The sequence below is a fragment of the Nocardiopsis sp. NPDC055551 genome (genome assembly GCF_053619415.1).
Genome location: NZ_JBSHJJ010000011.1, coordinates 115,344 through 173,014, shown reverse-complemented (window position 1 = coordinate 173,014; position 57,671 = coordinate 115,344). Strand labels below are relative to the sequence as shown.

The following is a 57,671-nucleotide window of genomic DNA, read 5'->3' as shown; positions in this document are numbered from 1 at the left end:
ACGATTTCCAAACGCATCGTGGAGCGGGCTGAACGCACCGATCACGGCATCGTCCTGGAAGACCTTCGGGGCATCCGTGGCCGGGTACGGCTGGCCAAGCAACAGCGTTCCATGCTGCATTCGTGGAGTTTCGCGCAACTGCGGGACTTCATCGCCTACAAGGCTCGCAGGACGGGGGTGCCGGTCCTGATCGTGGATCCGGCCTACACCTCTCAGACCTGCTCGGAGTGCGACCACACCTCCAGACGCAACCGGCCCACCCGGAACCGGTTCATGTGCCGCCAATGTGGTGTGGTGCTGCACGCCGATGTGAACGCTGCACGCAACCTCGCCCACCGAGGCCAGGCGGCGTGGGCTGCGGGGCGCGAGTCAACCGCCCCAGCACCCACCAGATGAGTGGGTGTCGGACGCGGGAGGAAGGATCCATCCACCAGATGGGCGCCTACCCGCAAGCCCGTGGGCTTCAGCCACGGGTAGTTGACCTTGTGACTCCTGCGGGGGTGGTGGGGGTGTCACGCGGCGGGGGCGCCGGTGTCGTATCGGTCTCGGGGGAGATGGCCCTTGGTGGGGCGCGTGGGGACCGGCCAGGACAAGGGCGGTGGGTCGGAGGAAAGGAGCGGTGCCCCCCTGTTCAAGCGGGTCCGAAGCCCTTATTCTCCCTCGTATGTAGGAAACCAACGCAACAGATGCTACATGTGAAACTAATCTTTGTGGAGACCATATGTGCGGTTCCTGCTCGGCCCCCACCCCCGCTCCGAGCGGTACTGACCCATCCCCTGCCCCATGGTCCCGACGCGCGCTCATCGGGCTCGGACTGGGCGCGACCGTCGCCGTGGCCGGCCTCGGCGGCGCCACGGCCCACGCGGCCTCGGCCATGAACGGTGCCTGGTGCAACCCCGCACTCGGATACTTTCCCAACGGCGGTCACTACGGTGCCCCACGCGGCGGCGGCCCCCACGCGGGCCAGGACGTCACCAACTCCACCGGAACGGCCGCCTACGCCGCAGCCGCGGGCACCGTCGTCCGTCGATCCTGGGGTGGCGGCCTGCCCGGACGCACCGGTGAGGCGCTCGTTCTCGACCACGGAGGCGGCGTCTATACCTACTACGGCCACCTGAGCGCCTACCGCGTCGCCCTGAACGCCTCGGTCTCGGCCGGGCAACGCATAGCGGACATGGGCGCCACCGGCAACGTCACCGGACCCCACCTGCACTTCGAAACCCACAACGGGTCCTTGGGATCACACACCGACCCCGTCCCGTTCATGGCCGCGCGCGGAGTCGACCTGGGCGGAGGATGGTCCAGCATCGACCCCGAATCCAACGGAGTCCGCGTCCGCACCATCCAGCACCTGATGAACCAGCGCGGAAGCTCACTGGAGGTCGACGGCTATCACGGGCCCGTCTCCGTGGCCGAGGTCAAGGCCTTCCAACGCGATCAGGGACTGGTCGACGACGGCCAGGTCGGCCCCCTGACCTGGCCGCATCTGGTCTACGAACTGGAGGAGGGCGTGGCCGACGGCTCGCACGTGCGCGCCCTGCAAACGGTGATGAACAAGCGAAGCGCCGGGGTCGAGGTCGACGGCAACTTCGGGCCCGTCATGCACACCGCGGTGAGCAACTTCCAAAGCGCCAACCGTCTGGTCTCCGACGGCCAGGCCGGGCCCATCACCTGGCAGGCCCTGGTCGGCTGACGACCCCCGGGCCGGGATCGCCGGCCCGGGGCCGCGTAGGCCAGGGGCGGTCACCGATTCACGGGGCCGCCGAGGTCCGGGCGGGCGAGTCGGGAACGGAGAACCGAGACGTCCCTCGACGCGCCCACCCGGACCGGACACGCGGCGCACATCATGGACACCGATGGGTCAACGGTCGTCGATGACCGACTTGCCGTCCTCGCCCTTGTCGATGGTGAAGGCGTCCACGACCTCACCATCGGCGGTGGTGGACACGTACTCCAGGGTGGAGCCGTCCACCGAGACCGACTGGAAGGTCTGGGTATGGGACACCTGAACCCGCGCTTCGGCACCGTTGGAGGTCCAGTTCACGTCGCCGGCCTCGTACATCTTGGGGCCGGTCACCGCGACCACGTAGACCGGTCCGGTGTGCACGTCGGGGTCCTCGGTGCGATTCTCCACCAGGTTGCCGCGACTGTAGGAGTGGTCGTGGCCTTGTAGGACCAGGTCCACGTCGTACTCCTCCAGGACCTCCAACCAGGCCCGGCGCAGCGGCTCGTTGTCCCGCCCGGGGCTGTTGGAGAACAGCGGATGGTGGAAGGTGACGACGGTCCACTCGTTCGGGTTGTCCTGCAGGGTCTGGACCAGCCACTCGGTCTGCGACTCCAACCACGCGTCGACGTCGTCGACGTCGGCGTCACGGTAGTTGGAGTTCAGGCTGATGAATCGCACCCCCTGGTAATCGGTGTGGTGGACCGTCTCGCTCAGGTCCACACCCTCCTCGGGACCGTTGCCGGCGCCGGGGAACTGCAGATCCCAGTGACCGCTGAGCGCGTTGGAGGAGTATTCGTGGTTTCCGGGCGTGGTCACGTGGTTGATGCCGCCGGTGCCCTCGGAGCCGAACGCGTCATACCACTCGCCCCACTGCGAGTCGTTCTCGGCGTGGTCGATCAGATCACCCGCGTGCACGGCGAGTCGGGCGTCGGGCTCGGCGGCCAGGGCGGCCCGGACCACGGGCGCGGCCCCGGCGGAGATGTCGTTCTGGATGTCGCCGAAGTAGAGGAAGTCGAAGGGCACCGCGTCGCTGTCGGCGGTGGTGAAGTTCTGCCAACGACCGGCGGCGCCCTCACCGGGGACGACACGGTAGCGGTACTCGGTGTCGGGGGCCAGGTCGGTGAGGGTGACCCGGTAGTACTGACGGTCCGCGGTCCGCCCGGTGGGTTCGGCGGGCAGGAGCGCGGTCGAGGACGCGCCGCGCACCGGGATGAGCTCCAGGTGCGCTCCCTCGTCCAGGTCCTCGGTTCGCCAGGTCACGTGCTGAGAGGTGGCGGGGTCGGCGGTGGGGGAGAGCAGGACACGTTCGGGGGAGGTCTGGGCCCAAGAGGTGGAGGGCAGGGCCACCGCGGGCGCCACGGTGAGCGCGCCGAGAGCGAGCAGGGCGAGGGGGCGGTGGGCCGTCGAACGGCGGGTGACCGACATGGTCGGGCTGCTTTCCGTGTGGGGGCGTGAACACGGCGAACCTAGCCAGGCCGCGGTAACGACCCGTGAACACGCCACTACCGTCGATGTGCCCATCGATGAACGGGCGGGTCGGTGCGCGAACCGGGAGCTCGGGATGGGAAGCGCTGTGGGCCAAGGGATCTGACACTTGAGCCGGGTACGCGTGGACCTATCATGGCGCGAACGAACCCCCGCTCCGACACCGAAGGTGGAGCCCCCCATGAGCGAACATCCCCCGATCGACACCTCCATTCCGCACTCGGCGCGAGTGTGGAACTACTGGCTGGGCGGCAAGGACAACCACCCCGTCGACCAAGAGGCCGGTGAGGCCTTCCTCAAGGTGTTCCCCGGTATGGCGCAGGGAGCCCGGGCCTCACGGGCCTTCCTGGGCCGAACGGTGCGCCACCTGGCGGGAGAGGTGGGGATCCGTCAGTTCCTGGACATCGGCACGGGGTTGCCCACGGCCGACAACACCCACGAGGTGGCCCAGGCGTTCGCACCGGACAGCCGGATCGTCTACGTCGACAACGACCCCCTGGTACTCGCCCACGCCCGGTCGTTGATGAGGGGTACCGAGGAGGGCGCCACCGAGTACCTCCACGCCGACCTGCGCGAACCGGAACGGATACTGGAATCGGCGGCCCGGACATTGGACCTGGACCGCCCGGTCGCCCTGATGCTCATGGGGATCCTGGGACACGTCGCCGACCATGACCAGGCCCGTGACCTGGTCCGTCGACTGGTGGACCCGCTGCCCTCAGGGAGCTTCCTGACGATCAACGACGGCACCAACGTGCACAGTGCGGCCAACGTGGAAGCGCACGAACAGTACGACCAGAGCGGGGGAGCGCCCTACGTCCAGCGCTCACCGGAGGAGATCGCGGTCTTCTTCGAAGGCCTGGAGATCGTGGAACCGGGGGTGGTCTCGGTGAGCCGGTGGCGCTACGAGGAGACCGGGTTCGGGATCCCACCCGAGGTCGACGGTTACGGGGGTGTGGCCCGCAAGCCCTGAGCGTCGGGTTCACGACTGTTCCAGGTCGGACAGGTCGACCTCGGGGGCGCCCACGTACTCCACCCCGGCCTCGGGTGGCACGGGCTCCCCGGACGCGGCGTCCATGCAGTGGGCGTCGAACATCTGCGCCTCGTCCAAGGGGACCAGCCGGCGGTGTCCCACCCGCCAGCCGCGGACCAGCTTGACGGGGATGATCGTGCCATCGGGCCGCGTTTCGTGGACGCGGTCGGTGAAGGTGCGCACGATCAGGGCGGCCGGGGCCTGCCCGATCAGAGCCGTGTACAGGCGCTCGATCACCACCGGGTGTTCCACTTCGAAGTGATCCGCCCGCCGGTCGACGGCGGTGGACATGACGTATCGGAAACTCAGGTTGAGGATGTGGCGGTCACCGGACAGGTCTTGGAAGAGGGTACGCAACAGGGTGTGCGCGTTGGTGGAGAGCATGATTCCAGTGTGCGCCGCGACAGGGGTCCGGATCGGGTTGTCCACAGGCCCGATCCGAAGAATTCCGGGTGATCCCCTGCCGGGGAGTCGTGGGCCTGAGCGTTGCGCGGGGTGCCGGGGTGTGGGACCGGACCCGGTACGGGTGATCGGGAAGGTGGGTCTGGGGGAAGGCGACCGGACGCGCGCCGTCGGGCCGGCCTCGCGGATGAACGCGCGAGCCTGTTCCACTTCGGCCACCAGGCCCGGGAACGGCGTGGCGGCGTGGACGACGGTGACCCTCACGATCGAAGAGACGCTGTCCATGGCGCCGAGGCGGGCATCGGCCGGCGAGCCCGCTTGGACATGCGTGCACGCGGCCGGTGCCTTCTCCGGGGAACTCGACGCGAGGGGCCGGGCACCGACTCCTCGGAATCGGTACCCGGCCGGAGCGGTCGGAAGGATCAGATGATCGGACGACCTTCCTTACGCGATTGACTCCAGTCCTTGAAGAAGCCGCGCAGGAGGAAGAAGAGTACGAAGGCCACGATGATGGGCCAGATGAGTACGTAGCCGGTCAACAGCAGGGTCGACATGGGTTCCTCTCTTGGTCAGTGCTTCGAAGCGGTGTCGTCGTCCAGGGCCTTCTCCGGTTCCTCGTCGCTGTCGAACGAACCGATGCGCTTCTGGATCAGGGCGAAGTCGAAGGACTCCTTGTTGCGGAAGCTCAGGAGGTAGCAGACCAGTGTGCTCACCGCGTAGGCGACGAGCGACCCGCTGAGCACGTGGTAGTCGTGCAAGAAGCCGATCCCGAACGGCGCGGTGACGATCGCGGCGATCGAACCGATCCACAGCGCGGGCTTGAGCCCGAAGAAGCCGAAGGACATCAGACCCAGGACCACGCCGACACCGATGACCGACAGCACGTCCACGACGAGGCCGACCGGGGTGCCCATCGGCAGCATCTCGAAGCGGACGGGGATGAAGATCGCCACGGCCGCCAGGGTGGACACGGTGAAGGCCGCGTTGGTGACCTTGCCCCAGTAGAAGGAGGCGATGACCGGGAAGACCAGGGCGCCCCACAGGGCACCGACGAACACGAGCAGGTCGAGGATGCTCATCTGACCGCTGGCGAAGTACAGGGCCGCGGCGGTGGCGACGATCATCGTGACGCGGCCGATCAGCAGCATCGTCTTCGGGTTGGCCTTCTTGCGCCCGGCGACGTTCTGACCGTAGACGTCGGCCATCATGATCGACGAGAGAGCGGCCAGGTCGGAGTCGGCGGTGGAGGCCAGCGCTCCGATGATCATGATGAAGAAGACGCACAGCAGGATCGGACCGAGGAAGGTGGTCGCCATCTGGGGGATGAGGTTGTTGACGTCCCCGTTCATCGGTTCCATGCCCAGGTAGAGGGCCATCACGCCGAGCATGCCGATGCCGATGACGGTGGCACCGTAACCGATGGTGGCGGTGATGAAGGTGGGCTTGATGAGGTCTTCTCGAACCGCGAAGAGGCGCTGGGCGATGGTCTGGTTGCCGATCGCGTAGGCCAGCACGGCGGCGATGTAGGGCGCGCCCTGGTTCAGGAAGGCGTCCGAGGAGAAGAAGTTCGACTGCTGGGGGGTCAGGTTCTGCGCCCCGGTCTCGAACATGCCGGTGCCGCCGGCGGCGAAGAAGACGACCGGGATGATGACGACCACGGCGCCCAGCATCGCCATCGCCTGGGCGAAGTCGGTGAGCACCGAGGCACGGAAGCCGGACCACAGCGTGTAGAGCAGGACACCGGCCGCCATCACCACGATGCCTTGGGTGAAGCTGAAGGGCGAGAGCATCGCCACCAGCGCACCACCGGCGATGAAGTTGGAGGTCAGTGAGATGACGCTGCCCAGAACGTTGGAGCCGGCGAGCATCAACTGACTGGAGCGTCCATGACGGGCGTACATGACCTCGGCGAGAGTGTGCGCGCGAGGGGCGACCGCACGGATGCGTCGTCCGAAGGGGTAGATGAACAGGATCATCAACGCGCCCCACAACCCGTAGTGGATGGGGCCGGAGATGCCGTAGGTGTAACCCGCGGTGGCCGAGGCGTACATGGAGGACGCCCAGATCCATGTCGCGGTCATGGAGGTGGCTGCGATGCCGAAACCGATGTTATGCCCGGCATTCATGTAACCATCGGCGTTCTCTTTCTTCTTGCTGATCAGGATCGACATGAACAGCGTTCCACCGAAGAAAAGTGCGATGAGAAAAATGGTGACGGGGCCGCTCAGTTGCTGGACCGCCATTTCCTCCGAATTCATTCATTTCCTTTCTGAGGACGGGCGCCGGATCACCCGTCGGTTTTTGTGGCACGTAACGACCATGGAGCTTCGGCCCGTGCGCACGACGCTGTGCGCTGGGCATCCGGCCGTGGTTTCGTCGATACGTGGGCCCGCCGATTGCGGATCGGCGGGGAAGGTGGCCGTTTGTCCGCCGCCCGAAGTTGCGCGCTCCGTGTGGGACGCATGGGGCGGTTGGGACCAACAGGCGGACTATAGCAAAAGGTTCAAGTCGGGTGATTTTCGGGTGTCGTATAAGCCTGAAGTGGGTCACAGGGGGGCGATTTGGCGATATCGTTCTGTTATTTCAGCGTGATCTTTTGTGGCAGAATGCACTACATTTCAGGACCTTCGGTGTGCGCTGTGAGCTGTGGGAACACCGCTTCCGACCGGCTTCCGTGTCCGGGGTGGCACGCCTGGCCGCGAGGGGTGGGGTGCTCGACGGGCGTGCGACGATGGCGGGCGGTCGGGGTCGCCGGCGTTACATACCGACCAGGCGGTTTCTGTGGTGGACGTCACCGCTCACGCTCGGTGCGCCCAACGACCGCGCAAGGAGTCACCCACGGCCGTCGCCCCCTCCGGGGACGGCCCTCGCGGACATGCTGGAGGAGGATGGGGAGGGCTCCGTGGTCATACTCGACCTGCTGCGCTTCACTCCAGAAGGTCGTTCCTCCTACGAGGAGTACCCACGACGGGCGGCCCCTTTTTTTCGCGGGAATACGGAGCCGAACCGCTCTATGCCGGCGACGGTCCACATCCTTGGTCGCCGATGACGGGCGTGGGTGGGACGCGGTCCCGTTGGTGCGTTATCCCGATCGGAAAACGTTCGGTCGCATGGTCACCGGCCGCGAATACCAGAAGATCGCCCATCTGCGCCCCGCCGCCCTGAACGAGGCCGTGCTCCAGCCGACCCGGCCTTGGGGCTCGCGCCGTTCTCCTGAACGTGTCCTTCGGTGCGGCCTCGATTCCCGAGGCTTTGGTGGAGAACATCCGAGATGGAGGCCCGTCGGACTCGGGCCCCGATGGGTCTCCATCCTTTCGGGGGTGGATGGTCCGGCTCGACCGGAGATGTTGCGGTCGAGCAGGTCGAGCCTCGTGGCCCCAGGGCGAACGGGCGCGGACCGGGCAGGGCCCTCCGGCCGTTCCGTTGATGAGCCCGACCCGCAGGGTCCGGGCTCGTTTTCGCGGCCCGAGGGGGGCCGAAAAGTTTCGGAATCATGATCGATCCCGACATGTGTATCGGAACCGAGTTCCAGGGAAGATTCCAGGATGAGTTTGTAAAAATGATGGTTGACCAGCAGGAATGATGACTGAATGATTGTTAATGTATCCGAAATTTTCCGGAAAACATTGACTCGCGTTCGTCTCGTACGGATACTTCGGGACACGGCGAAAAACCGACCCCGCTGCGCAACACGGCGCCGACGCACGGTGACTCACCCCTGGTCACCGTGGGTCCCCTCCGTGCCGCGCCGCCTGGCCCACCAGGAGGAAGACGACCATGAACGACACCCCCCGCCCCCCGTTCGACCGTAGGAGATTCATCGGGCTCACCGGAGCCGGCGCCCTGGCCGTGGCGATGCCCACGCTGCTGCCCGGCACCGCACATGCCCAGACCATCACCGAGAACCAGACCGGCACCCACGACGGCTACTTCTACTCGTTCTGGACCGACGGCGGTGGTTCGGTCTCCATGACCCTGGGTTCCGGGGGCTCCTACAGCACCCAGTGGAGCGACACCGGCAACTTCGTATGCGGAAAGGGCTGGAGCACCGGTGGCCGCAGGAACGTCGCCTACTCGGGGAGATTCAACCCCTCCGGCAACGGTTACCTGTGTCTGTACGGGTGGACCTCGAACCCGCTCGTGGAGTACTACATCGTCGACAACTTCGGCACCTACCGGCCCGAGGGCGACTTTCGCGGCACGGTGGACAGTGATGGCGGAAGCTACGACCTCTACCACACGATGCGTTATGACTCCCCGTCGGTGGAGGGAGACAGCGAGACGTTCCCGCAGTTCTGGAGCGTTCGCCAGTCGACTCGTACGGGTGGCACCATCACCACCGGAAACCACTTCGACGCCTGGAACGACGCGGGCATGCAACTGGGCGACTTCGTGCACTACATGATCCTGGCGACCGAGGGTTACCAGAGCAGCGGCAGCTCCGACCTCAACGTCAGCGGTTGAGAGCGGGGGCGCGACGGACCCCGACCGTCGCGCCCCCGCTCTCCGGGTCCGACTCGTGGCCCGGTGCACGGGTGTGCCCCGAGCGCTAGATCCATCTCCGAGTGGCTTCTTGGGACCTACCCGGACCGTGCGGGCCCTCGGCTCAGGTCCCGGTGCCGGCCTCGGCCCGAGCCGGGGTGTGGAAGTACTGGTGCGGCTGGAAGAGACAGATGTTGGTCTCGCTCTGCACGTTGGAGTCGGTGGCCTCGACGAAGTAGGCGTAGGGGGTGTCGGCCGCCAGATCGGCGCCCACCCGCACCGAGGAACGGTTCAGGCCGGCGTCGGTGTGCCCGCGCATGTGCTCGACGAAGATGTTGTCCCACCAGGTGAGGTTCTGGGTGTCGAATTCCCTGGCCGACCCCCCGGTGGACAGACGGAAGATGTAGTGGGCGTCGGGCCCGCCCAGATCCTTCAAGGTCGACCAGGAACACTCCAGCTCATCGTCGGCCGGTACCGTCCCCAACTCGGTTCGGCCCGAGGGAGTGAAGGACTCCGCGAGCTCGGTCCGGTGCGAAGTGTAGAACTCCACCAGACGTCGTGAGGCCGCGATGTCGTGGTGACGCGAACGGGTCCGGACCTCCCCGTCGACCCCCGATACCTCGATGGAGTACACGCCCCCGGGCAGGAAACCGGTGGGGAGGTTGACCATGTACCAGTAGTGGTCGAGGGCGTGGTCGTAGATGTGGCCGTTGGTGTTGGCGGGGGTGAACTCCTGGTCGGCGAACTCCACCCGATACCCGTCCGGGCCGCGCGCGGTGATGGACCGGATCAGTTCCGGGGTGGGGACCCCCGGGGTGGGGGGGAAGGAGACGAGGAACTTGTGCTGCTCCGCCGGAAACGGTGTTCCGTCGAAATCCCAGAAGACGTCGCAGGCCATGAAGTCGTAGATGCGCAGGGGGTTGTCGTCCACGCGGGTCTCCCTTGTCGGTCGAATGTTCTCCGTCTCACTCTCCGCCTCGGACGCGGGGCACGCATCGGTGGAACACCGCGATCTGTTCGCGGCGCGCGGGTTTGGGATCGGTGATCCCACCCGTTCGTCGACAGGCCCCGTTGACGCCCCGGTGTGCGGCGCGGATATTCGCTTCCTGAACACCGGATGGCCGGTGTTCTCCTCCATGCAAGGGAGACAGCGATGGGAACATCTACCCCCGCCCGAAGATCCGCCGCACTCCTGACCGGGACGCTCCTGGCCGCCGCCCTGGTCGGGGTCCCCTCGGGGGCCGCGGCCTCCGCCGACGTCGTAGAGGTCGCCGGTGGTAGCGGTCCCCATGAGGCCGGATACGTCACCGATCGTCGCCTGCCCGCCCACACCGTCTACCGACCCCTGGACCTGCCCGAGGACGAGCCCCTGCCGATCGTGGCCTGGGGCAACGGCGCCTGCCGCGCCGATGGGACGTGGTTCGAGAACATCCTCACCGAGTTCGCCTCACACGGTTTCCTGGTCATCGCCAACGGTCGCCCGGACGGTTCGGGCAGCACCGACGCGGAGATGCTCATCGAGTCCGTGGACTGGGCGATCGATGAGAACACCCGGCTGTTGAGCGAGTACCGCGGACACGTGGACACCGAACGGATCGCCGTCATGGGGCAGTCGTGCGGTGGGCTGGAGACCTACGACGTCGCCGACGACCCTCGCATCACGACCACGGTGATCTGGAACAGCGGCATGTTCAGTGACAGGGACCCGGGACGCCTCGACCACCTGCACGCCCCGATCGCCTACTTCACCGGCGGGCCGAGCGACATCGCCTACGGCAACGCGCTCAACGACTGGCGCGACCTTCCGGAGGGGCTGCCCGCGTTCATGGGCCACCTCGACGTGGGGCACTACGGGACCTTCCCCGAACCCGACGGCGGCGAGTACGGGCGGGTCGGTGGCGCGTGGTTGCGCTGGCAACTCAAGGACGACACCGAGGCCGCGGGCGTGTTCGTGGGCGAGGACTGTGGCCTGTGCGTCGACCCCGAGTGGGACGCGCAGAGCAAGAACCTGTGAGCGGTGTGGTCGTCGATCCCCGGGCGCGCTCACCACGAGCCCGTCGTTTCCTCCTCCGAGACGGGTGGGCGGGTCCTCCCGGCTCGGGTTCGATCCCCTGGACCCGGGCCAAGGGGTGGGACGGTGCGCGTCGGCCCCGTCGGGTCATCGAAGAGACCGTCCCTACTTCCCGCCTCGACCGGATCGCGGGGTACGACGAGCAGACCACGCGGAGTGGCTTCGGCGCGCAGTGCCCCTTCGGAGAGCGTCCGCCAGACGTAGTGGATCTCGTCGCGGAAAGGCGATTCTTCCGGGTAATGCGAATCAAGCACCACGCCCTCCCGGTCGATGGTGGGAAAGCCATGAGAGGTGAAAAGATCGTCCCTGTTCGACATCTGTCGTGGTGATGGTAATCATTTTATCGACGTCATCGACGCAGGTGAGGGTTCACATCGGCCGTCGACCGCATTCCGCTGTATATGTCGGAGCAAATTATTTTTTCCGTCTCCGCGGATCCTTGAAGAGGCGATATAGAATGGATGCGTTGTTGCTGCTTTCGGGTCATCGTTGGGGAACCGTATTCGGGGGAGAGCATGGCGACCGCACATCCGACGCACCAGGGCCACGCACACGAACATGGTGAGGGGTGCGGTCACGTCGCCGTGCCTCACCACGACCACGTGGACTATGTGCATGACGGGCACCTGCACCGTCGGCACGACGGCCACTGGGACGAACACTCCGCGTCCTGAGCGCCACCGTGGGTGCGGGTTCCCGGAGGAGGGGCGCCTACCCCGGGAACCCGCGGGCCGCTCGGATCACGAACGGCGGATTTCGCCCGGGGTCACCAGCTCGACTTGGTGATCCCGGGCAGCTCCCCTCGGTGCGCCATCTCGCGGAAACGAATCCGGGACAGGCCGAACTTGGTCAGGTGGCCGCGGGGGCGGCCGTCCACGGAGTCGCGGTTACGCACACGGGTGGCGCTGGCGTCCCGGGGCTGTCGGCGCAGTTCGGTGACGGCGGCGGCTCGTTCGGCCTCGCCGGTGTGCGGGCTCTTGATGAGTCGCTTCAGCTCGGCGCGGCGCTCGGCGTAGCGGGCGACGACCGCCTTGCGCTGTTCGTTGCGGGCGATCTTGCTCTTCTTGGCCATCAGACCCTCCCCCCTTCGGCTCGAATGTCGGCGACCACGCGTTCGATGCCTCGGGCGTCGACCACCTTCATCCCCTTGGTGCTGATCCGGAGCTTGACGAATCGCCGTTCACTGGGCAGCCAGTAGCGTTTGTTCTGGATGTTGGGGTCGAAACGACGTTTGGTGCGGCGGTGTGAGTGGGAGACGGCATTGCCGAAACCGGGTGACTTTCCGGTCACCTGGCAGACACGGGACATGCTGGATTCCTCCTGGTCAGCTCTGTTTCGTCGAGGACGGGTACGGCAACAGGGCCATCTCGCGGGCGTTCTTGACCGCCGCGGCGATCAGGCGCTGTTGGCGGGCGGTGACTCGGGTGACCCGGCGGCTACGGATCTTGCCCTTCTCCGAGATGAATTTGCGGAGAAGGGCGGTGTCCTTGTAGTCGACGCGGTCGGCGTCGCCCAGCGGGTTGGCGAAGCGGCGTTCGCGCGGTGGCTTGATGGTGCGGCGATGGCCGGTGGGCATGGTCACCTCTCTGAGAACTCGGCGAAGGGGTCGTTGTGGAAGTCCTGATCGGTTTCGGTGTCGGTGACCAGGCACGACTCCAACAGGGACAACAGGCGCGCGCTGTCCATGTCGATCCCCGTGAAGGACAGGTGCTGGCGGCGGTCACCCGCCACCGGGTCCCAGTCCAGGAGGGCGGAGGATCGTCGGGCCGGTGAGACCAGGTCCATGGCCGCCTCGGGGAGCGCGGCCAGCCAGGGGCCGCCGCTCTCCACCATGAGCAGGTCCTGGTGGGAGTCCCACACCAGGAGGGTGTCGGGCTGGCCGGCCAGCCAGAACCTGCCTCTGCCTCGTAGGCTCATGGCGACGATCTCCTCCAGCGCGTCGGAGAGCCGCTGGGGATGCATCGGTCGGGTCCTGGTCCAGGTCACCGAACTCACGCCCTGCTCCTCTGCGTGATCGGAGTACTGGGCCCAGGCCGGGTTGATCCGGGTGTGAGTCGACTCGGGGTCGAAGCGTCCGCCGAGGAACCCTCGCAGGTCCGAGCCTGAACGGACGATCGCGGCCGCGGGGTTGAGTTGTTGGAGCAGGGTCCGCGCATGACGGTCGGGCCCCGTTCCGTGCAAGACGATCACGTTCGGATACTCCACCTGCCGGTTGAGGACTTCGGCGACCGTGCGGGAGTCGTCCTGGGCGATGTCGAGTTCGCGGTCGCTCAGGTCGTCGTCGCAGCTCAGGTCGGCGACCAGGTGGACGAGGTCGACGGCCGTGACGACGGTGGCCAGGAGCAGCCCCTCCTGCGCGGCGATGTTCTCGGCGATCAGCCGGGGTTCCACCCCGTCCCAGGACTCCACGACGCACAGGTCGTGTCGGCGGGCGTCCGCGGTGCGCAGGAGGAAGGGGATGAGGTCCTCGCGCAGGGTGCAGGAGGCGCAGGCGTGGTCGAGGTCCACCTGCTCGCTCTCAGCGGGGCCCGCGCGGTCGCGGATCACGCGATGTACCGCGCCGTCGCCGATGTCCTCCAGGTCGTGGTGCACGGCGATGGAATGCGGAACGGTGGCCAGTAAGTCGTCCACGGCCTGACGTCGCGCGGTCGCGTGCAGCCCGGTGACCAGGGCGATGCGCATCGGATGCTCCTCTCCGAGGTGCCTTCTCTGGAATGGAAATGAAAATCGTTTCCATACTCTACACAGCCTCGAGAGTGCTCGGTGCGCCCGCCCGGAGTATGGGGTGATTCGGGCGAACCGACTCACGCGCGTGCTACGGTACTGATAATCATTTTCATCTAATCGAGTCGCGTCCCCGGGAGTCCCCCTCGTGTGCGTAGGGCGATGCCGATACCGAGTCGGTCGCTTGTCTCTGGTGCCCCAACGCCAGGCGGTCGACTGACATGGTCAACACACCCAAGTACGACGAAGCCGTGCTCAAGGTCCTGGACCGTAGTTCCCGCTTTCGCAGCTGTCGGGAGATCCTGCGGGACCTGGATCGGTCGAACCCCTCCGCCACGGGTCCGCCGAGCCTGTCCACCATCTACCGCACGGTCCACCGGATGTCCCAGGAGGGTGTGCTGGACACGATCCGGTCACCCGAAGGAGAGCGTCTGTACCGGCGGTGTGGAACACCTGTCCGCCACTACCACCTCTTCTGTCGTGTCTGCGGAGAGGTGGAGGAGATCGCACAGGTCGCCGAGATCGCGGCGGTCGTGGAAAAGATCCGCTACTTGAGTGATTTCGCTCAGGTCGACCACACCTTCGAACTGACCGGTGTCTGTCCACGTTGTCTGTGACTCCGCGAGACCGCCCTGGTTCGCCTCGGAGGGCTCCGGACGCGGCGCGGAACGCTCGTGAAGGGAGCGCTGTGACCTCTCATCCGGATAGACCGGGAAGGTCGAATGGATCCGACAAGGGTGTCGCCCTGGTCACCGGTGCCGCCGGAGGTATCGGCGCCGCCGTCGTCCGGAGCCTGGCGGCGGAAGGCCACACCGTCGCCGCGGTCGACCGCCGTGAGTCCCCGGCTCGACGGTTGGCGGCCGAACTCGAACACGAAGGCCATCGGGTGATCCACTACTGCGTGGACATCGGCGACGAGGACGCCGTGGAACGGTTGGTCCACCAGGTGGAGGAGGGCCTCGGGCCGATCACCGCCGTCGCCAACGTCGCCGGTCTCCTGCGCCACGGGGCGACCTCGCACTTCCCGACCCGGCACTGGCACGAACTCTTCGCGAGTAACGCCTTGGGGGTTTTCAACGTCTGCCGTGCGGTCTCTTCGAGAATGATGTCTCGCGGACACGGGAACTTCGTCACCGTAGGATCCGACGCCGCCTCGGTTCCCAGGGTGTCCATGGCCGCCTACGCCGCCTCCAAGGCCGCCGCCACCCAGTTCACCATGTGCTTCGGACTCGAAATGGCCCCTCACGGGATTCGGTGCAACGTGGTCTCCCCCGGCTCCACCGAAACGCCGATGCGTCGGCAGTTGTGGGGCGATGGCACTTCCAAGGAGACCCTCTCTCCGAACGGGCCGGACCTCACCGACTTCCGGGTGGGGATTCCCCTGGGGCGGGTGGCCGCCCCCGAGGACATCGCCGACGCCGTGACCTTTCTCCTCTCCTCCAGAGCCCGCCACATCACCCTGCACGACCTGCGCGTGGACGGCGGGTCCGGTCTAGGAGCCTGATCTGGACCGACACGGCCGATCACGCGCCCGCCCACCCATGCCCCGATCCCCACACCACCATCTCGAAGGAGACTCCTGTGTCCGCCCTGCCCTCCATCGCCCCCTATCCCATGCCGGGGGTTCCGTCCGCCGAACGGATGAACTGGAAGATCGACCCCGCGCGCTGTGTCCTACTGGTCCACGACATGCAGCGGTACTTTCTCGACGCCTTCACACCGGGAGGTGAACCGGTCCCGGAACTGCTGGCCAACATCGGCGCCCTGCTCGACCGGTGCAGATCGAACCGGGTGCCCCGGATCTTCACCGCCCAACCCGGATCCCAGAACGAACAGGAGCGGGGCCTGCTGCGGGACCTGTGGGGGGAAGGGCTCAGGGACGACCCCGTGCACAGTGCGATCGTCGAGGACCTGGCCCCCACCCCGGACGAGGTGGTCCTGACCAAGTGGCGTTACAGTGCCTTCGTCCGTACCGACCTGGAGGAGCGACTGCGTGCCCTGGGGCGGGACCAGCTGGTCGTGTGCGGTGTGTACGCCCACATCGGTGTCCTCATGACCGCCTGTGACGCCTTCATGCGGGACATCGAGGCGTTCGTCGTCGCGGACGCGGTGGCCGACTTCTCCGCTCGCGATCACGAGATGGCCCTGTCCTACGCTGCTCGCCGATGCGCCGTCACGGTGACCACCGAGGAGACCCTCGTCGCGTTCCAGGCCTGACCGGCGGTGGGGGCGGAAGCCGACCCGTCCCCACCGCGGTCCGTTCTCCTAGGCTCCGGTCAGTTCCCGCCGAAGGCGTTTCTTGTCCACCTTGCCCACCCCGGTGAGTGGGAGCCGTTCCACTCGACGTACCTCGTCGGGCACCTTGAAGGCCGCGACTCCACGCTCGGACAACTCCGCGCGCACCTCGTCCCTGGTAGGGCACTCCTGCCCCGACACGACCAGGAGTGCCACCGAGCGCTCACCGAGCACCGGGTCGGGAAGGCCCAGAACAGCGGCGGCCCGCACCCCCGGAAGGCCCATGAGTATCTCCTCGACCTCGATCGCGGCGATCTTCTCTCCCGCCCGGTTGATCTGGTCCTTGACCCGGCCCACGACCGTGAGGTCGCCGTTCTCGGACCGGGTGACGAGGTCTCCGGTGCGGTAGAACCCGTCCGGAGTGAAACACAGGGGGTCCAGCTCCGGTGCGCGGTAGTAGCCCCGGAGGGTGTAGGGGCCCCGGGTGAGCAGTTCACCGACGGAGCCGGCGGGGAGCGGATCTCCCTGTTCGTCGACCACCAGGACCTCGTCGGCGGGGGAGAGCGGCCGACCCTGGGTGGTGCACACCAGGTCTTCGGGGTCGTCCAGACCGGTGTAGTTGTTCAGGCCCTCGGCCATGCCGAACACCTGTTGCAGACGGCAGCCCAGCGTCGGCCCCACACGGCGGGCGGTGTCCTCGTCCAGGCGTGATCCTCCCACTTGGAGGACCCTCATCGAACTCAGGTCCCGATCCGATCTGTGAGCCTCGTCCAACCACGGACCGACCAGGGCCGGAACGAGCGCGCTGATGGTCACCCGCTCGCGTTCGATCAGTTCGAAGGCGGTCGTCGGACTCGGGTCCGGGCCGAGGACCACGGTGCCCCCGACCGCGAAGGTGCCCACGATGCCGGGGGAGACCATCGTGAAGTTGTGGGCGACGGGAAGGACGGCCAGGTAGACGGCGTTCTCGTCCACTCCGCTCGCTTCGGCCGAGGCCCGTGCGTTGTAGCGGTAGTCGGCGTGGGTCCTGGGGATCAGCTTGGGGGTGCCCGTGGTGCCGCCGGACAGTAGGAGCAACGCCAGGTCGTCAGGGGAGCGTTCCGAGGAGATGGACGTGGGGCGGGAGTCCGCGGAGGGGGCCAGGAGCGAGTCCCACGGCAGTGCCGCGCCGTCTCCGGAGTCACCGGTCACCACCAGGTGCCGTACGGACGGGGCGGAGAGAGCGATCCTCTCGACGACCGCCGATGAGGCCCTCGGCCCCCGACCCGGGGCGACGATCATGGCGCCGGCCTCACCGACGCGCACCAGCGATTCCAGGTCCGCGGGGCCCAGCGCCGGTAGGGCCAGGATCGGTACGGCCCCGATCCGGAAGAGGGCGAAGATCGTGACCACGTACTCGGTGTGGTTGGGCAATCGCACGAGGACGCGTTCGCCTCGACGGATCGGGAGTCCGGCCAGTCCTGAGGCCAGGTGGTCCACACGCGCGTTCAGCTCCGCGTAGGTCAGACGTTCCCCACCCGAGACCAGCGCCGGATGGTCCGCCCTGTGGGCGGCCTGTTCTTCGAGCAGGTCGTCCAGCGTTCCGTCCTCCCAAAAGCCCTGCTCGCGGTAGCGGTGGTCCGCCCTCTCCGGTCGCCGCAGCCAGTCATGTGACATCGATCTCTCCGAATTCTGCGGGGTCCGGGGTCGACCCCGGACTCCCGCCGGTGCTATACATGGACATACCGACAATGAAAACGGTTTTCATTATTGCTTATCGGGTCCAACGTGACCACAGGGGGTGCGCGGTTCAGTGACCAGCGAAGCCGGACCGGTGATCGAGACCGTTCGCGAACAGGTGTCCGAAGTACTCGGAACCGGGGCTTTCACCGACACCGATGACCTCTTCGAGCACGGGCTCGACTCACTCGGGATGATCCGGCTCTCAGGTGCCTGGAGGGAGGACGGCTTCGACGTCACCTTCGAGGACCTCTCGGCCGTGCCCACGGTCGCCGCCTGGACCGCGCTGCTCCACGAGGCACGCGTGACCCACCTCCCGGCGGGTCCGGTGAACACCCGACACCGGGACGAGGGGGAACCGTTCCCGATGGCGACCATGCAGCACGCCTATTGGATCGGCCGGCAGGACGACCAACCCCTCGGCGCCGTGGCCGCCCACTTCTACACCGAGTTCGACGGCACCGGGGTCGAGCCCGATCGTTTGGCGCAGGCGCTTCGGATCGTGGTGGACCGCCACCCGATGCTCAGGGTCCGCTTCGACGACGACGGCCACCAACGTGTCGAACCCGCCGGGGTCGAACCCGTGGTCACCGTGCACGACCTTCGCGACCTGCCCGCGACCGGGGTCGAACGGACCCTGGAGCGGATCAGGGAGGAGGCCACCCACCGACGCATGGACGTCGCGGCCGGCGAAGTCCTGGACATCGCCCTGAGCCTGCTCCCCGGGGGCGCCACCCGCCTGCACGTGGACCTCGACATGATCGTCGCGGACGCGCTCAGCCTGCGCGTGCTCTTGGAGGACCTGCGCGGCGCCTACCTGGGAGTGGACGCCTCGCCCCTGGAGTACGACTTCGCCGACCACCTCGCCGACCGGCGCGAGCGCGGGCACGAACAACGCGAGCGTGCCCGCGCCTGGTGGCGGACGCGCCTGGCGGAGATTCCGTCTGCGCCCACACTGCCGGTCCGTTCCGACGCCGAGGCACCGGCCCGTCCCACGGACCCCACGACCCGCTCCCACCGTCTGCACCACCGGCTCACCCCGGAGCGGGCACGAGCGTTCGAGCGACGGGCCCGTGACTTCGGAGTCACCCCCGCCGCCGCCCTGGCCACGGCCTTCGCCGAGGTACTCGGTGCCTGGAACACCGACCCGGATTTTACTCTCAACCTGCCGCTGTTCGACCGTGCGCCGTCGCACCCGCAGATCGACCGGCTCATCGGCGACTTCAGCAGCTCCGTGCTGCTGGGCGTGGACACCGGCGCCCCGATGACCTTCGTCGAACGTGCCCGCACCCTCCAGGGCGACCTGCACCGTGCCGTCGACCACGGCGCTTATGGGGGAGTGGAGGTGCTCCGGGACCTGACCCGTCGCAACGGCGGAACCCCGGTCCTGGCACCCGTGGTCTACACCAGCGCCATCGGGCTGGGTCCCTTGTTCACAGACGAGGTCCAGGAGTGCTTCGGCCGCCCTTCCTGGATCATCTCCCAGGGTCCCCAGGTCCTGCTGGACGCCCAGGTCACCGAACTCGACGATGGTCTGCTGCTCAACTGGGACCTGCGTGCGCGCGCCTTCGAACCCGGCACCATGGAGGCGGCCTTCGACTGTTACCGGGACCTGGTCGAGGGCCTGGTGGACGATCCGCGGGTGTGGGAGAGCCGCTTCGAGCCCCTCATCTCGAACGCGCAGGCGCGGGCCCGGGCCACGACCGCCCTCGACCTCCCCGAACCCACCCCGCGCACGCTCCACGCCCCCTTCTTCGCCCACGCGCGCACCCGCCCCGAGGACATCGCCCTGGTGCCGGACCACGGGGAGGCGATCACCTACGGGGACCTGGCCGACATGGCCCTGCGCGTGGCCGGGGCCGTCCAAGCCGCGGTGCCCGCCGGAGCGACCGTCGCCGTGCGTCTACCGCGGGGCGCGGACCAGGTCGCGGCGATCCTGGGGGTACTCGCCGCGGGCTGCGCCTACCTCCCGGTGAGTCAGGCCCAACCCGTGGTGCGGCGCGACCGGATCCTGGCACTCGGGGCCCCCGAACTGGTGATCACCGACGCCCCCGGCCGACCGGCCGGCTCCGGGGTGCCCGTCCTCACCGTCGAACAGACCCGGCACCTGGCCCCGGGGACGGAACGGAACACGTCACCGGACTCCGTGGCCTACGTACTGTTCACCTCCGGATCCACCGGTCACCCCAAGGGGGTGGAGATCGAACACCGATCCGCCGCCCACACCATCGACGTGCTCACCACCGCGCTGGGGGCGGGTGGAGACGATCGGGCGCTCTGCCTGGCCGAGTACGACTTCGACATGTCCGTCTTCGACCTGTTCGCCCCCTTGTCCGTGGGAGGTGCGGCGGTACTGGTCGAGTCGACCGACCGCCGTGACGCGGAACGCTGGGCCCGGACCGCGTCGGACGCGGCGGTGACCGTCCTCAACTGCGTACCCGCCTTCCTCGACATGCTCCTGTCGACGGTGGAGACCGGTACGGCGCCGATGCCGCCCCTGCGGGCCGTGCTGTTGGGCGGTGACCGGATCGCGCCCGCTCTCGCGCGGCGGTTGCGGGCCCAGGCCCCCGAGTGCCGTTTTCTCGCATTGGGCGGCATGACCGAGGCGGCCGTCCACTCCACCCTGTTGGAGGTCCACGACACCGACCCCTCCTGGACCTGTGTGCCCTGGGGACTTCCTCTGCCCGGAGTCTCCTGTCGTGTGGTGGACGCCCAGGGGCGCGACCGGCCCGACCTGGTCCCGGGAGAGCTGTGGGTCGCGGGGGCGGGACTCGCCCGCGGGTACCGGGGAGCCCCCGACCTGACCGCCGAACGCTTCGTCACCGACCGTGGTCGACGCTGGTACCGCACCGGGGACTCGGCCCGCTACACCCCCGACGGCTCCCTGGAGTTCCTGGGCAGGACCGACCACCAGGTGAAGGTCAACGGTGTGCGGATGGAGACCGGTGAGATCGAGGCCGCCCTGACCACGCACCCCGACGTCCGCGCCGCGGTGGCCGTCGTACTCGACGGCCCCGCGCCTCGGCCGGCCGCCGTGGTCGTTGCGCGAGAGGCCGCCGGAAGCGGCATCGTGGCCCGGCCCGCGAGGAACGGCACGGCCGGCACGGCCGCCGAGCACATCCGCGCCCTGCTGCCCCCGGCGATGATCCCCGACCCGGTCCTGGAACTCCCCGAGATCCCCCTGACCCCGAACGGCAAACCCGACCTCGACACCATCGCCCGGCTCCTGCGGGACCGGCTGTCCGGCGGTGTCGGAAGGGTCGACCCTCCACGGGGGGAGGTCGAGGTCCTGGTCGCCCGGGTCTGGTCCGAGCTACTGGACACACCGGAACCGGCCCGCACGGACTCCTTCTTCACCCTGGGCGGCGACTCGCTCCTGGCCACGCGCGCGGTGGCCGCCCTCCGTCGCGCGGGCCACACCGGGGCGCGTGTGTCGCGACTGTTCGCCCACCCGGTGCTCAAGGACTTCGCCGCCACCCTGACCGAACGCGGCGAGGTCGCCGACGACCAGCGCATCCACCACGACGCCGACACGCGTCACGACCCGTTCCCCGCCACCGGGGTCCAACGGGCCTACCTGACCGGCCGCAGCCCGGACTTCACCCTGGGCGGGGTCGGCACCTACCACTACACCGAGTTCGACGGCGACGACGTCGACCTCCGGCGCGTCGAACACGCCCTGGACCGCCTCGTGGCCCGACACGACATGCTCAGAGCGGTGTTCGACACCGACGGGAACCAGCGGGTCCTGCCCGGCGCCCCACCCGTACGCGTCCTCGTGACCGACGCTCGCGAACAGGATGATCCCGATCCCGCGCTCGAAACCTTCCGCGACACCATGGCCCACCAGGTCCTGGACCCGACCCGGTGGCCGTTGTTCGACGTGCGCGCCCTGCGTTACACACGCGAGGGCGTCGAACGGGTCCGGCTCGGGGTGGGCCTGGACTACCTCGTGCTGGACGCACTGAGCATCATGACCCTCTACACCGAACTGGACCTGCTCTACCGCGAACCCGACGCGCGCCTGGAACCGGTGGACGTGACGTTCCGCGACTACCTCACCCAGGTCGAGACCGACCCCGACGCGGAGGATCGCTCTCGCCACTACTGGCGGGAGCGGATCACCGAGCTGCCTCCCGCTCCGGACCTTCCCCTGCGCGTGGACCCGGACCGGATCGAACGTCCCCGGTTCACCCGACGCTCGCAACGTCTGGACCCGTGGGAGTGGAGCGCCCTCACCGACCTGGCGCGCAGGGCCGCGATCACCCCCTCGACGCTGCTCCTGGCCTGCTACGGAGAGGTATTGAGCGCCTGGAGCGGCCAGACCGACCTGAGCGTGACCCTCACGCTCTTCAACCGCCAGGACCTGCATCCTCACGTCGAACGGGTCCTGGGGGACTTCACCTCCCTCTCCCTGGCCTCCTACCGGCGCCGGCCCGGAGAACGCCCGATCATGGCGGCCAGGTCGCTCCAGCACCTCCTGGGCCAAGACCTGGACCACCGGGAGGCCTCGGCCGAATGGGTGCTGCGCGAACTCGCCCGGCACACCGGAACCTCCCAACCCGCGATCCCGGTGGTGTTCACCGGATCCCTGGGCTTGGGCTCGGGCGTGTCCATGGACCGGTCCGCCGGGTTCCCCCGGAGGGTCTGGGGGCTGTCACAGTCGCCACAGGTCCACCTGGACAACCAGGTGATGGAGAGCGGCGGGACCTTGGAGATCTCCTGGGACGCGGTCGAAGAACTCTTCCGTCCCGGCGTGTTGGACGGCATGTTCGACGCCTACCTCGACATGTTGCGCACCCTGGCCCGAGAAGGGGAGCAGGCCTGGGACCACGCGGTGACGACCCTGCTGCCCGAGGGGACGCGCCGGTCCAGGGCGTCCGCCCACCGGCCCGCGACGGACCCGCCCGCGGGCTTGTTGCAGGACGCCTTCTTCGACGGTGTCCCCCAACGCTCGGACACCCCCGCCCTCATCACCGACCAGGAGACCCTCACCCATGGTCAGGTCGCCGACCGGGCCCTGAGGATCGCCTCCGGCCTGGAGGAACGCGGGGTTCGCGCCGGTGACGCGGTGGCGATCTGCCTGCCCAAGGGGCCCGACCAGGTCTGCGCGGTCCTGGGCGTACTGGCCGCCGGAGCCGTGTACGTACCCATCGGCGTGGGACAGCCCGAGCCGCGCCGTGAACGCGTGCACCGGGCGGCGGGCACGGCCTGGGCGATCGGTGACGGAACCGGCGCCCCACGGTCGGTGACCGTGGCGGCGCTGCTGGAGTCCTCGCCCCTGGCGGCCCCGGTACGTCCCGACCCCGCTCAGGCGGCCTACACGATCTTCACCTCCGGCTCCACCGGAGAGCCCAAGGGCGTCGAGGTGAGTCACACCGCGGCCCTCAACACCGTCGCCGACGTCAACGAGCGCTACCTCATCGGCCCTCGCGACCGGATCCTGGCCCTGTCCGCGCTCGACTTCGACCTGTCGGTCTACGACGTCTTCGGACTCCTGGGGGCGGGCGGTGCGCTGGTGCTGCCAGACGAGGAGGAGCGCCGCGACGCCGAACGCTGGCGCGCCCTGTGCGCCGACCATGGGGTGACCGTCTGGAACACCGTCCCCACACTCCTCGACATGCTGATCCTGGCCTCCCGTGAGGACGGGTTCCCCCGGGCCCTACGGTTGGCCCTGGTCTCCGGCGACTGGGTCGGTACCGACCTGGCCTCCGCCCTGCGCCGGGCCAATGGCGTCGGCACGCACCTGGTGGCCCTGGGCGGGGCGACCGAGGCGGGGATCTGGTCCAACGCGTTCGAAGGCGGGCACGCACCTCGCGGCTGGCCCTCGGTGCCCTACGGGTACCCCCTGCGCAACCAGCGCTACCGCGTGGTGGACCCCCATGGGCGGGACTGCCCCGACTGGGTGCCCGGAGAGTTGTGGATCGGTGGCGCCGGAGTGGCCCTGGGCTATCGAGGAGACCCCGAGCGCACCGCGGACCGCTTCGTCGAACATGAGGGGCGACGCTGGTACCGGACCGGAGACCTGGGACGTTACCGACCCGGCACGATCCTGGAGTTCCTCGGACGCACCGACCGCCAGGTCAAGGTCGGTGGGCACCGACTCGAACTCGGTGAGGTCGAGGCCGCCCTGGAAACGCACCCGCACGTGAGCCGCGCCGCCGTGGTCGCCCTGGGGGAGCGGGGCACCCGCACGATGGCGGCCTTCGTCGCCTCGGGCAGCGGCACGCCCACCCCCGACGAACTCACCCGGCACCTGACCCGGTACCTGCCCGGCCACGCCGTTCCCGGGCGCGTGACGGTGCTGGACGAGCTCCCCCTCACCGGTAACGGCAAGGTCGACACCACGGCGTTGGAAGACTCGGCCTCGGCCTGGAACGGCGCGGACGGCGAACCCCTCACGGGCCCCGACGAGGAGATGCTCGCGCAGCTGTGGAGTGAGTTGCTCGAAGCGCCGGTCGACGACCGCCACGCCAACTTCTTCGTCCTGGGCGGGACCAGCCTGCTGGCCGTTCGCATGATGACGCTGCTGCGCCAACGGGTCGACGACCGGCTCTCGGTCCGCTCCTTCCTGGCCGACCCCACCCTGGCGGCCCTGGCCGACCAGGTCCGCGCCTATACCGGCGACGACGTTCGGACCGGGGTGATCTGACGCCGTTCGCCGATCCCCCACCGGGCCCGCCGCTCCAGCCCGCGCCGAGGCACACCCCCATCACTTCTTCGGGAGAACCCACCGTGCACATCACCTCCGCGACCCTGACCGAACTACTCGACGACCTCCGTTCCCGCGGGGTCCAACTCTGGTCCTCACAGGGGCGCGTCCACTTCCGCGCGCCGCGGAACGCCCTCACCGACGAAGACCGCGCGATGCTGCGGGACCACCGCGAGGAGGTCCTCGCCCTCCTGGCCGAGGAGTCCGAACCGACCCTGGTCCCCGATCCCGCCTCCCGCCACGAGCCCTTCCCCCTGACCGACGTGCAGACCGCCTACCTGATCGGTCGCGGTTCCGCCTACGACTTCGGCGGGGTGGCCTGCCACGCCTACGTGGAGCTCGCCTTCGACGACCTCGACCCCGCTCGCCTGCGCCGGGCCTGGACCGGCCTGGTCGCCCGGCACGACATGCTGCGGGTGGTGGTCTCCCCGGAGGGACACCAGCAGGTCCTGCCCGAGGCACCGGGGGATTCACTGACCGTCACCGAGATCGGTGACGCCGACCTCGACCTGCACGCGACCCGCACCCGCGAACGCATGCGCGACCTGGTGCCCGACCCCTCCACCTGGCCGCTGGTCCGCCTCCACCTGACCCGGGGCGAGACCGGCGCACGGCTGCACCTGTCCGTGGACCTGCTCGCCGTCGACTACTCCGGCGTCCGGCTGCTCCTGGACGAGCTCGCGGCCCGATACGAGGACCCGGATCACCCCCTGCCCGACATGGAAGCGACCTTCCGCGACTACGTCATCGCCCGTCGCTCCCTGCGCGAAGGACCCCGCTACCTGCGAGACCGCGCCTACTGGGCGGGGCGCGTCGACGAGCTTCCCCCGGCCCCCGAACCGCCCCTGGCCGAGAACGCGACCGACACCTCCGGCCGGTTCACCCGCCTGTCGACCACCCTGACGCCACACGTCTGGGACGCCTTGCGCGAGCGTGCCGCGGAGCACGGCCTGAGCCCCTCCTCGGTGGCGTTGACCGCCTACGCGGAGGTCCTGTCCCTGTGGTCCCGCAGACCGGACTTCACGCTCAACCTCCCCGTGTCCCAACGCCTGCCGCTGCACCCGGACACCGACCGGCTGGTCGGCGACTTCACCTCCCTGTCCCTGCTGGCCGTGCACGCCGAGGACGGCGAGACCTTCGTCGAACGCGCGCGCACACGACAGGCCCGTCTGGCCGAGGACCTCGAACACGGCCTGTACACCGGCAACGAGGTGCTGGCCGAACTCTCCCGCCGCCGCGAGGAGAACGTCGTGCTCATGCCGGTGGTCTTCACCGGAGCGATCAGCACCCGGACGGAGGCCCACGCCAAGGCGGAGACACCGACCGAGTCCTGGGCCGACCGCGAGGTGTACGGGCTGTCCCAAACCCCTCAGGTCTGGTTGGACTGCCAGGTCTCCCGCGTCGGCGACTCCCTGGGGGTGCGGTGGGACGTACGCGAGGGCGTCCTGCCCCCCGGTCTGGCCTCCGACGCGTTCGGTGCCTACACCGAACTCCTCACCCGCCTGGCCCTGCACGACGAAACCTGGGCCGAGAAGTCCCCGGCGGCCCTCCCCGAACACCAGACGCGGGTGCGCGCCCGGGTCAACGCCACCGATGCGCCCGTGCCCGACGCGTTGCTGTACGAACGCCCCCTCACCGCGGCCCTGCGCGCCCCCGAAGCCCCCGCCGTCATCAGCGTTGACGGCACGCTCACCCACGGTGACCTGTGGTCACGCGTGTGGGGAGTGGTCGGAGCGTTGCGGGCCCGGGGCTGCGCACCGGGGGACCGGGTCGCCATCGTCATGGACAAGGGCGCCGAACAGGTCGTCGCCGCCTACGCGGTCCTGGTGCTGGGGGCCGTCTACGTTCCGGTGGACACCACCCAGCCCACCGCCCGGCGCGAGGCCATCCTGCGGGACGCCGCGGTGAACCACGTCCTCACCCAGTCCTGGCTGGGGCGAACCGGCCGGCGGGACGAACACGTCCAGGCCATCGAGGTGGACACCGTCCCCGCCGAGGCCGCCCCGACGCGGGTCCCGTCCCGGCCCGTGAGCCCCGACGACCCGGCCTACGTCATCTACACCTCCGGCTCCACCGGAACCCCCAAGGGGGTGATGATCAGCCACCGGTCCGCCCTGAACACCATCACCGACGTCAACCGCAGGTTCGGGGTCACCGATCAGGACCGGGTCCTGGGGCTGGCCGCGCTCGGCTTCGACCTGTCCGTGTACGACCTGTTCGGTCCCCTGGCCGAGGGCGGCGCGGTGGTCCTGCCCGCCCCCGAACGCCGCGGCGATCCCTCCCACTGGGCCGAGCTGGCCACCGAACACGGGGTGACCCTGTGGAACTCCGTGCCCGCCCAGATGGGGATGCTCACCGACTACCTCACCGCCGTCTCCTCGGCCGCCCCCGCCTCCCTGCGACTGGTGATGCTCTCCGGTGACTGGGTCCCGCTCACCCTGCCCGAACGGGTACGCGCCCACCTGCCACAGGTGTCCCTGTTCAGCCTGGGCGGGGCGACCGAGGGATCCATCTGGTCCATCCACCACCCCATCGGAGAACTCGACCCCGCCTGGCCCAGCGTTCCCTACGGGCGTCCGCTCGCCAACCAGACCTTCCACGTCCTGGACGAGCACATGCGCGACCGCCCCGACTGGGTTCCCGGGGAACTCCACATCGGCGGCGTGGGCGTGGCCATGGGGTACCTGGGCGACGAGGCCCGCACCGCCGAACGGTTCGTCACCCGGCCGGACACGGGAGAACGCCTGTACCGCACCGGTGACCTGGGCCGGTACCGCCCCGGCGGCGACATCGAGTTCCTGGGGCGCGAGGACGACCAGGTCAAGATCCGCGGACACCGCGTCGAACTCGCCGAGATCGAGTCCGCGCTGCTGTCCCACCCGGCGGTCCACGCCGCCGCGGTCCTGGCCGTGGGCGGCCGGGAGGAAAGGAGGCTGTCCGCCTTCGTCGAGCCCGCACGCCACCGCCTGCGCCGGTACCGCACCACCGACGAGGCGATGGTCACGGCCGCCGAAAGCGCGGTCGGGGCCGCCACCACCGACCTGGACCGGGACGCGCTGGAGACCTTCCTCCAAGCGATGCGGTCCACGGCCCTGGGCGCCATCACGCGCACCCTCACCGAGGCCGGCCTCTTCCAGCAGGCAGGTCACACCTTCGACGAGGTCATCGCGGTCTTGGACGCCGATCGACGCCACCACCGCCTGGTGCGACGGTGGCTGGACGCCCTGTGCGAGGCCGGACGGCTGCGCCGCGAGGGCGACCGGTTCGACGGCCTCACCCGCGTCTCCGCACGGGACCAGGGCCGGGCCTGGACCCTCCTGGGCGAGCTGGAGCGTTCCGTCGACTACGGGACCGAGGTCCTGGAGTACATGCGCACCTGCTCCGAGCGCCTGCCCGAACTCCTCCGCGGCGACCTGGACGTGAGGGGCCTGCTCTTCCCCGGCAGCGGGACGGACACGGCCGCCGGCGCCTACCGGGACAACCTGGCCATCCGCCACCTCAACTCTGCGGCGGCCGCCGCCCTGGCCGAGGCCGCGTCCACCAGGACCTCCGACCGGCCACTGCGGGTCTTGGAGATCGGTGCCGGGGTCGGTGGAACCACCGAGGAGGTCGTGCGGGCACTCGCCGGACACGACGTGGAGTACCTGTTCACCGACGTGTCGCCGTTCTTCGTCAACGAGGCCGGGGAGCGCTTCGCCGACTTCCCGTGGGTGGGCTTCGGACTGTTCGACCTGAACCGTCCGCTCATCGACCAGGGGTACGCCCCGAACTCCTTCGACGTGGTCATCGCCGCCAACGTCCTGCACAACGCCATCGACGTCGGAATGGGCCTGGCCCGGGTTCGCGAGCTGCTCGCCCCCGAAGGGCACCTGCTGTTCATCGAGACCACCCTCGAACGGGACCCGGCCCTCCTGGTCTCCATGGAGTTCCTGGAAGGCCTGGACGGCGGCCACCGGGACGCGCGGGCCGAACGGGACCAGACCTTCCTCACCCGAGAGCAGTGGGCGAGGGCCCTGGAATCCGCGGGGGCCACCGAGCCCCTGGCCCTGCCCGGCGCCGACGACCGCCTGTCGGAAACCGGGCAGAGCCTGTACCTGACCAGGCTCAAGACCGACCGCGTCCCCGTCACCGCCGACGAACTCGCCCGGCACACCGCCGAACGCCTGCCCGAGTACATGGTCCCCGGCCGGTGGGGGCTGCTCGACTCCCTGCCGCTGACCACCAACGGCAAGGTCGACCGGGCCGCCCTGGTGCGTTCCCTGCCCGACGAGGAACGCGGCACCGACACCGCGAAGGTCACCGCCGAACCCCGCGACGACCTCGAACGCGCCCTGAGCGCCCTCTGGGCCGACCTCCTCGAACGCACCACAGTCGGCCGCGAGGACGACTTCTTCGACCTGGGCGGAGACTCCCTCCTGGTCGCGCGCATGGTGGGTCGCCTCGGCGAGGCCCTGCCGGGCCTCGCCGACATCGAGTGGGAGGTGGTCCTGCGCCACATGCTCCGCACCCCCACCATCGCCGGGCTGGCCTCCTACCTGAGGGACCTGTCCGGCCAGGTCGAGGCAGCCGAACCCGGCCGAGCCGACCCCTACGTCCCCCTCAACGGCCCCGGCGGGGGAGCGGTCACCGCCCTGGTCCACGCCGGGACCGGAACGCTGATCCCCTACCGCTCCCTGATCACCGAGATCCGGCGCCGCTCGCGAGGAGAGGCCACCCTGGTCGGCCTCGAACTGCCCGACGTCCCGGCCTTCCAGGCCGCCGAACCCGCCACCGTCATCAAGGGGTGGGCCGCCGACTACGCCCGCGCCCTGCTCGACCGGGGCGGTGACCGCTTCCACGTCGTCGGCTATTGCCTGGGCGGGCTCATCGCCACCGAGGTCGCCCGGACCCTGACCGAGGCCGGTGCCGAGGTCGCCTCCCTGACCGCCATCAGCACCCACCGGCCGCCGTTCCGCCTGGACGACGAACTCATCTCCGAGTACGCCTTCGCCGTCATGATGGGCATCGATCCGGTCGCGGTCGGGTTCCTCGCCGACGAGAACCGGGTCTCGGCCGCCTCCGACCTGCTTCTGGCCGACACCCCGGGGCTGCTGCCCGACGGCGCCATCGGACGCCTGACCGGGGAGTACGCCGATGTCGCGGCCTGCTTCCACGCCCTTGCGCGGGTACCGCGCGCGGTGCGCATCGAGCGGATGTGCGCCGCGGTGCCGCCCTCCGCCGGGACCTACACGCCCGAGGCACTGACCGAGATGTTCCACATCTTCCGGCAGAGCGTCTTCGCCATCTCCCGGTACGAACCCGAGCCCTACGCGGGCGACGTCACCTTCCTGCGCCACGGTGGCGCCTACCCCTTCCCCGGGAACAAGGAGAGCGTCATCTCCTACTGGGAGCGCCTGGTCCTGGGCGACCTGGACGTCGTCGAGGTCCCCGGCGACCACTTCAGCCTCTTGGGCGCCCCCTACGCCCCCGGTGTGCTCAAGCACCTGGAGGCCGTCACCGGAGGTGACGTGGTCCGGTGAGATCCGTGAACGACGCCGTGATCGGTGTGGTGGGCGCCTCCGGTGCGGTCGGCCGGCACGCCGCGCACGCCCTGCGCTCCCTGGGCCATGGCAGGCTCGTGCTGGGCGCCCGCCGCACCGACCCCTTGAACACACTCGCCGAGGAACTCGGCGGCCCGGTCGAGGTGGTCCCCGTGGACGTGGACTCGGCCGAGTCCCTCGAAGCGTTCTGCCACCGCTGCGACGTGGTGCTCAACTGCGCGGGGCCCTCCTACCGGATCCTGGACCGGGTCGCGGTGGCCGCCCTGGCCACCGGCGCGGACTACGTCGACGTCACCGGGGACACCCCCGTCCACGACCGCCTGGCCGGATCACCCGCGGCCGGGGAACACCGTGTCCTGCTCTCGGCCGGGACCCTGCCGGGCCTGTCCGCGCTGCTGCCCCGCTGGTTCGCACGAGGCCACGGACTGCGGGAGATGACCGTCCACGCCGGCGGCTTGGAGCGGTGCACCGGGGCCGCAGCCGGAGACCTGCTCCTCTCCCTCCCCGGGGCGAGCGCCTCGGAAGCGGTGTTCGGGCACCCACTGTCGGCCTGGCGGGACGGAGCCGTCGTGGAAGGCGCCCTACGCGCCCGGGAAGGGGCCCGTGTCCCGCACTTCCCGGGAACCGCCTTCGTCCAGCCCTTCCTGACCGGCGAGGCCCACAGACTGGCCGACGCGATGGGACTCCACCGGCTGGACTGGTACAACGTCCACCCCGGCGAACGGACCAGGGCCGTGCTCACCTCGGCGGTGGGCCGGGCCGACGCCGGACCCGAGACGGCCGAGCGCCTGCGCCGCGCGGCCGACCTGGACCTGATCGGGAACACGCCCTACTACCAATTGGTCTATTCGTTGATCGACGGTGCCGGTGCACCGCACACCCTCCTCGCCCGCTTCACCGACAGCTACCGGATGACGGGCCGGGTCGGGGCCGCCGCGACCGCCGCGGTGGTCCAGGGCCGAACACCGGTCGGGGTCCATCACGCGGCCGACGTACTCGCCCCCGAACCCACGGTCGCGACCCTCTTCCACGGGGACGGGGACGCGGTACTGCACCTGTGGCGGGGCGCCGCGACCGCCGACCTGGAGGAGGGCGCCCTGTGAGCGGAACACCTCTGCGCGTCGTCGTCTGCGGCACCGGGTTCGGACGCTTCTACGTCCGGGCACTGCAAGGCATGCCGGACACCTTCCGGTTGAGCGGACTGCTCACTCGGGGAGGGGAGTACTCGCGCCGCTACGCCGAGGAACTCGGGGTACCCCTGTACACCCGCCCCGACCGGCTCCCCGACGACATCGACGCGGCCTGCGTGGTCGTCGGATCGGCGGTGTCCGGGGGAGCGGGCGGTGAACTCGCCCGCGCCCTCCTCGAACGCGGCCTCCACGTCATCCAAGAGCACCCGGTCCACCACGACGAACTGGCCGCAGCCCTGCGCCTGGCCCGACGCAACAGGGCGGTCTATCACCTCAACCCCTTCTATCACCACGTGGAGCCGGTCCGCCGGTTCCTGACGGCCGCCCGTGCCCTGCGCGGAAACGGCCCCTTCCTGTTCATCGACGCCACCTCCGCGATCCAGGTGCTCTACCCGCTCCTGGACATCCTGGCCCGGGCCCTGGGCGGACCCCGGCCGTGGGCCCTGGGCCACCCGCTCCAGGCCGACCCCGGGGTGACGGCCCTGGCGGCGCATGCCCAGCCCTACCGCGTCCTTCAGGCGACCGTGGCCGGGGTCCCGCTCACCCTGCGGGTACAGAACCAGCTGGACCCCTCGGACGGGGACAACCACGCGCTGCTCTGGCACCGCCTCGCCCTGGGCACCGAGGACGGGGTCCTCACCCTCGCCGACACCCACGGCCCCGTGCTGTGGCACCCCCGGCTGTACGCGCCCCGCGACGAGCACGGCCGACTCCTCACCACCGGACCGGGGACCGAACACCTGGACCGACCGGCGACCTCGCCCCTGGCGGGCACCGCGGCCCCCACCCACCGGGAGGTCTTCGACCTCCTGTGGCCCCGAGCCCTGGAACGGGCGCTGACCGATTTCGCCGCCGACGTCCGAGCCGGGACCGACTCGATGCCCCGGGGCCAATTCGACCTCGGCGTGTGCCGCCTGTGGCACGACACCACCACCCGGTTGGGACGCCCGGAGATCATCCGCCCCGACCCGCCCCGCCCGACGACCACCGACGAACCGGGCCGCACCGCCCTGGAGGAGACCCCGTGAGCACCGCCCATCCCTGGCTGCGCCGCTTCCGTCCCCGCCCCGCCGCCCGTCTCAGACTGGTGTGCCTGCCCCACGCGGGCGGAGGCGCCAACGCCTACCGCTCCTGGGTCTCGGTCCTACCGCACACCGTCGACCTGGTGTGCGTGCAGTACCCCGGCAGGGAGGACCGTTTCGGGGAGGAACCCGTTGACGACATGGCCGCCGTGGTCGAGGCCGTGACCCAGGAGCTCGCACCGCTCCTGGACCGCCCCTACCTCGTCTTCGGCCACAGCATGGGGTCCGCCGTCGCCTACGAACTGGCCCGCGCGCTGCGCGACGGGGGCCACCCCGAGCCCGAACGGCTGATCGCCTCGGGCCGCAGGGCACCCGCCGACGCGCCGCCAGGACGGGTCCACCTGGCCGATGACGACGCCCTCGTCGAGGAACTCCTCCGGTTGGGCGGCACCGACCGCGAGGTGCTGGCCGAACCCACCCTGCGGGAGGCCGTGCTCTCCTACGTGCGCAACGACTACCGGCTCATCGAGCGGTACAGACCGTTCCCGAGACCACCCCTCGGCTGCCCGGTCAGCGTCTTCCTCGGCCGGGACGACCCCGAGGTCGACGCGGACCTGGCCCGGCGCTGGTCGCAGACCACGACCGGAAGCGTCGACGTACGGGTCTTCCCCGGAGACCACTTCTACCTCGCTCCGCAACGGGAGCAGGTGGTCTCGGCCCTGCTCAACCGGGTCGACCCCTCCCTGTCCCGCGGCTCGGGAACCTGGCCCAGCACACCTTGATCCGACACGCGGGACCACTCGGGTCCGAGCCGTGCGTATGCGAACCCCCACTCTCCTTCTCCTGGAGGACACGATTCCAGCCATCGACCACTACTCACCGGCCGCCGAGTTCTTCGACCTCGTGGGCCATCGCCACATGGCCACCAGCACACCCGTGCTGCGTTCGGTCCTGACCGGCCTGGACACCGGCCACGGTCCCGTCGTCGACATCGGCGCGGGCACCGGTCTGGTCACCGCCGTCATCGCCGAGATCCTGCCCACGGCGCGTATTCACGCGGCCGAGCCCTCGCCGAACATGCGGGCGATACTCACCAGCCGGGTGTTCTCCGACCCCGACCTGCGCCGGCGGGTCACCGTCCTACCCGAACCGGCGCAGGAGATACCGCTGCCCGACTCCATCTCGGCGGCGGTGGTCTTCGGGGTGGCCGGCCACATCCCCCGAGCGGAGCGCGAGGAGCTATGGCGGCGACTGGCCGACCGCCTGCCCCCTGGTGGGATCGTGCTCGTCGAGCTCATGGGTGTGGACACGCCCCGCTCCATCCCCTACGTGCGCATGTGCCGTGAGCCCCTCGGCGACCAGGTCTACGAGTGGTGGATCTCCGGTGAACCGGTCGGCCCGCAGACCATGCGCTGGCGCACCCAATGGCGGGTCTTCCGCGACGGCGAACAGGTGCGCACCGTCGACGACGAATACGACTGGGAGACCTTCGGGGTCGACCGGCTGGCGGAGGAGTCCGGGCTGACCTTCAGGCCTCTGCCGGGCGGCGGGCGCGAGGCCACCCCGGAGATCGGAGTGCTGGTCAAATGAGTCGGACCCAGACCAAGACCGCACCGAACGGCGAGGTCGGGCCGAAGGCGGCGCAACAGCGGTCGCCTTCGCCGTTGCGGACCCTGCTCCGGCCCATCAAGGGGCGGATCCGGACCGCGGTGGTGCTCCAGGGACTGGCATCGGCGCTGGGGCTCGTCCCGCTGATCTGTCTGGTCGAACTCGCACGTGTGTTCTCGGCCGACGGCACGGTGGACATCGCACGCGTGTGGCTCCTCGTCGGCATCGCCGTGGGCGCCTCGGTCGCCGCGCCGGCCGCGGGCACGGCCTCCACCCTGGTCGGTCACCTGGCCGACAACGACATGCAACTGTCGGTCCGCCGAGCCCTGGCCCACCGCATGTCCCGGGTCCCCCTGGGCTGGTTCACCGGCCGAGGGTCGGGCCGGGTCAAGAAGGCCGTGCACGACGACATCGAGGACGTCCACTCACTGGTCGCGCACACCCTGCCCGACCTGGCCTCGGTCGTCACCGTGCCGCTGGTCGCCCTGGTCTACCTGTTCACCGTGGACTGGCGGCTGGCCCTGGTGTCGGTCCTGCTGGTGGCGGCGGGGATCTTCCTGTTCTCTCGGGCCATGGCCGGGGGCATGGCGAAGATGGCCCGGTACGCCGAGGCGATGAACCGGATCAACTCCTCCGCCGTGGAGTTCGTGGACGGCATCCAGGTGGTCAAGCACTTCGGTGGCCACCGGCGCGCCCACGAGCGCTTCACCCGCGCCGCCGACGACTTCGCGGACTTCTTCCTGAACTGGTCACGCAGCACCACCCCCGTCACGGTCGGATCCTTCCTGCTGCTGTCGGCGCCCATGGCCACCGTGGTCACCGTGCTCGCGGGGGTGGGGTTCGCCCTCGCCGGATGGACCGAACCGGTTTCGATCGTGGCCTTCGCCCTGCTGGCCCCGGCCCTGTGCGCGCCGATGAACGTGATCGGCTCCCGGGTACAGCAGACCCAGGCGGCCGGGGCCGCGGCCGGGCGGGTGACGGCCCTGCTCGACACCCCGACCCTGCACCGGGGGCAGGAGGAACCGCCGCTGGAACCCCGTGTGGTCTTCGACGGCGTGTCCTTCTCCTACACCGACCGCACCGACGACGCGGCGGCCGACGAGACAACGCAGGAGGGCCCTCGGGCCCTGACCGAAGTGGACCTGGTCCTGGAACCGGGCACCGTGACCGCCCTGGTGGGCCCCTCGGGCGCGGGCAAGAGCACCCTGGCCGCCCTGCTCGCCCGCTTCCACGACGCCGACGCCGGGTCGATCACCGTGGGCGGGGTCGACATCCGCGAGATCGCCGACCTCTACCGCACCGTCGGCTTCGTCCTGCAGGACGTCCGCCTGCTCGGGGAGACGGTCGCCGACAACATCGCCCTGGGGCGCCCCGGAGCCACCCGCGAGGAGATCGAGGCCGCCGCACGCGCGGCACAGATCGCCGACCGGATCGAGGACCTGCCGCGGGGTTACGACTCCGTGGTCGGGGAGGACGCCGACCTCTCCGGTGGCGAGGCCCAACGCGTCTCCATCGCCCGCGCCCTGCTCGCCGACACCCCCGTCCTGGTCCTGGACGAGGCCACCGCGGCCGTGGACCCGGTCTCGGAGGCGGCCATCCAGGACGCGCTCAGCGAACTCGCCCGCGGCCGCACGGTCCTGGTGGTGGCCCACCGACTGACCACCGTCACCGGCGTGGATCGGATCGCGGTCATGGACGCGGGCCGGGCGGTGGAGACCGGAACCCACGACGAACTCCTGGCCCGGGGCGGCCGTTACGCCCGACTCTGGCGCGCCCAGGCACACCGACGAGACGAACCGGGAGCAGACCAGTGATCCGCGCTTTCCTCAGGGCCCTGGGACCGGAACAGGCCGGTCCCGTGAAGAGGAGTCTGGCCCTGACCACCGTCGTCTCGGCGTTGCAGGGGCTGGTCTTCGCCCTGCTGGTGACCGTGATGACCGAACTCCTGCGGGAGGGCCCCCGAGCAGCCCTGGGCTGGGCGGCGGCCCTGGCCCTGGCCACCCTGGTCTACGCCCTGCTGCGCACCCTCAGCCTCTTCGTCAACTTCCGGGTGGGCGGGGCGATCTCCCGTGGTCTGCACCACCGCATCGGGGAGCACCTGGTCCGGTTGCCCCTGGGCTGGTTCACCGGGAACCGCGTGGGCGAGCTCAACCGGGTCGTCACCGAGGGGGTGTCCCGCAGCACCAACGTGCCCGTGCACATCTACCCACCGCTGGCCGACGCCGTGGTCACGCCCGTCGTGGCGGTGTCGGCACTGTTCGTCTGGGACTGGCGGATCGCCCTGGCCGCCGCGGCCTGCCTGCCCGTGGTGTGGATGGTCTTCGTCCTGTCCAATGACGCGGTGGGGCGCAACGACGCCGCCCGGGACGTGGTCTCGGACGAGGCCGCCTCCCGGGTCCTGGAGTACGCCAGGTCCCAACCGGTGTTGCGGGCCTTCGGCCGCACCGAACAGGGCGGGCAGAGCCTGGACCGGGCCCTGACCGCCGAACACGGTGCCGCGCGCCGCCTGCTGCTGCGCGTCGTCCCGGTGATGTCGGCGTACTCCTTCACGGTTCGGCTGATGTTCGCGCTGCTCGTGGTGTGCGCGGTCGTGCTCGTCCTGGACGGCGGACTCGACCCCGCCCTGGCAGTGGCCCTGCTGGTGCTGGTGGCCCGGTTCACCCACCCCCTGGCCACGGCCGCCGACCAGGGCGCCGCCCTGCGCATGGCCACCAACCAACTCGACCGGATCAACACCGTCCTGGACGCCAGGCCCCTCCCCGAACCGGAGTCGCCGCTCCCGCCGCGGGGGGCGGTCGTGGAGTTCGACGACGTCACCTTCGCCTACGACCGCAAGGACGACACCCCCGCGTTGGACGGGGCCACCCTGCGCGCCGAACCCGGAACCCTCACCGCTCTGATCGGACCCTCCGGGTCCGGCAAGACCACGGTGGCCCGCCTGCTCGCCCGCTTTCACGACGCCGACCGCGGCCGGGTCCGCCTCGGCGGGGTCGACGTCCGGGACATCGGCGGCGAGGAACTCTCCCGGCACGTGGCCCTGGTCTTCCAGGACGTGTACCTCTTCGACGCCACCGTCGCCGAGAACCTGCGTCTGGCCGCCCCCGACGCCACCGACGAACAGCTCGACCGGGTGGCGGCGCTGTCCGGGCTCGACACGGTCCTGTCCGACCTGCCCAAGGGCTGGGACACCAGGGTCGGGGAGGGCGGAACCGCACTGTCCGGCGGGCAGAAACAGCGGATCTCCATCGCGCGGGCCCTGCTCAAGGACGCGCCGGTCATCGTCCTGGACGAGGCCTCCTCGGCCCTGGACGCCGAGAACGAGGCGCTGGTGACACGGACAGCCGTCGAGCTCGCCCGGGAGCGCACCGTGCTGGTCATCGCCCACCGCCCCGCCACCGTGGCCGCCGCCGACCAGGTCGTCTTCCTCGAAGGGGGCCGCGTCGTGGAGTCCGGAACCCCGGACGAACTCCTCGAACGGGGAGGGCGGCACGCCGATTTCGTCCGGAGCCGTGAACGCGCCCGCGGCTGGCGCCTGACCGCCTCGGACATCACGACCCCTCCCACCTCCGCCACCACGAAAGGCCATGAGAATGACCCGGCCCGCACCTGAACCCTCCACCGACCCCGTCGCCGCCACCGCTCCCGACCCCGCCGCCGAACCCGCCCGGACCCACGAAGACACGCCCTTCCCCCTGGTCCGCTCCTGCCCCTTCACCCCTCCCGGCGACTACGCCGGGATGCGCGAGCGATCCGAGCTGACCCGCGCCCGGATCCCCAGCGGCAAACGGCCGTGGCTGGTGACCCGTTACGAGGACGTGCGCGCGGCCCTGTCCCACCCGGCCGCGAGCTCCGACGCCCGCCATCCCGCCTTTCCCGCGCTCGGGGACGGGGAACAGGCCGTCGCCGCCGAACTGCGCCCCTTCATCCGGATGGATCCGCCCGACCACACCCGTGTGCGCCGCATGCTCGTCGGGGAGTTCACCGTCCGCCGGGTGCGCGCGATGCGTCCGGAGATCGAGGCCGTGTGCGCCGAACAGGTCGAATACCTGCTCGGTCGCCAGACCCCGGCGGACCTGGTCGCCGACTACGCCAACCGGGTGTCCACCACCGTCATCTGCCGGCTCCTCGGTGTTCCCTTGGAGGACCTGGAGTTCTTCCGGCGCATCACCTCGATCTCGGGCAGCCGGGACAGCACCGCCGAAGAGGTCAACGCCGCCCTGGGTGAACTGTTCGGCCTGATCGACCGGCTCATCGACGACAAGTCGAAGAACCCCCAGGACGACCTGATCAGCCGCCTGGCCACCGGACCCCTGGCCCGGGGCGAGATCACCCGGCACTCCCTGCTGTCCCAGATCGGCATCACCCTCAACGCCGGGCACGAGACCTCCCGCAACATGATCCCGCTGGCCGCGCTGGCCCTGCTCGAACACCCCGACCAGCCGGCCCTCCTGCGTGAGGACCCCGACCTGTGGCCGGGCGCGGTGGACGAACTGCTGCGCTACCTGTCCGTGGCCGACGTGATCACCCTGCGAGTGGCCACCGAGGACATCCCACTGAGCACGGGCACCATCCCCGTGGGCGACGGCTTCATCGCCCTGCTCGGCGCCGCCGACCACGACCCCGAGGCCTTCCCCGAACCCGAGCGCCTGGACGTGCGGCGCCCGCAGCGCAACCACGTCGCCTTCGGCTACGGCACCCACCAGTGCGTGGGTCAGAACCTGGGCCGCCTGGAGATCGAGGTCGCCCTGCGCGTGCTGTTCGATCGCGTCCCCACCCTGAGGTCCGAACTGGCCCTGGCCGACCTGCCCGCCCGCTCCTCCTCGGCGATCTTCGGGCTGGACGAGGTCCCGGTCTCATGGTGACGCCCGCCGGTTCCGCCCCGCGCCTGACCGCGGACCGTGAGGTCTGCGCGGGCGCGGGCCAGTGCGTGCGCGCCGCACCGGACCTGTTCGACCAGGACGACGAAGGCCTGGTGGTCCTGCTCCGCGCCGACGTGCCTCCCGAAGCGCGCGAACGCACCCTGACCGCGGTGGACTGGTGCCCCTCGGGCGCCGTCACCGTCCATGAACCCTCCTGAGCCCGCTTTCCAGAACCACGGGTCGCAAGACACCTCACGGGGCCGTGCCGACCACGGCCCCGCCCCGAGAAAGGCCGAACGATGAGACGACGATTCCTGCCGGTGGGCGCCCTCGTGGTGCTCCTGGCGGCCACCGCCTGTGGTGGCGGCGAAGGCGACCAGGCCTCCGCCGACGGCGACACCCTGCGCTACGCCGCGGTGGGCGCCCCGGCGGCCACCACCCATGACCCGCACGGACGCGTCGGCAACGAGTCCGACTACCTGCGGTTCGCCATGCTCTACGACGTACTGACCGTGACCGACGAGAACGGGGCCGTCCAGCCCCGCCTGGCCGAGTCATGGGAACCCGACAGTGACGACCTGGACCGGTGGACCATCGCCCTGCGCGACGACGCCGTCTTCTCCGACGGCGAGCCGGTCACCGCCCACGACGTCCTGTTCTCCCTGGAGCGCATCCAGGGCAAGGGCGCCGAGAACAACGGCCGCCTGTCCATGTTCGACCTGGAGTCCTCCTCCGTCGTGGACGAGCACACCCTCGAACTGGTCACCCACCAGCCCTACGCGGAGGTCGGCGTCGCCCTGGCCTCCCTGACCTTCGTGGTGCCCGAGGGCAGTGACGACATCACCGAACCCGTGATCGGATCCGGCCCGTTCCAGTCGGCCCGACACGACGACACCACCGCGGTCCTGAACCGGCACGACGGCTGGTGGGGCCAGGCCCCGGGCTACGACACGCTCCAGATCAGCGCCGTGCCCGATCCGGGCGCGCGCGCCGAGGCGGTGGCCTCAGGACAGGCCGACATCGCCGGGAGTGTCGCGCCCACCAGTGCCCGGCAGTACGAGGAGGACGACTCCGTCCAGGTGGTCACCCGGCCCGGGGGAGTGAACTACCCGTTGGTCATGGATCTGGGCAGCGAACCCTTCGACGACCCCGGCGTGCGCGAGGCCGTCAAGCTCGCCCTGGACCGGGAGCAGCTCGTGGAGACGGTCTTCCTCGGTTATGGGGAGCCGGGCGCGGACCTGCTCAACTCCGAGGAACCCTTCGCCCCGCAGGTGGAGCCGGTCGAACGCGACCTGGACCGCGCCCGCGAACTGTTGGAGGAGGCCGGTCACGGGGACGGGGTCGAGCTCACCCTGCACGCGACCAACTCCTACCCCGGTATGGAGGAGACCGCGACCCTGGCCGCAGAACAGCTGGCCGAGGCGGGCATCGACGTCCGGATCGAGATCGGACCGCCCGACACCTACTGGGCCGAGGTGTGGAACGTCGAACCGCTCTACCTCAACAGCCTCGGCGGGAACGGGTTCGTGGACTTCGCACGGATGGCCCTGGTGTCCGACGGCCCCATCAACGAGACCGGCTGGAACGAACCCGATTGGGACGCCGACTTCGCCGATGCGCTGGCCACCGCCGACGACGACGAGCGGCACGCCCTGCTGGCCGATCTCCAGCAGCGGGTCGCCGACGATGGCGGCTACGTGGTCTGGGGCACCGGAGACGGTATCGACCTGGCCGCCCCCGGTGTGAGCGGCCTGCCCACAGGTCCCGGCTTCCACCGTCTGTTCATCGAACAGGTCGAGGCCACCGGCTGATGCCCGACCCCGAGATCGCCCCCGCGGTGGCCCTTCCACGCTCACGGAGGGCCGCCGTGGGGGCCTCGTTCCTGTTCTCCCTGGTCCGGGCGGCGCTGCTACTGGGCCTGGTCTCGGTAGCGGTCTTCACCGCGACCGAACTCCTTCCCGGCGACGCCGCCGACCTGCGGGCCTCACCCGGGGCCGACGAGGAACAGGTACGACACCTACGGCAGGATCTGGGACTGGACGTCGAGCCCTGGCGGCGTTACCTGGACTGGGTCGGTGCCCTGCTCAGCGGGGATCTGGGAACATCCCTGGTCAACGGTCGCCCTGTCGCCGATGCCCTCGCCCAAAGGCTGCCCGCCACCCTCGCCGTCGTGGCGGGAGCCCTGGTGATCGCCGTCCCCGCGTCCCTGGCCCTGGCCTGGTGGGCGGGGACGACACGGAGAGGACGCCGGTTGCCCACCGCTGTTCTGACGGGGGGCGCCGCGGTTCCCATGGCGGTCGTGGCGGCGGCCTCGGCCGCGCTGTTCTCGGGCCATCTCGGGCTGGTGCCACCGGTGTCCCTGCTTCCTCCCGGTGCCATCCCCTGGCACCACCCGGACCTGCTCTTCCTTCCGGTGACGTCCATGGCGCTGCCCACCGCGTTCTTCGGCGGGAGCCTCCTGTCGGGTTCGGTCGCCGACACCGTGCGCATGCCCCATGTGGTCGACGCCCGGCGCAGGGGCGTGCCCCCGTGGCGAATCGCACTGGTGGACGTCCTTCCCTTCCTCCTGGCCCCTTTCGCCCGGGTCGTGGCGGTCTCCGCGGGCGGCCTGATCGCCGCCGCGACCGTGGTGGAGGCCCTCTTCGGGTACCCCGGCATGGGCTCGCTCCTGGTATCGGCCATCTCCGCACGAGATCTACCCGTCGTGCAGGCCACGGCCGTGCTCGCCGCCGCGATCGTGCTGCTGGGACTGGCACTCGGAGACCTGTCGGCGGCCCTGACCGAACCCGAACACGGGAGGGCGACATGAGAAGGCTGTTGGTGCCGTTGTCGCTGGTCGTGTCCGTGACCCTGGTGCTCTGCGGTGGTTGGTGGGCGCCCTACGACCCGAACTCCACGGCCGGCGCACCCTGGCAATCGCCCGACTCCACGTACCTGCTCGGGACCGACGCCCTGGGCCGGGACGTGTGGTCCCGGGTCCTGGCCGGGGGAGGCCCACTGCTGACCGTCTCGGTGGTGGCCGCCGTGTGCGCCTCCGCCATCGGCATCGCGGGTGGTCTGGTGGCGGGATGGTCCGGCGGGTTCGTCGCCCGCCTGCTCACCGCCTGCGCGGACCTGCTCCTGGCCCTACCGTCCCTGTTACTGGCCCTGGTGGCGGCGATCGCCCTGCCCTGGCAACCGGCGGTCGTCGTGGCGACGGTGTGCGGCGGCGCCCCACTCACCCTGAGGGTGGTGCGTGACGCCGTCCGCTCCATCCGCTCCTCCGGGTACGTGGAAGCGGCCCTCCTGCGTGGCGAGCACACGGCCTCGGTGCTGCTCCGTGAGGTGTTTCCGGCCATGCGCGGACTGGTCTCCGCCGACCTGGGGCTGCGCCTGGTGGTGGCGATCCAGGTCTGCGCGGCACTCGGCGTCCTGGGGCTGGGCGCGGCCCCGCCCACACCGGACTGGGCTCTCATGCTGAGGGAGAACATGACCGGGGTGGCGAGCAACCCGTGGGCGGTGGCCGCACCCGCGATCGCACTCGGTGCCACGACGCTGCTGTTCGCACTCGCCGCCCGACCGACCTCCCAGGAACACGATGACCGCCGTCCGGAAAGGGCGGATCGGGAGGAGATGAACCATGCCTGAGGGACTGGACGTGGAAGCACTACTGGTCGAGGACACTCGGGGCCGAGTGGTCGTCGGGCCCGTGGACCTGCGGATCCCCGACGGCGGGGTGATGGCGGTCATGGGGCCTTCCGGCAGCGGCAAGACCAGCGCACTCCTCGCGGCGCTCGACGCCCTGCCCGTGGGGCTGGTCCGCCGGTCCGGACACGTCCGGTGGCGGGGAGCCCCGGTGCCCCGGGGACGGGGCGGCCGGCGCCGGCGCCTGACCAGGGTGGGGATCCTCGGTCAAGATCCCGCGTCGGACCTGCACCCCTTGCGGTCGGTGGCCTCCCTCGTGGCCGACGCGCTGCCCCTGGGACCACGCCGGGAGAACACGGAGAAGGTGTGCGTGACCCTCACCCGACTGGGACTGGACGCCGAGGCCCTGTGGCGTCGGCGTCCGCGCGAGCTCTCCGGCGGCCAGGCCCAAAGGGTGGCCCTGGCTCGCGCGATCGTCGGTGACCCCGAACTCCTCGTGCTGGACGAGCCCACCAGCGGCCTGGATCCCGCCACGGTCGAACTCGTGCTCGACGTGCTGGAGCAACGGCGAGGACGCCCGAACCGAGTCACCGTGGTGATCACCCATGACCGGGGGTTCGCCGCCCGAGTCGCCGATGTCCTCATCGACATCGATGAGCCCGGGGTCGACCGCCGGAGTGTCACCGGTGTCCCGGCCTCCCGACCCCCGCACGGCCCCCCGCTCCTCGGACTCCACGGGATCCGCCTCATCGGACCGGACGGTCGAGAGCTGCTCGGGGAATCGGACCTGACCGTCCGATCAGGGGAGGCGGTCGCCGTCCTGGGGCCCTCTGGGAGCGGCAAATCCACACTGTTCAGGAGCCTTGCCGGGCTCCATCCCCCGGCGAGGGGTTCGTTCTCACTGGACGGCCGACCCCTCCCCGCCAGGTACACGGACCGCACTCGGGAGTCACTGAGAGCCGTCCAACCGGTCGGCCAGAACCCTGTCGGAGTCCTGAACCCCGCCCAGCGCGTCGGAACGGCACTGGCACGCCCGGCCATGGTGCTCCGGGGCCTGACACGAGAACAGGCCGCGGCGGAGGTCCCCGAACTCCTGGGACGGGTAGGCCTGCCCGCGGAGACCGCACGTGCCTACCCCGGCCGGCTCTCGGGCGGCCAACGGCAGCGCGTGGCGATCGCCCGCGCCCTGGCCGCGCGTCCGCGGGTGTTGTTGGCCGACGAGGTGTCCGCGGCCCTGGATACCGCGAGCACGCGTACGGTCCTGGATCTGCTGGACACCCTGCGCGCGCGGGAGGGCCTGGCCGTTGTCATGGTCACGCACGATCGAGACGTCGCCGCCCGCGCGGACCGCGTCCTCACCCTTGATCCGGAACGCCGGGCACTCCTGCCCGCCTCGCCTCGAACGTGACGGAGGCTCCGGGCGTGCAGGGGCCCGCCTGCCTTCGTCCACACCAGGCGGAGCGATGACGTCGAAGTCCCGGACGACCCGGTCCCGACCCGGGGTCCGGTAGGGATGACGGTGATGAGTTTGTTCCGAGGTGTGAAACAGGCTCCTTGTTTATGGTTGGTCTAGTTCACACTCAATCGTGTATGGTGTGAGTGTCTTCGGGTTGATTCAGAGCTCCGGAGACCCTTCTCCCGTTGCGCGCCGAACCGCCCGGTTCGGTGTTCACCCCCACGGCCTCGTCGCCACCGCACAGACCCGGAGCCCACCATGACCCAGCCTCAGCAGCCGTTCCAGCCCCAGCCGCCCTACCGGCCGATGCCGCCGAAGCAGGGCATGTCCACCGGCAAGAGGTTCGGCCTGGGCTGTGGAGCGTTCCTGATCCTGCTCTTCCTGATGGGCGGCTGCGTGGCCGTCCTATCCTCAGGTTCCGACGGTTCCGGTGCCTCGCAAGACGCCTCGCAGGACACCTCGGAGCAGACCGAGGAAACGACCGAAGCGGAGGTCGATGAGGCCGCGGAGGAGCCTGTCGCGGAGGAGCCCGTCGCGCTGACCGCCGAGGTCACCGACTTCGTGCCGAGCATTCTGCACGACGGCGGCGACTACACCAGCGTGCACGTCACCATCGAGAACAACGGTGACGAGGCCATCGATGTCAACCCGTTGTACTTCGCGATCGTCGCCGACGACGGCACCAAGAAGGACACGACCAGCGCCCTGGGCATGTCCGAGTCCCAGATCGACACCGTGACGCTCGACTCCGGACAGCGCGCCGAGGGCGTGATCACCGCCGAGGGCGCCTTCACCCCGGCCTCCGTCGAGTTCGAGGAGACCCTCGGCCTGGGCGTGACCATCACCGCCGACGTCGGCTGAACACCACCACACCCTTGAGACGACACGAGGGCCCGACCCCCGGAAAGGTGGTCGGGCCCTCGTCGGCGGCGAACTAATGCCGGGTCGTCCGGTCGGTGGTGAGCTCCACGGCCAGATCGACGGCCTGGTCGGCCAGTTCCGTGCCCAGTTCCTGTAGCTCCCGTAGCGCCCGACGGAACCGTTCGACCCGACGGAAACGCTCCCCGTGGGCGCGTTGCTCCTGGATGGACAGCACGGGCAGACGGAATCGCTGCGGTTCCAACCGGAGGGAGCCGCGCATGCTGCTGCTCACCCGGGCGATGTGTCCGCGCTCGGCCTCACTGCTGACGAAACCCGCGAGGAACCAGGGGTCCACGGCCGCCGGGTTGGTGCTCACCACGTACAACCCGCCGTGGAGGTGGGCCCCGGCGTCCTCGGCGGTGACCACCCGGGCCAGCGGGCGTTCGGTGACCACGGGGATGACCACATCGCCCTCCCGCAACGGTGGGTTGCGCATGGGGTCGGCGTCCACGCGTTCGGTCCGGGTCGCCGGCGTCCCGCGCATCACGTCCTGTGGCGTCAGCACCCGCGCTTGGACCTGTGGACCGCCCTCCTCCTCGGGGCGACGGACACGGTGACGCCGGATGGTGACCGAACCGGCCTTGGCCAGTTCTCCCAGGGTGACGACCGGGGTGGGCGCTGCCTCGGGCAGGGTTTCGGGGACCTCCGGAAGCAGTGACCGCAGTGACCGCAGCGACCGTTCCATCTCGGTGCGTCGCCGGGCGAACAGGCCGAGGTCTCGGGCGCTCGAACGGGGTAGGGGCAGATGGCGGCGGGGGGTGAGGTCGATCTCCTCGTCGAGCAGCTCCACCGGTTCCACGGCCCGCGCCGTCCCCGGGACCTCCTTGAAACCCTCCGGGGAGTCGCGGAAGTCCTCCCAGAGCCCGCGGATCCGGCCGATCACGTCCTCGGGGCGTTCCACCCGGGCGGGGTCGGCCGGCTCGGTGTCCACCAACAACAAAGGAGTGGGTGTCGTCGTCTCGTCGGTTCGGCGCAGCACCCACAGCTGTAGCGGGACGGCGTAGTGCGCGGCGAAACCGGCGGGCAGCGACACCACCGCGAGGAACGCGCCGGACCGCAACAGCGAACGGCGGATCCGCCGTCCGGAAGGACGTTGGGCCGCGGCCGGGGGCATCAACAGCACGGCGGTGCCGCCCGGTCGCAGTTGGGACAACGAGTGCTGCACCCAGGCCAGATCGGATTCCAGCCGAGGCGGTAGCCCGTGCACCCACCGCGGATCCTCGACCAGGTCCTCCACACCCCAGTTGCGTTCACCGAACGGGGGAGCGGTGACCACCGAGTCGGCCGGATCCGAGGTGAAGGCCGGTTCGCGAAGGGCATCGCCGACCCGCAGTTCGACCCGTTCGTCCAGGGCGTCGTCGAAGGCCAGGCGCAGCGCGGTCAGCCACAGTGCCGACCGGTCCCGGTCCTGGGCGCGCAACGGTGCGTTCCCGGCGCGGGCCCCCGCCACCAGGACCTCACCCCCACCACAGGCGGGGTCGGTCAGCGCGCCGCCTCCGGCGAGGTGGACCATCAAGGCGGCCAGGTCCGGTGGGAGGTTGTGCGAACCGGCCGGGGAGCGTTGCTCGGACCTTCGGCTCATACGCTCCAGCACCGGAGCGGGTCCGCTCTCGGCGACGGCGCGCACGGTCGTCTCCACCAGGGCGGGGAGCAGTGCTTCGGGGACCCGGGCGGGCCGATGGTCGGCCAGGCAGGCCGAACCGGAGGCGCGCAACCGTGTCTCGAAGCCGTCCAGGGCCGCGGTCACCAACACGGCCGGGTCATCGGAGGGGATCGCGGGGTGGTCGCGCAGGTGCAGGGTCAGCGCGCCCACCAACCCGAGGAGGTCCTCTACGGGAGCGGAACCGCGCAGGGAGTCCACCACCTGCCACAGCCGTTGGTCGGGGTCGATGGTGGGCACGCTGCGGTGGGTGGACAACCACTCCTCGATCTCCGCCAGGTCGAAGCGGGGGCTGCGGTCGGTGCCGCCGACGGGGGTGGGGAAGTCGTCGTGGCGTCGACGCCAGTTGCTGACCGCTGTCGGTTTGACCCCGGCGATACGGGCGATGTCGGCGGAGCTCACCTCCACGTTGTCCATGTTCCCAACCCTTCCTGGCCGACGGTCGGACCGACTATACACATGTCCTCACGCCTGGACGCGGAAGCGCCCATCCGTGAGTGGTTGGGCGACTTCACAGGCCAGACCTGGTGTGGAGGACGCGGGATGGCACACCCCGCAAGGGCCGAACGGTGATGCCCGGGTGCCGGAAGCGGACATCCCGCGTGTTTCGTTCCACCGGTCAGGTTGGGTATCAACCGGGGGGATGGACATGGACTACGCCCACGTGTACGCGCTCCCGATCCCTCAACCGCGCCCTGCCCCCGACGACGGTCCGCCGCCGCGATGGTTGCCGCCACCTCCACCGCGCCGCCCGGGCGACAGCGGAGCCTGACCCCTCCGTCCGAACCGTCCGACCCGATTCCCCTCGATCGGGCCGGGCGGTGTTCCCGGCACATCAGAATGGACGCATGGCCCAGCAGCGATCCCGCCGTTCACGGCGCTCCACCGTCCCGCGAGCCCTGCCCACCGATGCGCCCTGCCCGTGCGGCCGGGACGAGAAGTACGACGCCTGTTGCGGTCGTCTGCACGCCGGTACGGCCCGTGCGACCACCGCCGAGAACCTCATGCGCTCGCGCTACAGCGCCTTCGTCGTGGGCGACGAGGACTATCTCCTGCGCTCTTGGGATCCCACCACCCGCCCCCGGCGCGTGGGACTGGACCCCGACACCGAGTGGACGGGGCTGGAGATCCTGCGAACGAGTGCGGGGACCCCCTTCCACACGGAGGGCACCGTCGAGTTCCGCGCCCACTACAAGGAGGACGGCCAGGACGGCGAGCTGCGCGAGCACAGCCGCTTCCGCCGCCACGAGGGCGAATGGGTCTACCTGGACGCCCTCGCCGACTGACCCCTTCCCGCGACCGAACGGACGCACGGAAATGGGCCCGACACCGAACCGGCCCCGGCGCGCACCGCCCCACACCGTGTGCGGCCGGCCGCCTCTCCGATGTCTCCGAAGGGGCGCCGGCCCGCGCGATGCGTGCGAAGTCGGACACGCGCGGTAGGAAGGTCGGGCCACGGTACCCCCAACGCTTCGGAGCACCCGATGACCGAATCACCGCAAGGCGCGACGCCGCCCATGATCCGGCAGCAGCAGACCGTCGAGGAGATCGCCCGCGGACTGGTCGAGATCATGCCCGAGGACTGGCAGAACGTCGTATACCTGACACGTCGGGTGGGTGGCTTCACCTATGAGGACCTCGTCGCGGTGAGTACCGACGGCACGGTGCGCGAGTTCGTCCCACCCGAGCCGGTCCGGGTGTCGGCCACGCGACTGAAGGACCTGGGCGAGAAACCGGGAGCGGGCACCTGGTTCGAGGCGCGGATCTCGGTGGAGGTCTCCGGGCGTTTTCGGGCCGAGTACGAATATGACGAGGTGGCGTTGCCCCACGGGCTCGCGCCCCTGGCCTACGCCCAGGAGATGCGCCGCTACCCGCGCGTCCCGCAGGAGACCCCCGGCTGGATGCGTGCCCACCTGGAACAGGCCCGGACGTTCGACCTGGGTCCCGTCCACGCCGATTTCGGGGCCGTCCTGGTGCGGGCCTATCAGGAGGAGGGCCTGCCGATCGAGTACCTGCCGCCCACCAGCGTGCGGATCCTCCTTCCCGAGTACGGCGCCTTCGCGCCCAGCGACATGGTGGAGACCTTCGAGCGGGCCGTGGTCGCGACCACGGACCGGTGGCCCCGCATCGCGGCGGGCGTGGCTCGGCTCACCGCGCGGAACGCCCGCCGACAGGGGCTGATCGCGGCGCCCGACGATACCGCCATGGCCGCGCTTCGCCGGGCCTTCGCCGGGTACGGGACACAGATCGCCTTCCGTGGCACCGACACACTGCTCGTCCCCCTGCCGAGCGGGCGTAACGCGACCACGGACATCACCGGGTTCCGCGCCGCCATGGAAGGGCACCTGCCCGAACACATCGCCTACCACGCCGACGTGCTCGCCCGGCAGATGAGCGAACAGATCGCCCGCGCGATCGCCGAGGGGAAGGCCTGACCCCTCACTGTTCCATGGGCCGCCCGAACGCCCGAAGCCGATCGGCCAGCTCCGCGGCCCGGGCCGCGGCTTCGGCGAGCGGGTGGTGACGGGCCAACGCGTCCAAGACCGTCAGGGCGTCGGGGTGCGCCCCGAGTACGACCGGATCGGCGTCCACCAACAGCAATCGGTGCACGTCGGGGCTGTCCTTCGCGGTCAGAAAAGAGGTCGGTTCCGAACCGTCGGAGGGCATCGCCGCGGCCACCATGTCGATCACCACCCATGGTCCGTACTGGGCCAACAGTCGATCGATGCCGCGCTGGTCCAGCATGCCGGAGGAGAGCAGGACCATCGCGGCCAGGCAGGCCTCCGTGCTGTGCGGGGAGGCCAACAGGACGCGCAGCCGCGGTGCGAGTTCGGAACTGGTGGTGTTGAGCACTTGGGCGGCCACCCAACGGCGCAGTGCCAGCCCGGGCCCCCGCACCACCTCGGTGATCTGGCGCAGGGCCTCCTCCGGGCCACGCCGGTCCAACCACCGCGCGGCCTCCGGCGAGCGCTCCTCGAAGGGCAGCACGGCCAGGGCGTCCAGGAATCGGGAGGCGCACGCCTCGGCGAGGGTGTCCACGATGGGCGCGTGGATCCCCACCTCCAGGAGTAACCGGCGCACCCCGTGGCGACCCAACGCGGTGAGTTCGACGGTGCAACGGTCCACGCTCTCGTCCTCGGGAGCGTGGTCCAACACCACGGCCCCGGTATCGGAGAGCTGCCACAACACGTTCAGGAGCAGATCGGTGGTGTGGGGCGTAGCGGTGGCGGCGGTGCGAGGAACCGGTCTGGACAAGGCCTCCAACGCCAGGGTGTCCAGGTCGGGCCGATGCCCGTCGGGAGCCTCGTACAGGAACCGCAACACCTCCGGGAGCAGATCGGGGCCGGTGGTGCCGGGCACGGGATCGCGAGGACGGGACAGGTCGCCTCGGGCGTGCGCGATGGTGTGCTCGAACTCGTGGAACCACCACTCCAAAACCTGTTCGGGGTCGCGCACCCGATGTTCCAGGTCGGGAGCGGGACGGGCCAGGGAATCGTCGATGCTGACCAGCCCCAGACGCAACGCGGCGGACCAGGGCACCACGAAGTGGGCGACATCGGCGACCGAGTGCAGCGCACCGAGCCAGATCACCCGTTGATCCAGATGACCGGGCAGGTCGTGCGGCCACAGAGAGAAGCGGGAGATCGCCGCCCGGGCGTCATCGATGCCGGGGACCCCACCGGAGGTGACCGGGGTGGCGGGGGCGCTCCAGCGGGCGAGACTCAGGGCGTCGCACAACAATGGGGAGTCCAGAGCCATGCGGGCCAGGACGTCGGTCGGTGGCAGCGACACGGGCCTGGCGGACAGGGGAGGTCGTCCCCGCCGTGACGGTTCGTGAGAGGGCATGTCCGGCCCCGTTTCCAGCATCGGGTGTGAGTGTGAGCGAGGGTGACCCCTTACTACCGTTCCACGCCGGTCCGGTGGAGTGGTTTCCCGCAGATCGGTACGAAGCCGGGAGCGAGGGGACCCGTGTCCGGGTTGTCCACAGACCGGGAAATCATCGGTGCGCGTGGGCACGACGAACCCTAAAGTTGAAACCATGGACCGCCTCGCCGCGTTGGACGCCCACCTTCGCACCATGCCGCCGGAACGGGTCGCGGACATCTTGTCCACCATCCCCGACGGCGCCGTCCGCTACCGGACGGCCACCCCCGACACCCTGCTCGACCTGATCATGATCCTGGCCTTGCGGCCCACGGTCTTCGAACGACTGCCCCTGCCCCACCACCAGATCCTGCGAGCGGTGGTCGCGGTCGCCGAGAACGCGCAGGAGCTGCTTCCGGGCGGGCCGGAGGGCGGTTGGCCGCGCAGACGGAGATCCCTCGCCCAGGACCCGTTCCTCCTGGGGCCGGTCGACCACGAGGCCCTGCTGGCCAAGGTGGACGCCGACAGCCCCGGGTTGGCCAGGATGCGCGCGGAGGAATGCGTGTCCGACCTCTTGGACCTGGCGATCCTGTGGCCGGACGGTGATGGTGGCTACCACCTGCCCGACGACGCCGGATACCAATTCGGCATGCGAGGTTACCCCTGGTCGGTCGAGGAGGCCCTGGACAGATACGGCCTGGCGACGTTGCGCCGGATGGCCTTGGCGTTGGGACTCGATCCCACCGGGGACTGGTGGGAACTGAGGAAAACGTTGACGGAGGCGCTCACCGACGAACAAAGGGTGGTGTCCCTGGTACGCGATGCGCCGCACGAGGTGCGGCACCGGATCCTGCAGCTGACCTTCTTCTCCGATCAGGTGGAGATCGCCCGGACCCACCTGGCGTGGGGCATGGACCTACCGGTGGACGGAACGGGCGACGACGAACAGGACTGGCTGCTGGAGCACGGGTTGCTGCTGCCGACCGATTACGAGACCGACGACGCCCGCGTCTTCGAGGTCGCGCGCGAAGTGGCCCTGACGATCCGGCGCTCCTTCCCACACCGGTTCGATCCGGCCCCGCCACAGGTCATGGGGCCCCCGGTCGAGGGGATGCCGCAGGGACGTGGACCCGGTGCGGTGGAGGAGCTCTCCCGAGAGGCGCTCACCTTCCTGGCGGGGGCGGACACCCGACTGGTGGCCGCTCTCACCGAACGCCCCGGGAGGTTGCGTCGTGACGGTCACCTGGCGGTGCCGTCACGACGCAGGCTCACCAAGGCGGCGGGCGGGAACGAGGACCTGGCCAGAACCTGGCTGGAGGTGGGAGCGCGGACCGGGTTGTTGATCGCCGAGAACGATCACGTCACCCTCTCCGACCAGGCCCGAGCATGGTCGGCCGCCGCCCCGGAGGTGCGCCTGGTGGCGCTCCTGGAGGGCTGGGCCCGGCGCGCGGAGGACGGCCTGTGGTGGCCCACCGACGACGAACCCGTGTCCTCCGGGGCAGTGGAGGAGGGCGCCGACGCCCGCAGCAGATGGGCCGTGGTGTGCGCACTGACGCACGTGCCGGACGGAATCACCCTGGGCATCGACGGCGCGCGGGCCACACGGGATCTGGCCGAGGAGGACAAGAAGGCAACGGGAACCGAGTGGCTGCTCTCCGCCGCGCACTGGTACCAGCCCTTGACCGCCGTCGATCCCGAACATGAGTTCCGGGTCCTGCGAGCCTTCCGCGAAGCCGAGTTCCTGGGGGTGGTGTGCGTCGGCGCGGCCACCCGTGTGGGTCGCGCGCTCTCCCAACGGATCCGCTCGGCTCCACGGGTCGAGGATGATCCGGGAGAAGGGGTCCTGGCGGCGGTTCGGGAGACCCTCGGCCTGGGAGCACCGGAACCGGGGGAGAGCTGGGGCGGACCCCTGGACCTGGTCGGTCCGGAACACGCCCGCCACCGAGAGCTGACCCGGTGGGCCCGAGAACTGTTCGGGCGGCCCTGGACGTCAGGGCGGGGCGACGCCGATTCCTTCGGGGCGGACCCGGGGAAGAACGAGTAAGCGTCCCGGTCGGGAGGGCGCGCACAGGAGAGTCGAACGGCCGACCGGGGTTTATGAGGATCCCCACCGAGATCGGGCGGATGATCGGCGTGTACGACGGCCGGTTCCGGGTACCCGCCACCGCCCCGGCGAACGCTGACGGAGCGTGAAAACGGCAAGGGTGGGGCTTTTCGGATCACACCCCCTTCACTACCGATCCCGTGGGGTTATCGGGATGTTATCGACCGTTCGTCACGTTCCCTCCAAGTGCGAAGTGGGCGAGTCCTGGCGATCCCATCACCGTGTGTAAGATTCCCGGGTGTTCGCGTCAGCCGAGTCACTGACACATGCGACCTACCTCCCAGCCCCGACCCCTGCGCGGGTGGACCACGTGCCGAGCCACGCGTGTGTCCGCGTGCCAGGGGTACACGTCCGCCCCGTACCGTTCCTCCTCGGGGCCGTTCCGAGAGGTGGATATGTCCCCTGACACCGTTGGCCTCGCACTCCTGCTCCTCGGGTTGTTGCTGCTGGTCTCCAAGCTGATCCGGGTCAAGTGGAAGCTCACCCAGAAGCTCTACCTGCCCGGCTCGATCATCGGCGGCGGCATCGCCCTGTTGCTCGGCCCCGACGTCCTCGGCTGGGCGATGGGCCTGCTCGCGGACCAGGGCATCGCGGTGGGACTCGCCGACCGCGTGGCCGAGGGCGGCCTGTTCGGTGTGGATGTCATGTCGGTCTGGTCGGCCCTGCCCGGCCTGCTCATCTCGGTGGTCTTCGCCAGCCTCTTCCTCGGTAAACGACTGCCGAAGCTGCGCGAGGCCGTCGACCTGGCCGGCCCCAACCTGGCCTTCGGTATCACCGTGGCCAGCGGCCAGTACGTGATCGGTATCCTCCTGGCCCTGCTGGTCCTGGTGCCCTTCCTCGACGTTCCGGTGATCTCCGGAGCGCTCATCGAGATCGGGTTCCTGGGCGGTCACGGAACCGCCGCCGGACTCGGCACCACCTTCGAACAGGTCGGCTGGGCCGAGGGTCAGGACCTCGCACTGGGCATGGCCACCGTCGGCCTGCTCTCCGGGGTCATCATCGGCATCGTCCTCATCAACTGGGGCGTGCGTCACGGCAAGACCTCGGTGATCAGCGCCGACAACAAGGGCACCGACCGTGAACAGGCCGGTCTGATCGAGCGGGCCAACCGCACCGCCGGTTCGACGATGACCGTGCACCCCTCGTCCATGGACCCCCTGACCCTGCACTTCGGTCTGGTGGCGGTCGCCGTCATCATCGGTCAGCTGATCCTGTCCGGACTGCAATGGCTGGAGCAGGCACTGTGGGCCGAGACCATCGAGGTCATGGCGTACGTGCCGCTGTTCCCACTGGCCATGATCGGCGGCATCCTCGTCCAGATGGTCATCGACCGCTTCGACCGCAACGACATCGTCGACGAACGCTCCGTGGAGCGGATCCAGGGCCTGTCCTTGGACGTGCTCATCATCGCCGCCATGGCGACGCTGTCACTGCAGGCCATCGCCGACAACATCCTCACCTTCGCGGTCCTGGCGATCGCCGGCATCCTGTGGTGTCTGTTCGCCTTCCTCTTCCTGGCGCCGCGCATGATGCCGAACTTCTGGTTCGAGCGCGGCATCGGCGAGTTCGGTCAGTCGATGGGCGTGACGGCCACCGGCATGGTGTTGATGCGCGTGGTGGACCCGGAAGTACGTACCCCCGCCTACCCGGCGTTCGGATACAAACAGCTCATCTTCGAACCCTTCTTCGGCGGTGGACTGGTCACCGCGGCGGCCATCCCGTTGATGGTCAGCCCACTGGTGGGCCCCTGGGGATTCCTGGGCATCATGGTGGCGACCATGGCCGTCGCACTCTTCTTCGGACTGGTGGTCCTGCGCCGCCGACACCGAAGGGCGCGACAGGCCGCGACCGAAGAACGAGGGAAGGCCACGGTGTAGCGTCCGACCGGGTGCCGGAGGTGGTCGCCCACGCTTCAGGGCGGGTGCGGCGCGCGAGCCCGAGCGGCCCTCGCCCGCGCCGCCACCTCCGGATCGGGATGGTGACTGCCCAGAGCCCGCAGGACCTCACGGGTATCGGGATGCTCCGGGTCCCAGAGCCGGTCGACGTCATCGAACAGGTGTCGGTCGATGCCCTCGGCGGCCTCCGAGACCAGGAAGGACCGCATCCCGGACTCGCCCAGGGCGGAGGCCGCGGCGAACACGTCGATGGCCGTCCAATGCCCGAACCGGGCGCTCAACGACTCGCGTTCCTCCTGCGGGAGCATGTGCGAGGACAACAACACCACCGAGGCCAGACCCGCCACCGTGGGATCGGGCTCGACCAACAACCGACGCAGGCGCTGACCGATGCGTGAACTGATCAGGCCCAGGACCAAGGCGGCGTTCCAACGACGTAGTGCCCTCCCCGGCCCGGCACAGACCGCGACGATCTCCCTCAGCGTCTCCTCGGGCGCGCGGGAGTCCGACCACGAGGTGAGCCCGACGAGCTGGCCATCGGGGGAGAACGTGGCCAACGCGTCCAAGAAGGCACCCGCGTCGAGCCGCACGAACTCATCGAGCAGAGGAGCCGGACGGCCACTCGCCAACAGGATCTGCCGTATCCCGTACCGGCCCAGGTCGGTGAGTTCCGCCCAGAGCGGGTCGGTCCGATGATCGCGAGGAACGTCCTTGGGCGCCCTGGGAGTGCTGTGCCCGACCTCGACCGCGCCGGAATCGCGTAGCTCCCACGCTCCGCGAGCGAGCCTGGCGGTGCTGCGCCCCGGGCACACCATCGGCAGATGGATCTCCTCCTGAGCGGTCACGACCTCCTGGGTCAGCATGCGCAGCGGGACACGAGCACCATTGGGGGACTCGTACAGGCGTCCCAGAGCTGTGTCGGGTGAGATACCGGCGACCTCCCGCAGTGAACGCTCCACGCACTCACGGAAACCGAGCACCCACCAGCGCAGGACCTGTTCGGGGGCGCGCACCCGGCCGTCCAGATCCTGAGCGGGCCGTGCCTGGCCCGTTTCGCACTGGACCAGCCCCAACCTCAGGGCGGCGCGCCAGGACCGGATGAAACGGTGTGCCTGTTCGGGGGAGTCGATCCGCCGCAACCACTCGTCCCGGCGATGGGGATCCCGGCACAGGTGATGGGGCCAAAGACCGAACCTGCGGATCGCGTCGCGGGTGTCGTCCAGATCCGGCAGACCGTGCACGTCGACGTGGGTGATGGGGCCGCACCAGCGGGCCAGATCCAGGGCGTCGCCCAACAACGGGGTCGCCAAGGCGGACCGGGCCAGTTCCCGGGGCGGTCGCAGGGACACCGGTCGGGCGGCGAAGCGATGGTGGGCCGACGCGTCCGAGTGGTGCGATGACATTCCTGCCCCCGAGTCCTGGTGTCTCGAACTCCCTTTCTCTCCCTTGTACAGCGCCTCGCCATGTCCGTGTGGTGGTTTCGCCGACATAGTGGCGACGAAAGCGATAGAAGCGGGGTTTGGGGCATGACGCATCGGGCCCTTCGCCGTGACCCCTTGGGATCGGCGGCCGGCCGCCGACCTCCGTGGCCCACGGTCAGGGCCCGCCCGGGACGCACCCGAGGACCAACACCAATGGGACGGATCAGTGCAGGTACGAGGCCCCGTTCAGATCCAGGACGGAACCCGAGGCCCACTCCGCCTCGGGTGAGGCCAGGAACAGCACGGCCGCGGCGACCTCCTCGGGGGTGGCCACCCGCCCGAAGGGGCTCTGCGCGCGCACCTGGTCGGTGACCCGGTGAGCCACCCGCTCGGTCGCGACGAAACCCGGGGCGACGGACGCCACGCCGATCCCGTGCGGAGCCAGTGCCACGGCCAGGGACTGGCCCATCGCGTGCAAGGCGGCCTTGCTCGCACCGTAGGCCGGGTGCTCCGGCTCCCCCTTGAACGCACCCCGAGAGCCGATGTTGACGATGCGTCCGCGCACCCCCTGGTCGATCATGTGTCGGGCGGCCCGATGACCGATGTGGGCCGCGCCCAGGACGTTGACGTCCAGGGTTCGGCGCCACACCGTCACCCACTCATCGAAGGGCGTCTCGGCGATCGGGTGGGGCAGGTTCACGGCCGCGTTGTTGACCAGGACGTCCAGCCCTCCGAGTCGTTCCAGGACCGTCTCGACCAGTTCGGACGCGGCGGTCGGCTCGCTCAGGTCGGCGCAGACCAGTACGTGGCCGACACCGGGCAGCGACCGGAGCGTCTCCTCGGCGCCCTCCCGGTTTGAGCCGTAGTGCACGGCGACCCGATCGCCCGCGTCGGCGAAGGCGATGGCGATCGCGCGACCGATACCTCGCGCGGCACCGGTGACCAGGACGTGACGACTCATGAACGGACCCTTCGACGAAGACGACGGAGCATCGAGGCTACCCACCTCCGGTGATCGACGGTTTCCGGAATCGAAGCCGGGAAGCGAAGGCGTGGGACACACCGGGAACACCACTCGAAGCCCCGTCCTCGTAGGCGATCCCGCCCACAACGCAGTGGTTACCGAACAGTAGACTCGCGCCGCGATCACAACGGCTGGTCCAACCCCCGTGGAGGCGACAAGGTCAACCACCCGTGGCTGAAGCCACAGGCTTGCGGGCCGGCGCCCCCGGACTCGCCGAGTCCCACCTCGAACACCTTCCCGAACCTTCTACCGTCGATGGGCGCCCCCGTACACGGTGATGCGCCCATGGACCGACGGCTCGGGCACACACGACACGACCACCCCCGCCCGAAGCACCGGGATCGACCGGTGACACCCGACCGGGAAGACACCTCCCCGTGCCGCCCAGGACCCCAAGACACCGAGCGCCCGGTAGGCCCACCGCCGACCACACACGAAATCCTGTCCCGACGACCCACGGAGCATCCGCGCACGCTCGGCCCTCACCGTCGAAGAACGAAAGCGAGACCCCCATGACCGACCCCCACCGACCCGGCACCTTCGCCCACGACGACGACCTTCCCCGGTTGCCATTGCCGGCGCTCAGAGACAGCGCGCAGCGGTTCCTGCGCTGGTGCGAACCCTTGTTGGACAGCGCGCAGTTCACCGCCACAGAGACCGCGGTGGAGGAGTTCCTGAGCCCGGAGAGCCCGGCCTGGGCACTGCATTCCGAACTGGAACGCGTCGACGCGAGCCAGGACTCACAAACCTGGCTGGACGACTACTGGCCGAGCCAGTACCTCGGTGCTCGGGGCCGGGTCGCACTGGACGTCAACTACTTCTTCCTGCTCACCGACCACGAAGGCGACCAGTGCGAACGCGCGGCGGACCTGCTGGCCGCAGCCGTGGACTTCA

The 57,671-nt window shown here is 69.8% G+C and carries 42 protein-coding genes and 1 pseudogene (2 of these 43 cut by a window edge); 29 read left to right on the top strand and 14 right to left on the bottom strand.

All coding sequences use genetic code 11. From position 1 onward, the window contains the following. Positions 1–396, top strand: the end of a protein-coding gene (locus tag ACWGSK_RS20455) for an RNA-guided endonuclease InsQ/TnpB family protein (RefSeq protein WP_452456451.1). 771 nt of this gene lie to the left of the window's left edge; only the last 396 of its 1,167 coding nucleotides appear in the window; the start codon falls outside the window, past its left edge; the stop codon is at positions 394–396. A 325-nt stretch (positions 397–721) separates the two neighbouring features. Further along, a complete protein-coding gene (locus ACWGSK_RS20450; protein ID WP_452456450.1) occupies positions 722–1,693 on the top strand; it encodes a peptidoglycan-binding protein in 972 nt (323 codons plus the stop codon). A gap of 168 nt (positions 1,694–1,861) precedes the next feature. Here the strand turns inward: ACWGSK_RS20450 and ACWGSK_RS20445 are convergent, their stop codons facing one another. Next, positions 1,862–3,151: a metallophosphoesterase gene (locus ACWGSK_RS20445; protein ID WP_452456449.1), complete on the bottom strand. Its 1,290-nt coding sequence runs from the start codon at positions 3,149–3,151 to the stop codon at positions 1,862–1,864. A gap of 241 nt (positions 3,152–3,392) precedes the next feature. Here ACWGSK_RS20445 and ACWGSK_RS20440 point away from each other — a divergent pair, with 241 nt between their 5' ends. After that, entirely contained in the window at positions 3,393–4,184 is a 792-nt protein-coding gene (locus ACWGSK_RS20440) for an SAM-dependent methyltransferase (RefSeq protein WP_452456448.1), read from the top strand. 9 nt (positions 4,185–4,193) lie between these two features. Here ACWGSK_RS20440 and ACWGSK_RS20435 read toward each other — a convergent pair whose 3' ends face one another. From ACWGSK_RS20435 to ACWGSK_RS20425, 3 genes are all read right to left on the bottom strand, one after another. Beyond that, on the bottom strand, positions 4,194–4,628 hold the full coding sequence (locus tag ACWGSK_RS20435) for a hypothetical protein (RefSeq protein ID WP_358505406.1): 435 nt from the start codon (positions 4,626–4,628) through the stop codon (positions 4,194–4,196). 440 nt (positions 4,629–5,068) lie between these two features. Continuing rightward, the gene (locus tag ACWGSK_RS20430) at positions 5,069–5,200 is read right to left on the bottom strand and encodes a putative transporter small subunit (RefSeq protein ID WP_358505404.1); all 132 of its coding nucleotides are present in this window, start codon (positions 5,198–5,200) and stop codon (positions 5,069–5,071) included. Positions 5,201–5,215: 15 nt separating this feature from the next. Further along, the gene (locus tag ACWGSK_RS20425; protein ID WP_358505401.1) at positions 5,216–6,904 is read right to left on the bottom strand and encodes a sodium:solute symporter family protein; all 1,689 of its coding nucleotides are present in this window, start codon (positions 6,902–6,904) and stop codon (positions 5,216–5,218) included. 617 nt (positions 6,905–7,521) lie between these two features. On the opposite strand from ACWGSK_RS20425, the pseudogene ACWGSK_RS20420 reads away from it, so the two are divergent. After that, positions 7,522–7,855 (top strand): annotated as a pseudogene (locus tag ACWGSK_RS20420) (DUF1330 domain-containing protein); the annotation flags it as partial. Positions 7,856–8,423: 568 nt separating this feature from the next. Further along, complete coding sequence (locus ACWGSK_RS20415; protein ID WP_452456447.1) at positions 8,424–9,110, top strand: glycoside hydrolase family 11 protein; 687 nt, start codon at positions 8,424–8,426, stop codon at positions 9,108–9,110. Between the two features lie 142 nt (positions 9,111–9,252). Here ACWGSK_RS20415 and ACWGSK_RS20410 read toward each other — a convergent pair whose 3' ends face one another. Next, positions 9,253–10,059, bottom strand: coding sequence for a hypothetical protein (locus tag ACWGSK_RS20410; protein ID WP_452456446.1), 807 nt, complete (start codon positions 10,057–10,059; stop codon positions 9,253–9,255). 222 nt (positions 10,060–10,281) lie between these two features. Between ACWGSK_RS20410 and ACWGSK_RS20405 the strand changes: the two genes are divergently transcribed. Beyond that, positions 10,282–11,142, top strand: a complete 861-nt coding sequence (locus ACWGSK_RS20405; RefSeq protein ID WP_452456445.1) for an alpha/beta hydrolase — start codon at positions 10,282–10,284, stop codon at positions 11,140–11,142. 823 nt (positions 11,143–11,965) lie between these two features. Here ACWGSK_RS20405 and rpsN read toward each other — a convergent pair. From rpsN to ACWGSK_RS20385, 4 genes are read right to left on the bottom strand one after another with little or no spacing between them, the layout of a single operon-like run. Beyond that, the gene (gene rpsN / locus ACWGSK_RS20400) at positions 11,966–12,271 is read right to left on the bottom strand and encodes a 30S ribosomal protein S14 (protein WP_358505386.1); all 306 of its coding nucleotides are present in this window, start codon (positions 12,269–12,271) and stop codon (positions 11,966–11,968) included. Continuing rightward, the gene (gene rpmB, locus ACWGSK_RS20395) at positions 12,271–12,507 is read right to left on the bottom strand and encodes a 50S ribosomal protein L28 (RefSeq protein ID WP_358505383.1); all 237 of its coding nucleotides are present in this window, start codon (positions 12,505–12,507) and stop codon (positions 12,271–12,273) included. Before rpmB ends, rpsN begins: the two co-directional genes overlap by 1 nt. A gap of 16 nt (positions 12,508–12,523) precedes the next feature. Then, positions 12,524–12,775: a 30S ribosomal protein S18 gene (gene rpsR, locus ACWGSK_RS20390; protein ID WP_358505381.1), complete on the bottom strand. Its 252-nt coding sequence runs from the start codon at positions 12,773–12,775 to the stop codon at positions 12,524–12,526. A 2-nt stretch (positions 12,776–12,777) separates the two neighbouring features. Continuing rightward, positions 12,778–13,881, bottom strand: a complete 1,104-nt coding sequence (locus ACWGSK_RS20385; protein WP_452456444.1) for a CobW family GTP-binding protein — start codon at positions 13,879–13,881, stop codon at positions 12,778–12,780. Between the two features lie 263 nt (positions 13,882–14,144). On the opposite strand from ACWGSK_RS20385, the gene ACWGSK_RS20380 reads away from it, so the two are divergent. The 3 genes from ACWGSK_RS20380 to ACWGSK_RS20370 all read left to right on the top strand — a co-directional run bounded on the left by ACWGSK_RS20380 (position 14,145) and on the right by ACWGSK_RS20370 (position 16,140). Next, complete coding sequence (locus ACWGSK_RS20380; protein WP_358505375.1) at positions 14,145–14,540, top strand: Fur family transcriptional regulator; 396 nt, start codon at positions 14,145–14,147, stop codon at positions 14,538–14,540. A 71-nt stretch (positions 14,541–14,611) separates the two neighbouring features. Then, positions 14,612–15,427: a 2,3-dihydro-2,3-dihydroxybenzoate dehydrogenase gene (locus ACWGSK_RS20375; RefSeq protein WP_452456443.1), complete on the top strand. Its 816-nt coding sequence runs from the start codon at positions 14,612–14,614 to the stop codon at positions 15,425–15,427. A 110-nt stretch (positions 15,428–15,537) separates the two neighbouring features. Then, complete coding sequence (locus ACWGSK_RS20370; protein WP_452456514.1) at positions 15,538–16,140, top strand: isochorismatase family protein; 603 nt, start codon at positions 15,538–15,540, stop codon at positions 16,138–16,140. A gap of 48 nt (positions 16,141–16,188) precedes the next feature. Here ACWGSK_RS20370 and ACWGSK_RS20365 read toward each other — a convergent pair whose 3' ends face one another. Beyond that, positions 16,189–17,814 carry a (2,3-dihydroxybenzoyl)adenylate synthase gene (locus tag ACWGSK_RS20365; RefSeq protein ID WP_452456442.1) on the bottom strand — a complete coding sequence of 542 codons (1,626 nt, stop codon included), beginning with the start codon at positions 17,812–17,814 and terminating at the stop codon, positions 16,189–16,191. Between the two features lie 136 nt (positions 17,815–17,950). Here ACWGSK_RS20365 and ACWGSK_RS20360 point away from each other — a divergent pair, with 136 nt between their 5' ends. From ACWGSK_RS20360 to ACWGSK_RS20290, 15 genes are all read left to right on the top strand, one after another. Then, positions 17,951–24,529 carry an amino acid adenylation domain-containing protein gene (locus ACWGSK_RS20360; RefSeq protein ID WP_452456441.1) on the top strand — a complete coding sequence of 2,193 codons (6,579 nt, stop codon included), beginning with the start codon at positions 17,951–17,953 and terminating at the stop codon, positions 24,527–24,529. An 83-nt stretch (positions 24,530–24,612) separates the two neighbouring features. Next, entirely contained in the window at positions 24,613–30,108 is a 5,496-nt protein-coding gene (locus tag ACWGSK_RS20355) for an amino acid adenylation domain-containing protein (protein WP_452456440.1), read from the top strand. Further along, complete coding sequence (locus ACWGSK_RS20350; protein ID WP_358505362.1) at positions 30,105–31,232, top strand: saccharopine dehydrogenase NADP-binding domain-containing protein; 1,128 nt, start codon at positions 30,105–30,107, stop codon at positions 31,230–31,232. The genes ACWGSK_RS20355 and ACWGSK_RS20350 overlap by 4 nt, the downstream gene beginning before the upstream one ends. Beyond that, a complete protein-coding gene (locus ACWGSK_RS20345; protein ID WP_358505359.1) occupies positions 31,229–32,347 on the top strand; it encodes a Gfo/Idh/MocA family oxidoreductase in 1,119 nt (372 codons plus the stop codon). Before ACWGSK_RS20350 ends, ACWGSK_RS20345 begins: the two co-directional genes overlap by 4 nt. Further along, positions 32,344–33,123, top strand: coding sequence for a thioesterase II family protein (locus tag ACWGSK_RS20340; RefSeq protein WP_358505356.1), 780 nt, complete (start codon positions 32,344–32,346; stop codon positions 33,121–33,123). Before ACWGSK_RS20345 ends, ACWGSK_RS20340 begins: the two co-directional genes overlap by 4 nt. A gap of 37 nt (positions 33,124–33,160) precedes the next feature. After that, positions 33,161–33,931 carry a class I SAM-dependent methyltransferase gene (locus ACWGSK_RS20335; RefSeq protein ID WP_358505441.1) on the top strand — a complete coding sequence of 257 codons (771 nt, stop codon included), beginning with the start codon at positions 33,161–33,163 and terminating at the stop codon, positions 33,929–33,931. After that, on the top strand, positions 33,928–35,763 hold the full coding sequence (locus ACWGSK_RS20330) for an ABC transporter ATP-binding protein (RefSeq protein ID WP_358505353.1): 1,836 nt from the start codon (positions 33,928–33,930) through the stop codon (positions 35,761–35,763). The genes ACWGSK_RS20335 and ACWGSK_RS20330 overlap by 4 nt, the downstream gene beginning before the upstream one ends. Next, positions 35,760–37,559, top strand: a complete 1,800-nt coding sequence (locus tag ACWGSK_RS20325) for an ABC transporter ATP-binding protein (protein ID WP_452456439.1) — start codon at positions 35,760–35,762, stop codon at positions 37,557–37,559. The genes ACWGSK_RS20330 and ACWGSK_RS20325 overlap by 4 nt, the downstream gene beginning before the upstream one ends. Then, on the top strand, positions 37,540–38,811 hold the full coding sequence (locus tag ACWGSK_RS20320) for a cytochrome P450 (protein ID WP_452456438.1): 1,272 nt from the start codon (positions 37,540–37,542) through the stop codon (positions 38,809–38,811). Before ACWGSK_RS20325 ends, ACWGSK_RS20320 begins: the two co-directional genes overlap by 20 nt. Further along, a complete protein-coding gene (locus ACWGSK_RS20315) occupies positions 38,805–39,026 on the top strand; it encodes a ferredoxin (RefSeq protein WP_452456437.1) in 222 nt (73 codons plus the stop codon). Before ACWGSK_RS20320 ends, ACWGSK_RS20315 begins: the two co-directional genes overlap by 7 nt. Before the next feature lie 81 nt (positions 39,027–39,107). Next, positions 39,108–40,619 (top strand): ABC transporter substrate-binding protein, encoded by a 1,512-nt coding sequence (locus tag ACWGSK_RS20310; RefSeq protein ID WP_452456436.1) that lies wholly within the window; start codon positions 39,108–39,110, stop codon positions 40,617–40,619. Beyond that, entirely contained in the window at positions 40,619–41,617 is a 999-nt protein-coding gene (locus ACWGSK_RS20305; RefSeq protein ID WP_358505338.1) for an ABC transporter permease, read from the top strand. Before ACWGSK_RS20310 ends, ACWGSK_RS20305 begins: the two co-directional genes overlap by 1 nt. Beyond that, on the top strand, positions 41,614–42,435 hold the full coding sequence (locus tag ACWGSK_RS20300) for an ABC transporter permease (RefSeq protein WP_452456435.1): 822 nt from the start codon (positions 41,614–41,616) through the stop codon (positions 42,433–42,435). Before ACWGSK_RS20305 ends, ACWGSK_RS20300 begins: the two co-directional genes overlap by 4 nt. Beyond that, complete coding sequence (locus ACWGSK_RS20295; RefSeq protein WP_452456434.1) at positions 42,428–43,840, top strand: ABC transporter ATP-binding protein; 1,413 nt, start codon at positions 42,428–42,430, stop codon at positions 43,838–43,840. The genes ACWGSK_RS20300 and ACWGSK_RS20295 overlap by 8 nt, the downstream gene beginning before the upstream one ends. Positions 43,841–44,146: 306 nt before the next feature. Beyond that, a complete protein-coding gene (locus ACWGSK_RS20290; protein ID WP_358505329.1) occupies positions 44,147–44,749 on the top strand; it encodes a DUF4352 domain-containing protein in 603 nt (200 codons plus the stop codon). 73 nt (positions 44,750–44,822) lie between these two features. Here the strand turns inward: ACWGSK_RS20290 and ACWGSK_RS20285 are convergent, their stop codons facing one another. Next, the gene (locus ACWGSK_RS20285; protein ID WP_452456433.1) at positions 44,823–46,886 is read right to left on the bottom strand and encodes an N-6 DNA methylase; all 2,064 of its coding nucleotides are present in this window, start codon (positions 46,884–46,886) and stop codon (positions 44,823–44,825) included. A gap of 431 nt (positions 46,887–47,317) precedes the next feature. Between ACWGSK_RS20285 and ACWGSK_RS20280 the strand changes: the two genes are divergently transcribed. Beyond that, complete coding sequence (locus tag ACWGSK_RS20280) at positions 47,318–47,755, top strand: YchJ family protein (protein WP_452456432.1); 438 nt, start codon at positions 47,318–47,320, stop codon at positions 47,753–47,755. Positions 47,756–47,953: 198 nt separating this feature from the next. Continuing rightward, complete coding sequence (locus ACWGSK_RS20275) at positions 47,954–48,904, top strand: hypothetical protein (RefSeq protein WP_452456431.1); 951 nt, start codon at positions 47,954–47,956, stop codon at positions 48,902–48,904. Positions 48,905–48,908: 4 nt separating this feature from the next. Here the strand turns inward: ACWGSK_RS20275 and ACWGSK_RS20270 are convergent, their stop codons facing one another. After that, entirely contained in the window at positions 48,909–50,261 is a 1,353-nt protein-coding gene (locus ACWGSK_RS20270; RefSeq protein ID WP_452456430.1) for a hypothetical protein, read from the bottom strand. Positions 50,262–50,508: 247 nt separating this feature from the next. Between ACWGSK_RS20270 and ACWGSK_RS20265 the strand changes: the two genes are divergently transcribed. Next, positions 50,509–52,377, top strand: coding sequence for a hypothetical protein (locus ACWGSK_RS20265; protein WP_452456429.1), 1,869 nt, complete (start codon positions 50,509–50,511; stop codon positions 52,375–52,377). 455 nt (positions 52,378–52,832) lie between these two features. Then, positions 52,833–54,314: a sodium/glutamate symporter gene (locus ACWGSK_RS20260; protein ID WP_452456428.1), complete on the top strand. Its 1,482-nt coding sequence runs from the start codon at positions 52,833–52,835 to the stop codon at positions 54,312–54,314. A gap of 35 nt (positions 54,315–54,349) precedes the next feature. Here the strand turns inward: ACWGSK_RS20260 and ACWGSK_RS20255 are convergent, their stop codons facing one another. Beyond that, on the bottom strand, positions 54,350–55,735 hold the full coding sequence (locus ACWGSK_RS20255) for a hypothetical protein (RefSeq protein WP_452456427.1): 1,386 nt from the start codon (positions 55,733–55,735) through the stop codon (positions 54,350–54,352). A gap of 241 nt (positions 55,736–55,976) precedes the next feature. Continuing rightward, complete coding sequence (locus ACWGSK_RS20250) at positions 55,977–56,714, bottom strand: SDR family NAD(P)-dependent oxidoreductase (protein ID WP_358505307.1); 738 nt, start codon at positions 56,712–56,714, stop codon at positions 55,977–55,979. 575 nt (positions 56,715–57,289) lie between these two features. Between ACWGSK_RS20250 and ACWGSK_RS20245 the strand changes: the two genes are divergently transcribed. Next, positions 57,290–57,671: the start of a choline/carnitine O-acyltransferase gene (locus ACWGSK_RS20245; RefSeq protein ID WP_452456426.1), read on the top strand. 1,442 nt of this gene lie beyond the right edge of the window; only the first 382 of its 1,824 coding nucleotides appear in the window; the start codon lies at positions 57,290–57,292; the stop codon falls past the right edge of the window.

Coding starts and splice junctions, on each gene's coding strand:
- ACWGSK_RS20450 (WP_452456450.1), top strand. CDS start 722: ATGTGCGGTTCCTGCTCGGCCCCCACCCCCGCTCCGAGCGGTACTGAC.
- ACWGSK_RS20445 (WP_452456449.1), bottom strand. CDS start 3,151: ATGTCGGTCACCCGCCGTTCGACGGCCCACCGCCCCCTCGCCCTGCTC.
- ACWGSK_RS20440 (WP_452456448.1), top strand. CDS start 3,393: ATGAGCGAACATCCCCCGATCGACACCTCCATTCCGCACTCGGCGCGA.
- ACWGSK_RS20435 (WP_358505406.1), bottom strand. CDS start 4,628: ATGCTCTCCACCAACGCGCACACCCTGTTGCGTACCCTCTTCCAAGAC.
- ACWGSK_RS20430 (WP_358505404.1), bottom strand. CDS start 5,200: ATGTCGACCCTGCTGTTGACCGGCTACGTACTCATCTGGCCCATCATC.
- ACWGSK_RS20425 (WP_358505401.1), bottom strand. CDS start 6,904: ATGAATTCGGAGGAAATGGCGGTCCAGCAACTGAGCGGCCCCGTCACC.
- ACWGSK_RS20415 (WP_452456447.1), top strand. CDS start 8,424: ATGAACGACACCCCCCGCCCCCCGTTCGACCGTAGGAGATTCATCGGG.
- ACWGSK_RS20405 (WP_452456445.1), top strand. CDS start 10,282: ATGGGAACATCTACCCCCGCCCGAAGATCCGCCGCACTCCTGACCGGG.
- rpsN (WP_358505386.1), bottom strand. CDS start 12,271: ATGGCCAAGAAGAGCAAGATCGCCCGCAACGAACAGCGCAAGGCGGTC.
- rpmB (WP_358505383.1), bottom strand. CDS start 12,507: ATGTCCCGTGTCTGCCAGGTGACCGGAAAGTCACCCGGTTTCGGCAAT.
- rpsR (WP_358505381.1), bottom strand. CDS start 12,775: ATGCCCACCGGCCATCGCCGCACCATCAAGCCACCGCGCGAACGCCGC.
- ACWGSK_RS20385 (WP_452456444.1), bottom strand. CDS start 13,881: ATGCGCATCGCCCTGGTCACCGGGCTGCACGCGACCGCGCGACGTCAG.
- ACWGSK_RS20380 (WP_358505375.1), top strand. CDS start 14,145: ATGGTCAACACACCCAAGTACGACGAAGCCGTGCTCAAGGTCCTGGAC.
- ACWGSK_RS20370 (WP_452456514.1), top strand. CDS start 15,538: ATGCCGGGGGTTCCGTCCGCCGAACGGATGAACTGGAAGATCGACCCC.
- ACWGSK_RS20365 (WP_452456442.1), bottom strand. CDS start 17,814: ATGTCACATGACTGGCTGCGGCGACCGGAGAGGGCGGACCACCGCTAC.
- ACWGSK_RS20335 (WP_358505441.1), top strand. CDS start 33,161: ATGCGAACCCCCACTCTCCTTCTCCTGGAGGACACGATTCCAGCCATC.
- ACWGSK_RS20330 (WP_358505353.1), top strand. CDS start 33,928: ATGAGTCGGACCCAGACCAAGACCGCACCGAACGGCGAGGTCGGGCCG.
- ACWGSK_RS20320 (WP_452456438.1), top strand. CDS start 37,540: ATGACCCGGCCCGCACCTGAACCCTCCACCGACCCCGTCGCCGCCACC.
- ACWGSK_RS20315 (WP_452456437.1), top strand. CDS start 38,805: ATGGTGACGCCCGCCGGTTCCGCCCCGCGCCTGACCGCGGACCGTGAG.
- ACWGSK_RS20310 (WP_452456436.1), top strand. CDS start 39,108: ATGAGACGACGATTCCTGCCGGTGGGCGCCCTCGTGGTGCTCCTGGCG.
- ACWGSK_RS20305 (WP_358505338.1), top strand. CDS start 40,619: ATGCCCGACCCCGAGATCGCCCCCGCGGTGGCCCTTCCACGCTCACGG.
- ACWGSK_RS20300 (WP_452456435.1), top strand. CDS start 41,614: ATGAGAAGGCTGTTGGTGCCGTTGTCGCTGGTCGTGTCCGTGACCCTG.
- ACWGSK_RS20295 (WP_452456434.1), top strand. CDS start 42,428: ATGCCTGAGGGACTGGACGTGGAAGCACTACTGGTCGAGGACACTCGG.
- ACWGSK_RS20290 (WP_358505329.1), top strand. CDS start 44,147: ATGACCCAGCCTCAGCAGCCGTTCCAGCCCCAGCCGCCCTACCGGCCG.
- ACWGSK_RS20285 (WP_452456433.1), bottom strand. CDS start 46,886: ATGGACAACGTGGAGGTGAGCTCCGCCGACATCGCCCGTATCGCCGGG.
- ACWGSK_RS20280 (WP_452456432.1), top strand. CDS start 47,318: ATGGCCCAGCAGCGATCCCGCCGTTCACGGCGCTCCACCGTCCCGCGA.
- ACWGSK_RS20275 (WP_452456431.1), top strand. CDS start 47,954: ATGACCGAATCACCGCAAGGCGCGACGCCGCCCATGATCCGGCAGCAG.
- ACWGSK_RS20265 (WP_452456429.1), top strand. CDS start 50,509: ATGGACCGCCTCGCCGCGTTGGACGCCCACCTTCGCACCATGCCGCCG.
- ACWGSK_RS20260 (WP_452456428.1), top strand. CDS start 52,833: ATGTCCCCTGACACCGTTGGCCTCGCACTCCTGCTCCTCGGGTTGTTG.
- ACWGSK_RS20255 (WP_452456427.1), bottom strand. CDS start 55,735: ATGTCATCGCACCACTCGGACGCGTCGGCCCACCATCGCTTCGCCGCC.
- ACWGSK_RS20250 (WP_358505307.1), bottom strand. CDS start 56,714: ATGAGTCGTCACGTCCTGGTCACCGGTGCCGCGCGAGGTATCGGTCGC.